At 31.7% G+C, this 57,671-nt stretch carries 49 protein-coding genes (1 of these 49 running past the window's edge); 28 read left to right on the plus strand and 21 right to left on the minus strand.

The window, feature by feature from the left end; all coding sequences use genetic code 11:
- Window positions 1-702: 702 nt before the first annotated feature.
- The gene (locus L3J35_05070) at window positions 703-2,109 is read left to right on the plus strand and encodes a putative DNA binding domain-containing protein (protein ID MCF6365555.1); all 1,407 of its coding nucleotides are present in this window, start codon (window positions 703-705) and stop codon (window positions 2,107-2,109) included.
- A gap of 411 nt (window positions 2,110-2,520) precedes the next feature.
- On the opposite strand, the gene L3J35_05075 is transcribed toward L3J35_05070, so the two are convergent.
- The 8 genes from L3J35_05075 to pta all read right to left on the minus strand — a co-directional run bounded on the left by L3J35_05075 (window position 2,521) and on the right by pta (window position 9,898).
- Window positions 2,521-3,237, minus strand: a complete 717-nt coding sequence (locus tag L3J35_05075) for a mechanosensitive ion channel family protein (GenBank protein ID MCF6365556.1) — start codon at window positions 3,235-3,237, stop codon at window positions 2,521-2,523.
- Between the two features lie 40 nt (window positions 3,238-3,277).
- Entirely contained in the window at window positions 3,278-4,030 is a 753-nt protein-coding gene (aroE, locus tag L3J35_05080; GenBank protein MCF6365557.1) for a shikimate dehydrogenase, read from the minus strand.
- A 2-nt stretch (window positions 4,031-4,032) separates the two neighbouring features.
- Window positions 4,033-4,959 carry a DUF368 domain-containing protein gene (locus tag L3J35_05085; protein MCF6365558.1) on the minus strand — a complete coding sequence of 309 codons (927 nt, stop codon included), beginning with the start codon at window positions 4,957-4,959 and terminating at the stop codon, window positions 4,033-4,035.
- Between the two features lie 115 nt (window positions 4,960-5,074).
- On the minus strand, window positions 5,075-5,824 hold the full coding sequence (truA, locus tag L3J35_05090; protein ID MCF6365559.1) for a tRNA pseudouridine(38-40) synthase TruA: 750 nt from the start codon (window positions 5,822-5,824) through the stop codon (window positions 5,075-5,077).
- 34 nt (window positions 5,825-5,858) lie between these two features.
- Window positions 5,859-6,623 carry a hypothetical protein gene (locus tag L3J35_05095; protein ID MCF6365560.1) on the minus strand — a complete coding sequence of 255 codons (765 nt, stop codon included), beginning with the start codon at window positions 6,621-6,623 and terminating at the stop codon, window positions 5,859-5,861.
- Window positions 6,624-6,671: 48 nt separating this feature from the next.
- Window positions 6,672-7,871: an acetate kinase gene (locus L3J35_05100; GenBank protein MCF6365561.1), complete on the minus strand. Its 1,200-nt coding sequence runs from the start codon at window positions 7,869-7,871 to the stop codon at window positions 6,672-6,674.
- A gap of 13 nt (window positions 7,872-7,884) precedes the next feature.
- Window positions 7,885-8,871, minus strand: a complete 987-nt coding sequence (locus L3J35_05105) for a 3-hydroxyacyl-CoA dehydrogenase NAD-binding domain-containing protein (protein ID MCF6365562.1) — start codon at window positions 8,869-8,871, stop codon at window positions 7,885-7,887.
- Between the two features lie 25 nt (window positions 8,872-8,896).
- Window positions 8,897-9,898 (minus strand): phosphate acetyltransferase, encoded by a 1,002-nt coding sequence (pta, locus tag L3J35_05110; protein MCF6365563.1) that lies wholly within the window; start codon window positions 9,896-9,898, stop codon window positions 8,897-8,899.
- Window positions 9,899-10,065: 167 nt separating this feature from the next.
- On the opposite strand from pta, the gene L3J35_05115 reads away from it, so the two are divergent.
- Complete coding sequence (locus tag L3J35_05115; GenBank protein ID MCF6365564.1) at window positions 10,066-10,515, plus strand: DUF4293 domain-containing protein; 450 nt, start codon at window positions 10,066-10,068, stop codon at window positions 10,513-10,515.
- 26 nt (window positions 10,516-10,541) lie between these two features.
- Here the strand turns inward: L3J35_05115 and L3J35_05120 are convergent, their stop codons facing one another.
- The 3 genes from L3J35_05120 to L3J35_05130 form a co-directional block, all read right to left on the minus strand.
- Complete coding sequence (locus tag L3J35_05120; protein ID MCF6365565.1) at window positions 10,542-11,405, minus strand: sigma-70 family RNA polymerase sigma factor; 864 nt, start codon at window positions 11,403-11,405, stop codon at window positions 10,542-10,544.
- A 262-nt stretch (window positions 11,406-11,667) separates the two neighbouring features.
- Window positions 11,668-12,480 (minus strand): ferredoxin--NADP reductase, encoded by an 813-nt coding sequence (locus L3J35_05125; protein MCF6365566.1) that lies wholly within the window; start codon window positions 12,478-12,480, stop codon window positions 11,668-11,670.
- A gap of 23 nt (window positions 12,481-12,503) precedes the next feature.
- Window positions 12,504-13,484 carry a dihydroorotate dehydrogenase-like protein gene (locus tag L3J35_05130; protein ID MCF6365567.1) on the minus strand — a complete coding sequence of 327 codons (981 nt, stop codon included), beginning with the start codon at window positions 13,482-13,484 and terminating at the stop codon, window positions 12,504-12,506.
- Window positions 13,485-13,874: 390 nt separating this feature from the next.
- Here L3J35_05130 and ccoS point away from each other — a divergent pair, with 390 nt between their 5' ends.
- From ccoS to L3J35_05175, 9 genes are all read left to right on the plus strand, one after another.
- Entirely contained in the window at window positions 13,875-14,063 is a 189-nt protein-coding gene (gene ccoS / locus L3J35_05135; protein MCF6365568.1) for a cbb3-type cytochrome oxidase assembly protein CcoS, read from the plus strand.
- Window positions 14,064-14,074: 11 nt separating this feature from the next.
- Complete coding sequence (gene ccoN / locus L3J35_05140; GenBank protein ID MCF6365569.1) at window positions 14,075-16,669, plus strand: cytochrome-c oxidase, cbb3-type subunit I; 2,595 nt, start codon at window positions 14,075-14,077, stop codon at window positions 16,667-16,669.
- Between the two features lie 4 nt (window positions 16,670-16,673).
- Window positions 16,674-16,883, plus strand: coding sequence for a hypothetical protein (locus tag L3J35_05145; GenBank protein MCF6365570.1), 210 nt, complete (start codon window positions 16,674-16,676; stop codon window positions 16,881-16,883).
- A gap of 15 nt (window positions 16,884-16,898) precedes the next feature.
- Window positions 16,899-17,519 (plus strand): c-type cytochrome, encoded by a 621-nt coding sequence (locus tag L3J35_05150; GenBank protein MCF6365571.1) that lies wholly within the window; start codon window positions 16,899-16,901, stop codon window positions 17,517-17,519.
- A 122-nt stretch (window positions 17,520-17,641) separates the two neighbouring features.
- Window positions 17,642-19,051, plus strand: a complete 1,410-nt coding sequence (gene ccoG / locus L3J35_05155; protein ID MCF6365572.1) for a cytochrome c oxidase accessory protein CcoG — start codon at window positions 17,642-17,644, stop codon at window positions 19,049-19,051.
- A 50-nt stretch (window positions 19,052-19,101) separates the two neighbouring features.
- Window positions 19,102-19,548: a FixH family protein gene (locus L3J35_05160; protein ID MCF6365573.1), complete on the plus strand. Its 447-nt coding sequence runs from the start codon at window positions 19,102-19,104 to the stop codon at window positions 19,546-19,548.
- The gene (locus tag L3J35_05165) at window positions 19,548-20,282 is read left to right on the plus strand and encodes a sulfite exporter TauE/SafE family protein (GenBank protein ID MCF6365574.1); all 735 of its coding nucleotides are present in this window, start codon (window positions 19,548-19,550) and stop codon (window positions 20,280-20,282) included. Before L3J35_05160 ends, L3J35_05165 begins: the two co-directional genes overlap by 1 nt.
- Window positions 20,283-20,363: 81 nt before the next feature.
- A complete protein-coding gene (locus tag L3J35_05170) occupies window positions 20,364-20,789 on the plus strand; it encodes a cytochrome c (protein ID MCF6365575.1) in 426 nt (141 codons plus the stop codon).
- Between the two features lie 72 nt (window positions 20,790-20,861).
- The gene (locus L3J35_05175; GenBank protein ID MCF6365576.1) at window positions 20,862-21,908 is read left to right on the plus strand and encodes a nucleoid-associated protein; all 1,047 of its coding nucleotides are present in this window, start codon (window positions 20,862-20,864) and stop codon (window positions 21,906-21,908) included.
- A gap of 15 nt (window positions 21,909-21,923) precedes the next feature.
- Here the strand turns inward: L3J35_05175 and ribH are convergent, their stop codons facing one another.
- The gene (ribH, locus tag L3J35_05180) at window positions 21,924-22,409 is read right to left on the minus strand and encodes a 6,7-dimethyl-8-ribityllumazine synthase (GenBank protein MCF6365577.1); all 486 of its coding nucleotides are present in this window, start codon (window positions 22,407-22,409) and stop codon (window positions 21,924-21,926) included.
- A 20-nt stretch (window positions 22,410-22,429) separates the two neighbouring features.
- Here ribH and L3J35_05185 point away from each other — a divergent pair, with 20 nt between their 5' ends.
- From L3J35_05185 to L3J35_05215, 7 genes are all read left to right on the plus strand, one after another.
- The gene (locus L3J35_05185; GenBank protein MCF6365578.1) at window positions 22,430-23,059 is read left to right on the plus strand and encodes a helix-turn-helix transcriptional regulator; all 630 of its coding nucleotides are present in this window, start codon (window positions 22,430-22,432) and stop codon (window positions 23,057-23,059) included.
- Between the two features lie 244 nt (window positions 23,060-23,303).
- Window positions 23,304-23,552: a PqqD family protein gene (locus tag L3J35_05190; protein ID MCF6365579.1), complete on the plus strand. Its 249-nt coding sequence runs from the start codon at window positions 23,304-23,306 to the stop codon at window positions 23,550-23,552.
- Entirely contained in the window at window positions 23,542-24,594 is a 1,053-nt protein-coding gene (locus L3J35_05195; GenBank protein ID MCF6365580.1) for an ATP-grasp domain-containing protein, read from the plus strand. The genes L3J35_05190 and L3J35_05195 overlap by 11 nt, the downstream gene beginning before the upstream one ends.
- 29 nt (window positions 24,595-24,623) lie before the next feature.
- The gene (locus tag L3J35_05200) at window positions 24,624-25,979 is read left to right on the plus strand and encodes a hypothetical protein (GenBank protein MCF6365581.1); all 1,356 of its coding nucleotides are present in this window, start codon (window positions 24,624-24,626) and stop codon (window positions 25,977-25,979) included.
- A 21-nt stretch (window positions 25,980-26,000) separates the two neighbouring features.
- On the plus strand, window positions 26,001-28,187 hold the full coding sequence (locus L3J35_05205; protein ID MCF6365582.1) for an urea transporter: 2,187 nt from the start codon (window positions 26,001-26,003) through the stop codon (window positions 28,185-28,187).
- Between the two features lie 2 nt (window positions 28,188-28,189).
- Entirely contained in the window at window positions 28,190-29,512 is a 1,323-nt protein-coding gene (locus tag L3J35_05210; GenBank protein MCF6365583.1) for a hypothetical protein, read from the plus strand.
- Window positions 29,513-29,531: 19 nt separating this feature from the next.
- Window positions 29,532-30,143, plus strand: coding sequence for a tetratricopeptide repeat protein (locus L3J35_05215; GenBank protein ID MCF6365584.1), 612 nt, complete (start codon window positions 29,532-29,534; stop codon window positions 30,141-30,143).
- Between the two features lie 47 nt (window positions 30,144-30,190).
- On the opposite strand, the gene L3J35_05220 is transcribed toward L3J35_05215, so the two are convergent.
- Window positions 30,191-30,877, minus strand: a complete 687-nt coding sequence (locus L3J35_05220; protein MCF6365585.1) for a tetratricopeptide repeat protein — start codon at window positions 30,875-30,877, stop codon at window positions 30,191-30,193.
- 149 nt (window positions 30,878-31,026) lie between these two features.
- On the opposite strand from L3J35_05220, the gene recF reads away from it, so the two are divergent.
- The 7 genes from recF (at window position 31,027) to L3J35_05255 (ending at window position 39,476) form a co-directional block, all read left to right on the plus strand.
- Window positions 31,027-32,136 (plus strand): DNA replication and repair protein RecF, encoded by a 1,110-nt coding sequence (gene recF, locus L3J35_05225; protein ID MCF6365586.1) that lies wholly within the window; start codon window positions 31,027-31,029, stop codon window positions 32,134-32,136.
- A 210-nt stretch (window positions 32,137-32,346) separates the two neighbouring features.
- Window positions 32,347-32,946 carry a hypothetical protein gene (locus L3J35_05230; protein ID MCF6365587.1) on the plus strand — a complete coding sequence of 200 codons (600 nt, stop codon included), beginning with the start codon at window positions 32,347-32,349 and terminating at the stop codon, window positions 32,944-32,946.
- Between the two features lie 9 nt (window positions 32,947-32,955).
- The gene (locus tag L3J35_05235; protein MCF6365588.1) at window positions 32,956-33,978 is read left to right on the plus strand and encodes a hypothetical protein; all 1,023 of its coding nucleotides are present in this window, start codon (window positions 32,956-32,958) and stop codon (window positions 33,976-33,978) included.
- Between the two features lie 121 nt (window positions 33,979-34,099).
- The gene (locus L3J35_05240; GenBank protein ID MCF6365589.1) at window positions 34,100-35,761 is read left to right on the plus strand and encodes a DNA polymerase III subunit gamma/tau; all 1,662 of its coding nucleotides are present in this window, start codon (window positions 34,100-34,102) and stop codon (window positions 35,759-35,761) included.
- 189 nt (window positions 35,762-35,950) lie between these two features.
- Entirely contained in the window at window positions 35,951-38,185 is a 2,235-nt protein-coding gene (locus L3J35_05245) for an NADP-dependent isocitrate dehydrogenase (GenBank protein ID MCF6365590.1), read from the plus strand.
- Window positions 38,186-38,197: 12 nt separating this feature from the next.
- Window positions 38,198-38,713, plus strand: coding sequence for a ferritin (locus L3J35_05250; GenBank protein ID MCF6365591.1), 516 nt, complete (start codon window positions 38,198-38,200; stop codon window positions 38,711-38,713).
- 364 nt (window positions 38,714-39,077) lie between these two features.
- Window positions 39,078-39,476, plus strand: coding sequence for a hypothetical protein (locus L3J35_05255; GenBank protein ID MCF6365592.1), 399 nt, complete (start codon window positions 39,078-39,080; stop codon window positions 39,474-39,476).
- A gap of 47 nt (window positions 39,477-39,523) precedes the next feature.
- On the opposite strand, the gene L3J35_05260 is transcribed toward L3J35_05255, so the two are convergent.
- A complete protein-coding gene (locus L3J35_05260) occupies window positions 39,524-43,762 on the minus strand; it encodes a C25 family cysteine peptidase (protein MCF6365593.1) in 4,239 nt (1,412 codons plus the stop codon).
- A 190-nt stretch (window positions 43,763-43,952) separates the two neighbouring features.
- On the opposite strand from L3J35_05260, the gene L3J35_05265 reads away from it, so the two are divergent.
- Entirely contained in the window at window positions 43,953-44,939 is a 987-nt protein-coding gene (locus L3J35_05265; GenBank protein MCF6365594.1) for an AAA family ATPase, read from the plus strand.
- A gap of 90 nt (window positions 44,940-45,029) precedes the next feature.
- Here the strand turns inward: L3J35_05265 and L3J35_05270 are convergent, their stop codons facing one another.
- The 4 genes from L3J35_05270 to L3J35_05285 form a co-directional block, all read right to left on the minus strand.
- The gene (locus tag L3J35_05270) at window positions 45,030-45,428 is read right to left on the minus strand and encodes a YqaE/Pmp3 family membrane protein (GenBank protein ID MCF6365595.1); all 399 of its coding nucleotides are present in this window, start codon (window positions 45,426-45,428) and stop codon (window positions 45,030-45,032) included.
- 102 nt (window positions 45,429-45,530) lie between these two features.
- Window positions 45,531-47,060 (minus strand): glutamine-hydrolyzing GMP synthase, encoded by a 1,530-nt coding sequence (gene guaA, locus L3J35_05275; protein MCF6365596.1) that lies wholly within the window; start codon window positions 47,058-47,060, stop codon window positions 45,531-45,533.
- Window positions 47,061-47,098: 38 nt separating this feature from the next.
- A complete protein-coding gene (locus L3J35_05280) occupies window positions 47,099-48,127 on the minus strand; it encodes a hypothetical protein (GenBank protein ID MCF6365597.1) in 1,029 nt (342 codons plus the stop codon).
- A gap of 37 nt (window positions 48,128-48,164) precedes the next feature.
- Window positions 48,165-48,449, minus strand: coding sequence for a hypothetical protein (locus L3J35_05285; protein ID MCF6365598.1), 285 nt, complete (start codon window positions 48,447-48,449; stop codon window positions 48,165-48,167).
- A gap of 43 nt (window positions 48,450-48,492) precedes the next feature.
- Between L3J35_05285 and L3J35_05290 the strand changes: the two genes are divergently transcribed.
- Complete coding sequence (locus L3J35_05290) at window positions 48,493-53,163, plus strand: hypothetical protein (protein ID MCF6365599.1); 4,671 nt, start codon at window positions 48,493-48,495, stop codon at window positions 53,161-53,163.
- On the opposite strand, the gene L3J35_05295 is transcribed toward L3J35_05290, so the two are convergent.
- Both L3J35_05295 and L3J35_05300 read right to left on the minus strand, forming a co-directional pair.
- The gene (locus L3J35_05295) at window positions 53,160-54,107 is read right to left on the minus strand and encodes a TIGR01212 family radical SAM protein (protein MCF6365600.1); all 948 of its coding nucleotides are present in this window, start codon (window positions 54,105-54,107) and stop codon (window positions 53,160-53,162) included. The two genes, L3J35_05290 and L3J35_05295, sit on opposite strands and share 4 nt — an antisense overlap.
- 53 nt (window positions 54,108-54,160) lie before the next feature.
- Window positions 54,161-55,708, minus strand: a complete 1,548-nt coding sequence (locus tag L3J35_05300) for a DUF5106 domain-containing protein (protein ID MCF6365601.1) — start codon at window positions 55,706-55,708, stop codon at window positions 54,161-54,163.
- Window positions 55,709-55,866: 158 nt separating this feature from the next.
- Here L3J35_05300 and trkA point away from each other — a divergent pair, with 158 nt between their 5' ends.
- Window positions 55,867-57,204, plus strand: coding sequence for a Trk system potassium transporter TrkA (gene trkA, locus L3J35_05305; GenBank protein MCF6365602.1), 1,338 nt, complete (start codon window positions 55,867-55,869; stop codon window positions 57,202-57,204).
- On the opposite strand, the gene L3J35_05310 is transcribed toward trkA, so the two are convergent.
- Window positions 57,201-57,671: the final stretch of a pyridoxal-phosphate dependent enzyme gene (locus L3J35_05310; GenBank protein ID MCF6365603.1), read on the minus strand. The gene runs 849 nt beyond the window's last position; 471 of the gene's 1,320 nt are visible here — the last part of the coding sequence; the start codon falls outside the window, past its right edge — the gene reads right to left on this strand; its stop codon occupies window positions 57,201-57,203. The two genes, trkA and L3J35_05310, sit on opposite strands and share 4 nt — an antisense overlap.

Consider the following 57,671-nt stretch of genomic DNA (forward strand, 5'->3'; position numbering starts at 1 on the left):
AAATGGGCATTTTCAAATTTAACTTCATTAAACAGAATGCACCTTATGAATTATATAAATATTTATAAATTTTTGGAAAATCCTGAAAAATCCTGGCAAGAATTGAATGAAAGACAAAAAAACAAGTGTAAAAACTCACTTTTCCCGACATAAGGGGGTTATTTTTAAAAATAAAAAAACTATATTTGATTTTCAGACACTTAAATTAACTTTTTATTTAAATCTGATTTTTATCGGACAACAATGATTAAATAAATAAAATATTAGTTTAGCAATTTGCCCAACTTAACACAAGGCTCCTGCCTCGTATATAATATCGACACACTTATTTTATATTTATACTGTGATATACTGTATATTTGTAAGTTCTTAAAAAAAATCAAATAGCAAATCCATAACAAGCTGTTGCATAAATTTCTGGCTTATAAAACTCAATTTGCCAGACGGTGTCTGGCAAATTTCATAATACTATTAATCAAAGAATTACAATTCGTCCGTCACTAACGGACCAAATTCACATTTTATATAACTGGTTATTTTTTGTCATAATTATTTCCTTTTTATGTGATAATATCTGGTAAAATCTACATAAAAGCTGTTTGTTATAATAAAGTCATACCTTATAAATAAATTTGTTTTATTATCCGGTTTAAAATAAATCACAGATAATTATTAATTTTACGGCAAAATCAAATTACTACAATGCACAAAAAAATAATACAATCCGGAGAAGGCATAAAAACAGAATTTAAAGAAGCAAAGGATAAATTACCAAAATCTTTGTTTGAAACCGTATGTGCATTTTTAAATACCGAGGGCGGTAAAATATTTCTTGGTGTAAATGATAACGGAAAAATAACCGGTATTGATGAGAATTTCAAAACCAAACTAAAAACAGATATTGCAAACATGTCTAACAACCGGCAAAAGTTAGAACCTGTTTTCATGCTCTATACAAATGAAATTGAAATTGAAGGAAAAACTGTTCTTGTAATTGATGTTCCTGAAAGTTCACAAGTTCACAAAACATCCGGTGAAATATATGCAAGAAATGAAGACGGTGATTATAAAATTTCACAACCGGAAAAAATTGCAGCTATTGTAAATCGTAAGTTAAGCTATTATACAGAGCAAAGAGTTTATCCACAAATTACATCGGATGATTTAAAGCCTGAATTATTTGAACGTACAAAACGACTAATTGCAATTAATTATCCGGAACATCCTTGGTTAGAACTTTCATTTGAAACTTTTTTACAACGTGCAGGTTTCAAAAGAAAAACAGATAACGGAACAGAAGCCTATACGCTTGCAGCAGTTCTGATGTTCGGTACAGATATAGCCATTCAAACAGTAGCTCCGGCATATAAAATTGATGCAATGGTCAGAAAGTTCAATTTAGACCGTTACGATGACCGGTTAACAATCCGCACAAACCTTATTGATGCCTATGATTTACTTATGGATTTCATGGCAAAACACTTAAATGAACCGTTCTATTTGGAGGGAACAACACGAATAAGTTTAAGAGATGCAATTTTCAGAGAATTAGTTTCCAACATAATTGCTCACAGAGAATATCTTGACGGTCGTCCGGCTACAATTGTAATTTATAAAGACAAAGTTATTTTCTCAAATCCGAATATCACAAGAAATAAGGGAATAATAGACCCAAAAGAATTTACACCCTTTTCAAAGAACCCGACCATCAGCAAGCTGATGCTTCAAATGGGACGAGTTGAAGAAGTCGGTTCCGGTATGCGAAATGTCTTTAAATATTTGCCTCACTATTCTAAATCCGGCAAAGCCGAATTTAGAGAAGATGATATTTTTACGACAACTATTTTAATATCCGAACCAGAAGGGTTGGGTGATAGGTTGGGTGATAGGTTGGGTGATAGGTTGGGTGATAGGTTGGGTGATACTCAAATAAAAATATTAGAGGAAATAAATAAAGATAATCAAATCTCTATTCCGGGTTTGAGTAAAAAAATCGGGGTTAGTACTACAACCATTGAAAAACACCTCTCAAAACTAAAAGAAATGAAAATAATTTCGAGAGAAGGTTCAGCAGTTTCAGGGCATTGGGAGATATTGGTTGATTTATAAAAAGGCATTTATTTGCTTTTGTTCTGTGATACATTTGTGATACAAAAATATTTAAAAATTAGCGTTAACTCTAATATAGTCAGCTTAGTATGCTTTGTGGAGTATGGTCTTGTATCGCCCACAAAAAAGGCAGTCAATTTTGGCTGTCTTTTTTATTTATAACTATTCCTGTTTCTTATACCTTGTTTTTCTGGGTCAAGCAAAATATACGTAGAGTAAGCTTTTTAGGCATAAATTTTAGACAATCTAATATAAGAAAAAAGGCATTCTTTTTATTTTATATACTTCTGACATATTTTGTTTGCTCTTTTATTGATAAATGCTATTGCATTTAAGTTGTTTATTAGCAAAGCAGCGAAGACACTACTCTGAACTGCTTTGTTTTTATTGTTTTACTACGCTGAACCGGTTTCAACCCTCAATTTTTTCCTTAATAAACTTCTCAATTTTAAAATACATATCTTTATTATTTGCAAAAATCGTTATTTCTAACAAATAAGTATTATTTGTTTCAGAAACAGGTTTAATTTCAGGAGTTTGCTTTATTGATACCCAAGGTAATAAAATAATTGTTTGCTCAATTGACTTTATAAGTTCATCAAGTTTCTTTTTTTTGGAAGTTGTAATTTCAAACGAGTGAGCCGATATTGAACGGGAACGTTTTTCTTTTACTAAACTTTTGTTAAGTATTTCTGAATAAGGAATTTTTGCAATGCTTTTATTTTGAAGTTCCAACTCTAATGTTCTGTAATTAAATTTTGATATTATACCGGAAAAATTCGAAGTTGTTATAAAATCTCCCGTTGAAATTGAAGAATCACTTTTCAAAATTATACCTGCAACAAAATCGCTTAAAAAAATTCTTACGGATAATATTGAAATAACCAACATTATTACAAATAAAGCAATTGCAAAATATTGATTATAAATTAAAAATTCTCGAAATACCCAAACGGAAAAGATAATCCAGACAATAAACTCAAGTACGGGTAAGTTTCTTTTAATAAAAGTTGCATTTTTTTTATTTTTTATGAGTATCGGATTCAAAAAAAACAATACTCTGAAGAATGCAAATAAAAGAAATGCAAAAAAAAGGAATTTATAGATTATAAGACTCGAAAATGTCATTCCCTTATTTTTTAATTAGTTTCAAAAATAACATAAAATATCAGGAATTAAAAATTTCCCATGCTTTTTCAGCTTGATATTTAAGCATTTCGTAACCGTTAACAATTGTTGCTCCCTTTTTTTCTCCTTCTTTTAAAAATAGTGTTTTCGTAGGATTATAAATTAAGTCAAACAGGAGATGTTTGTTTGTAATAAATTGATACGGGATATCAGGTTTTTTATTAATATCGGGGAATAGCCCCAAAGGAGTTGCATTAACAATAAGTAAGTTATTTTTTACAACTTCCGAATTCAATTCAGAATAGAGCAGGGTTTTATTATTCTTTTTGTTATTTTTAGATGTTACAAATTTAAAATTAATCTTTAATATTTCCAGAGCAGATGCAACAGCTTTTGCTGCACCTCCCGTTCCGAGTATTAAAGCATTGTTTACATCTTCGGGAATATGTTCTTTTAAAGAGGTCATAAATCCGAATACATCAGTATTATAGCCTATTAATTTTTGCTTACTGTTTTTATTGATTATTTTAATTACATTAACAGCCCCTATTTTACGAGCTGTTTCATCAAGTTCGTCTAAATACGGTATTATTTGTTCTTTATACGGCGAAGTAACATTAATACCTGCAATACCGTTAACTGTTTTCAATATATCGGAAAATAATTTAACGGATAAAATAGGTAAGTTTAAATAACTTACGTCTTTTATATTCTCATCTTTAAACTTATTGGTAAAATACGTTTTAGAAAAAGAATGAGTTAAAGGATATCCTATTAAACCGTAAACTTTCATAATTAAGATTCTTTTTTTGCTGCTATTCGTTCAACAATCCACAATGATAAAATGCCCGTTAAGAAAAATGCAACTGCCAATAAAACTTCTGCACTTAATGTTTCAGGAATAAAACGCTGATATCCGCTTATTATTTTTTCACCTTCTTTATTTAAAACATCAAAACCGTTTGCATCAATTAAGTATTCTTGATTTTTCCAAGGCCAAAGAATAATTAATGAACCGAAAATAAAACCGGTTAATGATGCAATTGTTTGGTTTTTAAACTTCTTATAAACCCATGACAAAATATTTGAAAAAGCAGGCAGTCCAATCACAACGCCAATTACAACAGGCAATAGCACATTAAAATCCAGCACGTTAACCGAACGCAAAATCAAAGTATAATTTCCCATTAATATAAGAACAAACGAGCCTGACAGCCCCGGAAGAATCATGCTGATAATTGCAATTACACCGCAAATTATTAAAAACCAAAATGAATCGTTTTCTGTTGCCGGGTTTAAAAATGAAATCCAAACTGCGATAAGCGTTCCTACGATGAATGACAAAATTACAGGCAGAGAATAGTTTTCAACAGTTCTTCCTACAAAATAAACAGATGCGAAAATTAAACCGAAAAAATATGCCCAAACATATACTTGGTAATTATCAAAAAGAAATTCAAGTAATCTTGCTAAAGTTAAAATACTGACAGCAACCCCTAAAAATATGAAAATAAGAAATTTTAAGTCAGTATGTTTTGCAAAATCTTTAAATTTAAGTTTGTATAAAAGTTTAAGAGCTTTTATGTTAAACGATTTCAGAGCATCAATTAAACGTTCAAAAATTCCGGTAATTAATGCTATTGTACCGCCCGAAACACCGGGAATAACATTTGCCGCACCTATTCCGAAACCTTTTACAAACCATGATATTATTTCTTTCATCTGTTTCTTTCTGAGTTATAAAGCATACAAAATTATAAAAATATATTTAATCAAGTTGTAATATGCTATTATTTGCTTTTAACAGCTGCAGGGCTTTGTAAGCCCTGAAAAGATTCTATTCCGACAGGATTTCGTCAGGATATCTAATTTCTGTTAAAAATAAACCGTGAGCAGGAACTGAAACTCCTGCATTTGACCTGTTTTTACTTTCTATAACTTTTCTGAAATCATTTAAATTTATTTTTCCTTTTCCTATTTCCAGCAATGTACCGGTTATTGCTCTTACCATATTTCGCAAGAATCTGTCGGCTTCAATCGTAAAAATCATCTGCTCACCTCTTTGCTTCCAATTTGCTTTAATTATTTTGCAAATATTTGTTTTTGTATCTGTATGTAATTTGCTGAAACTTGTAAAATCCTCATATTCAAACAAAAGCATTGCTGCTTTATTCATTTTTTCAAAATTAAGACGGGAATTTATATAATATGATACATCTTTAAGAAACGGATTTTTGGTTTTATGAATTCTGTATTCATAAGTTCTTGATATTGCCGAAAACCTGCTGTGAACATCATCTTTTACTTTATAAATATCATAAATTGCAATATCTTGATTCAGGAAACTGTTTGCTTTATAAAGTAATTTCGGAATATCGGGAATTTGTTCATTTACATCGATGTGAGCAATGTAATTAATTGCATGAACACCTGTATCTGTTCTTCCTGCACCTGTTATTTTAATATTTGAATTAAGCAAAAGTGAAAAAACTTTTTCAAGTTCTTCCTGTACAGTTATTGCATTAGGTTGAAATTGCCAACCGTGATAATTTGTTCCTTTGTATGAAAGTTCAATGAAATATCTCACTGTTCAGTTAAAAGTGTAAAGGTCAAAATAAAAATTACCAACCTGTTCTTAATAAATTTCTTGCTCCTTTAATTCCGCATTTTTGATAATAATTATAAGCATTTGCAGCTCTGGTTCTTATTTGTTCATCAGTTTCGTTAAGTACCCATCCGTCTAATGCCCATTCTAAAGTATATGCTTCGGCTGACATTAATCCTGTTGACCAAATTAAGGGATTTGCTCCTGCATCTTCAATATACGGTTCAAAATAATCTTTACTGTAACAGCCGATTATAATAACATCTCTTATTTTGTCGCCTTTTTTCTTTAAATTCGGGTTAATTTGCACATCCATTAATCCGTTATGCCCCACATAGGCACATAAACCAGAAGCTCCTCCGAAGTTGTATGTAATTGAATCAATTTTTACGCTTGTTTGAAAATAACCTGACGAAGCATATAAAAAATCCAAAACTGTTTGTTTTATTTCTGCTCCGTCATAAGCATCGGCAAGAAGATAAGTATTTGTTCTTACATGCTTAAATACAACACGTTCCAAAATTTTCTCTTTCGGGTTTTTAATTGTTTTAATCAGTTTCCAATCTTTGCTTTTTACGTTGAAGTAATTTTTAACGCCGTAACCCGCTCCCCAATATAAGTTATGATAAGGATCTTGTCCGTTGCCTATTCTTACAGGAACAGGAACAATTCCTTGGTTTTCATTATCGCATAAGGCAACAAAAACATGAATTGTTTTTATCTCTTGTGAAAAAACAGATTTTAAGAAAAATATGAATATTAAAACAAGTCTTATTTTCATTATTGTATTTCATCTTATTATTAAAATATCTGCCGACATTACAACAGATTAGTAAGACTTAACAATCTCATAAGTATCTTCAGCAATTACAAGTTCCTCATCGGTAGGTATAATGAGAATTTTTGCTTTTGAAGTATCTTTTGAAATAATTGTTTCTTGACCTCTTATGTTATTCTTTTCAATATCTAAATCTAAACCTAAGAAATCCAGCCCCTTACAAATGTCAGCTCGAATATTTATTGCATTCTCCCCTATTCCGCCGGTAAATATCAGAGCATCAACACCTCCCATTGCAGCAACATAGGAACCTATATATTTTTTTACTCTGTAAGCATACATTTCTAATCCCAGTTTTGCTCTTTCGTTCCCTTCTTCGGCTTTCTCTTCTATTTCTCTCATATCGGAAGAAACACCTGTTACACCTAACATTCCGCTGAATTTGTTTATTAAAACCGCAGATGTTTCTAAACCGATTTCTTCCTTTCGCATAATATATGTGAAAGCTCCTATATCTAAATCGCCGGAACGAGTTCCCATAATTAATCCTTCTACGGGAGTAAATCCCATTGATGTATCTGCAGACTTACCGTTTTTAATTGCGGCAACAGAAGCACCGTTACCCAAATGACACGAAATTATTCTTTTATCTTTCGATTTATAACCCAATATTTCACATACTCTGCCGTAAACATATCTGTGGCTTGTTCCGTGAAAACCGTATCGACGAATTTTGTATTTTTTATAGAGAGCGTACGGAATTCCGTACATATATACTTCGGGTTTCATAGATTGGTGAAATGCAGTATCGAAAACAGCAACTTGCGGAACATCAGGTAATAATGCTTGAAGTGCATATATTCCTTTTAAATTAGCAGGGTTATGCAAAGGGGCTAATTCAACATTTTTTTCAAGAACTTCAATAACTTCTTTACTGATAAAAACGCTTCCGCTGAAGTCTTCTCCTCCGTGCACAACTCGGTGTCCAATTGCTTCAATTTCGTTCAAATCTTTAAGTGCTCCGTGTTTTTCGCTGCTTAAAATTCCTAAAATATATTCAACTCCTATTTTGTGGTCTAAGACATCTCCCGTAAACTTAACCTCTTCTCCATCAGGCTTTTCTAACAACAAAAAAGAACCTTTCATTCCTACTTTTTCAACTGTTCCTTTTGACAATACGGTTTTACCGGACATTTTAAATAATTCAAATTTTATTGATGAGCTTCCGCAATTTAAAACTAATACTTTCATTTTATTTCATTATTTAAAATATATTCGAACAATTAACTTCTTTATATTGGTCTTTTAATTTATACCCTAATTCGTCATATTTATAGAAACCTTCGCAAGTCTTTCTTCCATAGCGTTTTGCTCTTACAAGTTTTTTAATAATCGGGGACGGTTTATATTTTCTGTCACCAAATTCGTTATACAAATTATCCATCCACCTTACAACTCTTTCCAAGCCTATTTTATCAGCCATTTCAAACGGGCCGAGTGACATTCCGAGACCTTTTTTCATTACGAAGTCAATGTCTTCTTTTGAGCCGACTCCTTCCATTAACAAATCACACGCTTCCGCAATAATGCTTACTCCTAACCTTACGCTGATTAAACCGGGAGATTCTTCAACATGCACCGGAGTTTTATTTATAAGTTTTGCAAATTTCTGAATATTAATACTTACTTCTTCAGAGGAATAAAGCCCCATAACTACTTCAACTATTTGAGCATCAGGAGATGTTGTTGAGAAATGAAGACTTACACAGCGGTCTTTATATTTTAGTTCTGATGCTAATTCCGTAATTACGGAAGATGTTGAATTTGTTGCAATAATAGTATTTCTCTCAACATGCTCTTCAATTTGCTTAAATATTGCTTGCCTTATATCTTTACTGAATTCCCGGGTTTTGGAAAGAATTGATTCTATAACGATATCACAGCCTTTCAGGTCTTTATAATCTAATGAACCTTTAATTCGAGATAAAATCAGTTTTTCATCATTCTTGGTTAAGCCCCAATGATTAATTTTTTCATCCAACCGTTCTTGCATTTCACTAAATGCCTCATCAATTAGTTCTTGCGTTAACTCAAGAAATACAACTTCTATTCCTCTGCTTGCAATCATCAGTGTTATACTTTGACCGGTTGACCCGCATCCTACAATTCCTACTTTTGAGAATTTCATTCGAGGAGTTGTACTTTCGCTTAAACGGTATTGTTCTATTGATTCTGTTAATATTTCAGACATAATTAATCTGTTTTAATAGTTAGTTTTATTTATCTGCTGCCTGATTAGATGTTATTGCAATAAGATTAACAATATCACTGACTGAACAACCTCTTGATAAATCGTTAATAGGTGCAGCCATTCCTTGCAAAATAGGTCCTATTGCTTCTGCTCCGGCTAATCTTTGCACTAATTTATAAGATATATTTCCTGATTGAAGGTCAGGAAATACAAGAACATTTGCTTTTCCTGCAATTTTACTGTTCGGTGCTTTTTTCTTTCCTATTGCTTCAACAATTGCGGCATCTGCTTGCATTTCTCCGTCAATTTGCATATCGGGAGCCATTTTTTTTGCAATTTCGGTTGCTTGAATAACTTTATCGACTAATTCATGTTTTGCACTTCCTTTTGTAGAGAAGCTGAGCATTGCAATTTTGGGTTCTATACCTGCAATTGCTCGGGCGGTTTTACCGGTAGAAACTGCAATTTGTGCAAGTTCTTCAGCTGTCGGATCAGGATGAACGGCACAATCAGCAAACAGCATTAAACCGTCATTCCCGAACTGTTTATCATCAACAAACATTAAAAAAGTTCCGGAAACGACACTTATACCGGGTGCTGTTTTCACAAATTGGAATGCAGGTCTTAATACATTTCCTGTTGCATTTGCCGCTCCTGCAACTTCACCGTCTGCATCTCCTGCTTTTATCATTAAAACTGCTAAATATAAAGGGTTCTTAAGAAGTTCTAATGCATCTTCTTTGGTAAGTCCTTTGTGTTTTCTTAATTCGACCATTAAATCTGCATATTCATTAATTTTTGAGTATGTATCATAATCAACAATTTGAATATTGCTTACATTTTTCAATCCGAATTCTTCTGCATCTTTAAGAATTTTATTTTTATTTCCTATTAAAATAACTTCTGCTAAGTTTTCTTTAAATGCAATGTCGGCAGCCTTTAATGTTCTTTCGTCAAAACTTTCGGGTAATACTATTCTTTTATTAAGTTTTTTTGCTTTTTGCTTTATTTCATTTATTAAATCCATATCGTATTTTTTTACAAAATTAAGTATTATTATGATTTAAACTTATTAATTTATAATGAATATTGTCATTTAATGATATGTTTGACAACAATTACGCTTACAATATTTTTAAATAAAATAAGTATGAAGTTAATGTTTTTTTCTAATTTTGCAGAAAATATAATACTATGATTCAAAGAATTCAAACTTTATGGTTTTTATTTGCTGTTGCAACTGCCGTATTAATGTTCTTTTTTCCTGTAATTGAATTATCGACTGACAGCAGCATTCGTATTTATCAATATGATTCAATAAGTATTGCGGGTTTTGATAATATTATTCAAAGCGGGTATATTGTTGCCGGATTAACCGGAGTTATTGCTTTTTTGAGTTTTTTCGGTATTTTTCTGTATAAAAACAGAAATTTACAAATGAGAATATGCACATTTATAAGTTTATTGGTTCTTTTTCTTGTTGCTTTAATTTCTTATTTTTCATTAACAAAAGGCGGAAACACGATTGCAACAATCGGATTATCGGCAATTTTACCGATAATAATTTTCATTTTTATATTAATGGCAAGAAGAGGAATTCGCAGAGATGAGTTGTTGGTTAAAGCAGCTGACAGGTTAAGATAAAAAACCGAAGTTAAAACTTCTGCTTTCTATCCTAAAAATGTTTTTAAATGTTTGCTTCTTGAGGTTTTTCTTAATTTTCTTAAAGCTCTTTCTTTAAGTTGCCTTACACGTTCTCTAGTTAATCCTAATTTCTCGCCTATTTCTCTTAATGACAGTTCTTCGTCATTAACACCGAAAAAATGTTTAATAATGATTGCTTCTCTTTCCGGTAATGTCGATAAGGCTCTGTCAATTTCTTTAAGCAACGACTCTCTCAGAAGCCTGTTATCTGAAGGGTCAATTCCTTCGTTTTCCATAATATCAACTAAGCTGTTGCTGTCGGAATCTGTTGTTAACGGAGCATCCATTGACATATGTTTTCCCGCAGCTTTCATTATTTGAGAAATCTTTTTTTGGCTGATTTCTAATTCTTCTGATATTTCTCTTGCGGTCGGTTCTCGATGAAATTCTTGTTGAAACTTCGCAAAATAGCGATAAATTTTATTTACTGCTCCTACTTGATTTAGGGGTAATCTTACAATTCGTGATTGCTCGGCTAAAGCTTGTAGAATAGATTGTCGAATCCACCAAACTGCATAAGAAATAAATTTAAAACCTCTTGTTTCATCAAATTTCTTTGCTGCTTTCATCAATCCTAAATTTCCTTCATTAATTAAATCCGGCAAACTTAATCCTTGATGTTGATATTGTTTTGCAACAGATACAACAAACCTCAAATTAGCTTCTGTTAACTTCTCCAATGCTTCTTGGTCTCCTCTTCTTATTCTTTGGGCAAGTTCAACTTCTTCCTCTACCGAAATTAAATTGACTTTGCCTATATCTTGAAGATATTTATCTAATGATTCACTCTCTCTGTTCGTTATTGATTTTGTAATTTTTAATTGCCTCATATATTTTCTTTCAATTTTATTCTTTATCCTTTAAATATACGAATTTTTATTATAAATGTTGCAAAACGTTATAGTAATTATCAATTCATTCATTTTTTTAAATACGACTGTTTTACTGTTTACAATTAGAAGATGTACACAAAATAACCACTATCTATCATACTATTAGATAATTACGCACAGGTATATTTAAATTAAATCATTTTTAATTACAAAAAAAACCGAGTAAAAAACTCGGTATTTTTTATTTCATTTTCTAAATTTACCCCCAACTCTCAATATGAATTTCCCCGGGGGATTTTCTTTTATGTTCTTTAAAACCGTCAGCTTCCAGATGCTTAAACATACTTTCTACCATTTTAGGATTTCCGCATAAGAAAATATGAGTATTCTCGGGTAAAGGCTTCTCCCCGAAAGCTTTTTCTATAACACCGTCAGCCCACATATCTTGAACAAATCTGGTATCTCCTCTCCACGGTGCAACTTCATTTTCAGCATCAATAATTGTAGGAATATATTTAAATCTGTCAGATAAACTCTCTAACAACATCAGTTCTGAGCTGTAACCTAAGTCCCAAGAATTTGCGGCACCATGAATAACCGCAATTTTACGTTTATTATTACTCATTATATTTGAACGCAGCATGCTTATATAAGGTGCGACTCCGGTTCCGGTTGCAACTAAAACAATATTGTTATCTTCAGGGACTTGCTCTAATGTGAACATACCGACCATTCTTTGTCCGAGTTCAATACTGTCACCTACTTTTAAGTTAAAAAGACGCGGTGTTAAAGCCCCTGAGCGCACTAAGGATATATAAAACTCGATAAATTCCTTCGATTTTGAGGAGGAAGCAATCGAATAAACTCTTTTAATCATTTTTCCTTCTTCATACTCTTCGTAATCAGGAGTTGCTTCCGCTACTCTCTCTGCAGAAGCCGGTAATGATAAAGCTACAAATTGTCCTGAAATAAAATCGGGCAGTTCCCAACCTACAGGTGAAATTCTAAAAATTTTCATTGAAGGTGAAACTTGAACTATCTGAGATACTATTGCATTAAATTTATTTTCCATTTCTTTATGTTTTAATAATTTAATTAAGATATTCCTCCGAAATATTTCATAAACTGAACTCGTTCAAAGGCTCTGTTATACTTATTTTTATGAAAACTCAATTTCCCTTTCATATCTTCTACAGAAGAAAAGTTATGCTTGGAAGCAATACTTTCAAATTCGGATAATATTGTTTTTATATATTCGGGACCGTGCTTATAAATTGCAGAAACAATTTGTACTGCAGAAGCACCTGCTAATATTTGTTTTGCCATACTGCTTCCGTCATGTATCCCGGTTGTTGCTGCCATATCTGCATCAATTTTTCCGGATAACAATGCAATCCATCTTAACGGTAAAGTATATTCATCAGGTGTGCTGAAAACATTTGAAGATGATATCTCTAATGAATCTATATCAATATCAGGATTATAAAAACGATTAAATAAAGTAATTCCTTTAATACTCCTTAATGTGCTAAGATTATATATAAGTTTAGCTAATCCGGCAGAATAGTAACTCATTTTTAAAGATACCGGAATTGAAATAACACTACTTATTTTCTCCGTAATCTTATAATAAATATCTTCACTGTCACAACCGTCAGCAAACGGGTCAGAAGGCAATAACGCAATATTTAATTCCAGTGCACTTGCTCCGGCATTTTCAATATCTTCGGCAAATTTAATCCACTCTGAATCCGTAACGCAATTAATACTTGCTATAACAGGAATATCAACAGCTTTTCCGGCATCCTCAATTAACTTTAAATATTCAGTAATTGTTTTATCTTTTGTATATTCTTTAATATATTCATAAGCCTCGGGATAATCATTATTACCGGAATCTGTAACATTAAATACTTCCGCATTAATCTGTTCTTCAAACAATGACTTTAAAACAACTGCACCTGCATTATTGTCTTCAAGTTTTTTAATTTTATCAACTTTATCAGTCAACCCTGAGCTTCCGACTATTAAGGGATTCTTCAAATTTAACCCCATATATCTTGTGGACAAATCCATATAACTATTTTTTAAATGTTGTACAAAATTAATCTTTTATTTTTTGTTGACCTAATATTAAAGAGCATATTTTTTCATAATAATCCTATTTAATATGATACTAAAAGCTGAAATATAAACTCATACATTAGAATTTACAATTTAATACCATATTTATTTAAATTTAAACGTCTTTCCTGTAAAACATCAACTTTTCATGCCACATTCGCAAAATAGAATGATTATAAATTACAAAATCTTATCAAAAACTAAAAATATAAAAATCACTTTTAAAATCAATAAAAATGAACACCTGCAAATACATTTATGTTGCATCAACAATTAAGAGATAAAAATATATTTTAATACCATTATTTATTTTTATAATTTCGTGAAATAAATAGAAAATGTATGGCAGTAATATTTATTCTTATAGGTCTTAGTCTTATTGTTGCATTAATATTTTTATTTTTATATATTTGGTCGGTTAAAGACGGACAATATGAGGATGACCAAACTCCTGCCATAAGAATTTTATTTGATGATGAAGAACTTAATGAACAAAAAAAGATAAATAAAAGTAAATTCAAGAACAAATAAATTAAATTAGTATGACTCAAGAAAAATTCTACTATGACAATAAGATTGTTAAGCTTTTTGCTTATGCAACGCTTTTTTGGGGAGTTGTAGGTATGTTGGTCGGTTTATTAGCCGCTGCTCAAATTGCATTTCCGTCTTTAAATTTCGGTTTGTCCTTTACAACATTCGGAAGAATAAGACCGGTACATACAAATGCAATTATTTTTGCATTTACAGGTAACGCAATATTTACGGGAGCATATTATTCAATGCAACGCCTTTTAAAAACAAGAATGTTCAGCGACTTTTTAAGTAAATTAAACTTCTGGGGTTGGCAAACAATTATTTTGCTTGCTGCAATAACTCTTCTTTCAGGTTTTACAACAAGTAAAGAATATGCTGAATTAGAATGGCCTATTGATATTTTAATAGCAATTGTCTGGGTAGCTTTCGGCTGGAATATTATAGGAACAATGATAAAAAGACGTGTTCAGCACATTTACGTTGCTGTTTGGTTTTTCTTGGCCAGCTTTGTTGCTGTTGCAGTATTACACATCGGAAACTCTATTGAAATTCCGGTAAGTATGTTCAAAAGCTATACTGTATATGCAGGAGTTCAAGATGCAGTAGTACAATGGTGGTACGGTCACAATGCAGTCGCATTTTTTCTTACAACTCCTTTCTTGGGAATAATGTATTATTTCTTACCAAAAGCAGCTAATCGTCCTGTCTATTCATACAGGTTATCAATTGTACATTTTTGGTCTTTGATTTTTATTTATATGTGGGCAGGTCCTCATCATTTATTGTATCAAGCATTACCCGATTGGGCACAAACTCTCGGCGTTGTTTTCTCAATTATGCTCCTTGCTCCTTCGTGGGGAGGTATGATAAACGGTTTATTAACTTTAAGAGGAGCATGGGACAAAGTCAGAGACAGTGCAATTCTTAAGTTTTTTGTTGTTGGTGTAACTGCATACGGAATGTCAACTTTTGAAGGTCCTATGTTATCTTTAAAAACAGTTAATGCTTTAAGTCATTTTACTGATTGGACAATTGCACATGTACACATAGGCGGTATGGGTTGGAACGGATTTATGACATTCGGAATGCTGTATTGGTTAATACCTAAACTTTTTAATACAAAATTACACTCAGAAAAAGGTGCAAATCGTCATTTTTGGATTGCAACACTCGGAATGCTGTTATATTCAATACCTCTATATTGGGCTGCATTTACACAAACCCTTATGTGGAAAGAATTTACTGATTCAGGATTCTTAGCATACCCTGATTTCTTAGATACTGTTACGCAAATTATGCCGATGTATATTACTCGTACTTTAGGCGGTTTATTATACTTTGCAGGAATAATTATGATGATTCCTAATATTGTAAAAACAATAAAATCCGGTCATATTGTTAATAACGAAGAAGCACATGCTGCTCCGAGAGAAAAAATTGCAAAGAAAAGGCTTGCAGGAGAAACTCCTCACAGATGGATTGAAAGAAAAGCTGTTCATTTTACGGTTTGGGTGCTTATAGCCATTATAATAGGAGGTCTTGTAGAAATTATTCCTATACTGACCATAAAATCTAATATTCCTACAATTGAAAGCGTCAAACCTTATACTCCACTTGAGCTGGAAGGAAGAGATATATATGTCAGAGAAGGTTGTTATACTTGCCACTCTCAAATGGTAAGACCTTTCCGTTCTGAAACTGAACGTTACGGAGAATACTCCAAGCAAGGAGAATTTGTTTATGATTATCCGTTTCAATGGGGATCAAAAAGAACAGGCCCTGACTTGGCACGTTCAGGCTACCGAGGAGGGTTGATGTTCAGACCGGCAATATGGCATTATGAACATTTCTTAAATCCGCAAGAGATTTTCGAAAAGTCAATTATGCCTGCTTATCCCTGGTTCTTTGAAAACACGCTGGATATCAGCAGCCTGAAAAGAAAAATTGAAGTAATGCAAATATTAGGAGTTCCGTATCCGGAAGGCTATGCAGAACAAGCCGAAAGAGACTATGAGGATCAAGCAAAAGAAATTGAATCTGAATTATTACCGACTTTAATTTCTAATCTAAAGTTGAAAGAGAATAACATTAAAAAAGAAATTGAAGCTGCAGATGCAAATAAAAAGAAAAAATTGAAAGAAAAGCTGGAAGAAACTATTTCGGAAAGAGAATCTCTTGAGAAAAACGGAATTTGGAATAAAGAAATAATAGCAATGATTGCATACTTGCATAAACTCGGGAAAGATATATCTCTTGCAAAAGAGGATAATTCTGAGGGTGTTTCTGTTACAAGTTTTGAAGTCTCGGAAAATCCGGAAGATTTAAGTTCCGGCAAAAAGTTATTCAAAGCTAATTGTGCATCATGCCACGGTCAAAACGGTGAAGGTATAATCGGTCCTAATTTAGGAGATAATTATACTGTTCACGGAGAATTACCGGCTGATATTTACAATGTTATTTCTAACGGAGCAGGAATAATGACCGGATACAAATCTAACTTTGATGAAGTCCAAATGAAAAACATTGTCAGTTACGTGCACTTATTAATCGGAACAAATCCTGAAAACGGAAAAGATGCAGAAGGTAACGAAATAAAAAAATAATGTTATGCTGGGAGAAAAACTAAAATATCTGAACGAACATGATTGGATAACAATTTGGCCGACGATATCCGTTATACTTTTTACAATTATTTTTTTATATATAGTTTATACAGCTATTAAATTTAAAAAGAAAGATGTTGCAAAATGGGAATCAATGCCTTTAGATGAAAACCAAGATACTCAAGACAATTTAATTAACAAAACTTCATTTTAACTTAAAAAAAATAAAATGGAAAATAAAAATACAGACACTCAAAAAGTTAAAAACGAAAACAACGAAATATCTGATAAAGAATTAATGATAGACCATGACTACGACGGCATTAAAGAACTTGACAATCCGCCGCCGCCGTGGTTAATGTGGCTTTTCTACATTACGGTTATATGGGGAGTAGGATATGTTGCATATTTTCATTGGTTTTCAGTAGGCGATTTACAAGAAGCCGAATATGAAAGAATAATGAGCGAAGCTGCCGATAAATATAAAGATGTTGCAACGGATACGGAAACCATAAATATATTAACAACAGAAGCCGATTTAACAAAAGGAGCTGAAATTTACACAAAATCTTGTTCAGCATGTCACGGTGCAGAAGGAAAAGGAGGAATCGGCCCTGACTTTACTGACAATAAATGGATATACGGAAATAATATAAAAGATGTTTTCGGAGTAATTAAAAACGGAACAGATAAAGGTATGCCTCCGTTTAAAAGCCTTGAAGATGACGGGATTCTGCAAGTTGCAAGTTATGTTCTTACAAAATTCGGAACAGTTTCTTTAAACGAAGAAGTTAATAGTGAAATTGATTCAACAGAAATAACAGAAGAAAAAACTACTGATGAGAGTTAATAAAATATACAAAAGCTTAAGAAACTACAACTTTAAAAGGTTGTGGTTTTTTTAATAAACAACAAAAGCAATTGATATTTATCAAACTATTGATTGACCAAAATTACCTTTCGTAAAATGCCATGAAACTTGACAGTAAGCATGAAATAACATACAGAGATTCAATATCAACTGTTGATGAAGCAGGTAAAAGAATATGGGTACACGCAAAAAAGCCCAAAGGAAAGTTGTATAATTACAGGCAATTTTTCGGTTACTTTCTTGTAGCATTTCTTTTTGTAGTTCCGCTTATTAAAGTAAACAAAGCCCCTCTTATGCTGTTCAATGTTATTGAGCGAAAATTTATAATATTCGGTATTATCTTCTGGCCGCAAGATTCATTCTTATTTTACTTAATGATGCTGTCTTTTATTCTGTTTATTATTTTGTTTACGGTAGTTTACGGCAGGCTTTGGTGCGGTTGGGCATGTCCTCAAACAATATTTTTAGAACTAATTTTCAGAAAAATTGAATGGTTAATTGACGGCAATCCTTCAAAGCAACGAAAATTAAAAGCCCAAAAGTTAAATTTCAGAAAATTTATAAAACGATTTACTAAACATTTGCTGTTTTGGTTAATTTCATTTTTTATAGTTACCGCATTACTTTCTTTTATCTTAAGTGTTAATACGGTTACAGAATTTTTGAAACACCCCTTTCCCGAACATACTTCCGGCTTTATCGCATTAATTATTTTTACCTCTGCTTTTTATTTTATTTACTCGTGGTTCAGAGAGCAGGTATGTACAATTATGTGTCCCTACGGAAGGTTGCAGGGAGTATTATTAGATTCAAACTCAATAATAGTTTCTTACGATTATTTAAGAGGCGAACCCCGAGGAATCGTAAAAAAAGGAAATGACGAAGCTACGGCAAAATCAGGAGATTGTATTGATTGCAAACAATGTGTACAGGTATGCCCTACAAATATAGATATACGAAACGGCACTCAATTAGAATGTGTAAATTGCACAGCTTGTATAGATGCTTGTAATTCTACAATGAAAAAAATCGAAAAACCTAAAGGCTTAATAAGATTTGCTTCCGAAAACGGTATTAAAACAGGACAAAAATTTAAAATGACTCCTAGAAATATCGGGTATTCAATCGTTCTTTCCGGTATTCTTATCTTTTTCTTTACTTTGCTGTTAACAAGATCCGATATTGAAACTAATATTCTCAGAGACAGAAACTTTATGTACCAAGAACAAGAAACAGGTGTTCTAAGCAATATTTATAATATAAGAATTTTAAACAAAACACATAAAACAATGAATTTAACAATAAAGTTAAGTTCAAATGAAGGAGAAATTAAACTGTTCGGAGATGATTTACATATAGAAAGTGGTGAAAAAGCAGAACCAAAAATGATTGTTTATATCTCAAAAAATAAGTTGAAACGCAAAAACACAAAACTTAAATTTCAAATTTATTCAGGAAATAAACTATTAGACGAAGTTGAAACAAATTTTGTGGGACCGGATATTTATTAACTGTAAAATGCCGTAATTAAGAAACTGAATCTTTTAACTAATACATAATCATGAAAATAAAGATTAATTGGGGAACCGGAATATTTATTACAATATTTATTTTTGTAAGTTTTTTTATAAGTTTTATCTTTTTCAGCCTTACACAAAATGTAAACCTTGTAACTGATGACTATTTTCCTGACGAAATAGCCTATGAAAGTAAGTTAGATAAAATCAGAAACACAAATATTTTAACCGAAAAAATAACATTAAAAAAAGAAAACAATAAATTAATAATTCTTTTTCCGGAAATAATCAATAACAAAAAAATATCGGGTAAAATTCTGCTTTATTACATTACCGATAATAATTATGATATAGAATTAAACATTGAACCCGACAAAACAAGAAAGCAAATTATATATACTAAAAAAATTAAAAAAGGAAGATATTATATTAAAATAGATTGGAATCTTTCAGGAAAAAAATATTTTCAAGAATTTAAAATTACAATTTAATGGACTTTCAAATTATCGGGTCTGCATTTTTCTTTGGTTTAGTTACCGGAATTCATTGCATGGGTATGTGCGGGCCTATTGCAATTTCATTACCTCTTAAAGAAACAAGTAACTTTTCAAGAATTTCAAGTTCTGTATTATACAACACAGGACGTTCCGTAACATACGCCGTTATGGGAATGATTTTCGGTTTTCTCGGTCAAAGCTTTGTAATGGCAGGTTTTCAAAAATGGGTAAGTATTGTTATGGGAACAATAATGATTTTATATGTCATTTTTCCTCTCTTTTTTAAAACCAAATTATCCGTTGAAAATTTCGAATATCAATATACGGGAGCACTAAGAAATAAACTGTCAAAACTGTTAGGCAAACGTTCATACTCAAGCCTTTTTATTATAGGCATATTGAACGGGTTATTACCTTGCGGGCCTGTTTATGCCGCACTTGCCGGAGCTATTGCAACAGGAAGCGTAATTTACGGAACAGTTTTCATGTTTCTTTTTGGGCTGGGAACAATACCTGTTATGTTAACTCTTTCGTTAATCGGAAATAAAATCAGCAATAAATTAAGGACAAAACTTGCAAAACTAATTCCTGCTACAATTATTATCCTCGGCATATTGTTTATTTTAAGAGGATTAGGATTAGGAATAATGTTTGTAAGCCCTCCGGATAAAAAACTGAAAGTTCCTGTCGAACAAAAATCAGAAGGAAATCATTCTCATTGTATGTAAAAAAATTATTAATTATAAAATATTTAAAATATATTTGTATCCTTAAATTTTCTAAACAATTTAATTAAAAATATAATGAAAATGAAAAAATTAACATTATCAACCTTAGCAGTATTATTTATATTCAGCCTTTCAAGTGTATTACTTTCATGCGGGGATGATGAAGAAAAAACAACAGATGAAACAACAACAGAAGTCACTGAAGTAACTACAGAAGAAATTACTGAAGTAAAGTCTGATTACTCGGCAGGCGAAAAAATATACACAACAACTTGTCAAGCATGTCATCAAGCAAACGGAGAAGGTGTAGAAGGTTCATTCCCGGGTTTAAAAGGTAAAGCTGTTGATTTAAGTGCAATAACTAACGGCAGAGAAGGAACCGCTATGATTGCCTATAAAAATCAATTATCAGACCAAGAAATAGCAGATGTTGCAAATTTCGTAAATCATTCATTTGGGAATAATTTTGATGAAGTAACAGTCGAAGATATTGCTGCTGTTAAGTAACATTTTAAACCGAAACAAATTAAGTTTATAAGCTGTCTGTATTGGCAGCTTTTTTTTTACTAAACAAATATAATGGCTGAATTTAATTTTAATGATACCGAGTTAATGAAACTTATAACTCATAAAACACGAGACAAGCATCTCGAAAATTTTTTTTGGTTAGCTGACAGAGAAACAAGTTTTAATCCTGAAACCGCAGAATATATAATGCAATATTTTCTGCAAAGTTTTAAACTACCTGAATTCTACAGTTTCGCATATTCTACTGAGCCTGAAACGAATAAAGCATATACATTCGTAAAACAAATATTTGAAGATGAAGGAAGTTTCATTGCTGCATCTAAAAATATTGCTAAATTATTGTATGAATCTTCCGAGCATCCTAAAATTAAAGACGGCGAATTGAATATTGCATATTTTAATTCGGTACAGATTGGTGATGAAATGACTGACGGAATAGGTATTTTTAAATCAGAAAACACATCTCCTTTTTTAAAAATGACACAAGAAAAAGAAAACTATAAAATTATTCATGATTACGGTCTTGAAATAAGAAAAATTGATAAAGCCTGCATTATTTTTAATACAAATAAAGAAAACGGGTACGTTGTATTAATTATTGACAACTTAAATCGCTCAAACGATGCTCAATATTGGAAAAATGATTTTCTGAACTTAACACCTTTAAATGACAGCTATTATAATACTAAAGAATTTTTATCAATTACAAAAGACTTTGTAAGCAAAAAACTACCCGAAGAATTTGAAATTGATAACACCGATAAGATTCAACTTCTTAACCGATCAATAGACTACTTCAAGAACAATGAAAGCTTTGACAAAGCAGAATTTGAAGAAAAAGTATTTCAAAATGAAGAATTAATCAGTTCATTCCGAAATTACGATGAAAACTTCCGAACAGAAAACAATATTGAAATAAAAGATAATTTTGATATTTCAAACCAAGCAGTAAAAAAACAATCTCGTATTTTTAAAAGTGTATTAAAATTAGATAAGAACTTTCATGTTTATATTCACGGCGATAAAAACTTAATTGAAAAAGGAGTAGATAATAACGGCAGAAAGTATTACAAAATTTATTATGAAAATGAAACATAATTTTTAAAACTGATATTACATTTGCCTTCTCCTGTAAGCAACCATCTTAATTGCAGTTACGGCTGCTTCGTCTCCTTTATTGCCGTGCTTACCTCCGGCTCTGTCAAGTGCCTGTTGTTGATTATCGGTAGTTAACACACCAAAAATAATCGGGGTTTTCCCTTCTCTGTTAATTTCAGTAATACCGTAAGCAACACCCTGACAAATAAAATCAAAATGACGAGTTTCTCCTTGAATCACACAACCTAATACAATTATAGCATCAAAATTCTTATAATCTGCCGTCAATTTAGCACCGTAGGTTAATTCAAATGTTCCCGGCACATATTCTTTAATAATATCATCCGGCTTTGCCCCGTGTTTTATTAAAGTTTTATACGCTCCGTCAAATAATGCTTCAGTAATTTCGTTATTCCATTCAGAAACTATAATTCCGAACTTCATACCATTTGCATTCGGAACAGAACTTATATTATAATCAGACAGGTTTACTGTTGCCATTTTATTATTTTATTAAATCTTTGACAAAAAAACAAAATTTATTATTTAAACCGCAAATGTATAATAAAAATAATACAGTAACTAAAAAGATTAACATCAAAAATATGTTGAGCATTTGTTGTGTCAGAATGTTAAGGCATGATTTTGAAAATCATAATATTACAGTCAACAATATTGGGGTAGGTTTTGCCGAAATATCATATAACCCTGAAAAAATCAGCAATAAAGAAATTAACCGAATACTTGCTGTGTCCGGCTTAAGCATTATTTCAAATCGAGAAGAAAAGGTTGTAGAGGAAATAAAATTAGCCGTAACAGAATTAGTTCATTATATGAATAATGCAGATTCAATAGCAAAAAAATCAGAATATATTGTAGGAAAATTAGGCTTAAACTACCGTTATTTATCAAGATTATTCTCTAAATATGAAAATATTACTTTAGAAAAATATATTATACTCAATAAAATTGAACGTATTAAAAACTTAATTGACGAAGACGAATACACATTAAGCGAAATTGCATATATGATGGACTACAGCAGTGTTCAATATTTATCTGCACAATTCAAAAAAGAAACAGGATATTCCGTTTCTGATTATAAATTACTTGAATACAAAGAGAAAAAATCAATAAACGAACTCTTTTAATTCAAATTTTATACATATTCCGTAAAATTTTGTAACATGTTTTTTAAACTTTAGATATACTTTTGTGTCGTAGATTTAATTAATACCATAAGTTATTTTTAATGATGAATACAATAATATTATCAAATAACCTTTTTAATTCAATTTTAAAGAAATCAACCTAATAACCTTAAAGATGTTAAGCACTTTGATGTTTCGGAATTTCATCATTTGTGCCGAACACCTTTTTTTAATATAAACAAATATGAAAATAAGAAATAACATTGCCGTAAGCGAATCCGGCTTTCTATTCGACTCTAATACAGGCGATTCCTATTCTTTAAACGAAACAGGAAAACAAATTGTAAAGATGTTAAATGAAAATAAATCGGAAGAAGAAATACGAAAATACTTCCTTGAAAATTACGATATTGAAGAAGGAACCTTTGAAAATAATTTTTATGACTTCATAAATATGTTAAGCAAACTTAACTTACTTGAAAATGAGCAATAAAAAGAAGAAATATACAATTGCTGTTACGGGGCTTAATAATACTGACAATCCGGGTCCGGGAGTTCCTGTTATAAGAGCATTGAGAGAAGCAAAAGATTTTGAGGTTCGTATTATCGGTTTAGTATATGAAAATTTAGAACCCGGAATTTACATGCAAAATATTGCCGACAAAATATACCAAATCCCCTACCCCTCAACAGGCTCAGACAGCCTTCTTGACAGAATAAAATACATACATTCAAAAGAAAATTTACAAGTTCTTATACCTAATTTCGATGCCGAACTTTTTACATTTATGAAGTCAGAAGAAAAATTAAAATCAATGGGAATAGCAACCTTTTTGCCTACTATTGAACAATTTGAAGAACGGCATAAATCAGAACTTCCCGAGTTCGGAAAAAAATACGACTTAGATATTCCGGAAAGCAAAGCAATTACAAGTTTAGCCGAAGTAAATAATTTACATCTCGAATTTGATTATCCGCTTCTTGTTAAAGGAAAGTTCTATGACGCTTATCTTGCATATAATGCATCACAAGTTATTGAACATTTCAATAAAATTTCATCGAAATGGGGACTTCCGATAATAATTCAGCAATTTATAAGAGGAACAGAAGTTAATGTTGTTGCTCTCGGCGACGGAAAAGGAAATACAATAGGTGCAGTGCCGATGCGTAAGCAATATATTACCGACAAAGGAAAAGCTTGGGGCGGAATTACGCTTACAGATAAAAATCTGTTAGATATCACACACGATTTAATCAAAAAAACAAAATGGAGAGGCGGAATGGAGTTGGAAATAATAAAAACCAACGACAATAAATATTATATAATTGAAATTAATCCCAGAATTCCGGCTTGGGTTTATCTTGCAGTCGGTGCCGGCCAAAATTTACCTGAGGCTTTAGTAAAATTAGCTCTCGGAGAAAATGTTATACCTTTTAAAAATTATGAAGCAGGTAAAATGTTTATTCGATATTCCTACGACATAATCGGAGATATATCACAATTTGAAAAACTTTCAATAACCGGAGAACTTTAAACCTCTAAACTTTTTAATAAAACAAAAAAATGACTACAAACGAAAAACTAAAATACGAAAGACCGGTAATAAATAAAATAAATGCCGGAGTAACAGATAAATTCGGAATGACATCTAAAATACCTGTCATTAGCGATATTGACAATGTAAAAGTTACAGACTTATTAAAAAACTACGGGTCGCCGGTTTTTGCCGTTTCCGAAAAAACAATCAGAGAAACATATAACGAAGTTAAACAGGCATTTACAACAAGATACCCGAAAGTTCAATTTGCTTGGTCATACAAAACGAATTATTTAAATGCAATATGTCAAATATATCACAGCGAAGGCTCTTGGGCAGAAGTTGTTTCAGGTTTTGAATATGATAAAGCAATTGCAAACGGTGTTTCGCCAAAAAAAATAATCTTTAACGGACCCGATAAAAGTAAACTTGATTTAGAAAAAGCAATAAGCAACGGTTCATACATTCATATTGACCATTTTGATGAATTATATGATATTATTTCAATTTCAAAAACATCGAAAGAAAGACCGAAAGTTGCAATCAGGGTAAATATGGATACCGGAATTTATCCTCAATGGGATCGTTTCGGGTTTAACTATGAAAACGGAGAAGCCTGGAATGCACTTAACAGAATAATGCTTGCCAAAACTCTTGATTTAGTAGGTTTGCATACTCATATCGGAACATATATTATAACTCCGAATGCTTATGCTGTTGCTGCTTCAAAATTATCCGGTTTAGCTGTAAGATTAGACAAAAAGTTTAATCATAACATAAAATATATTGATATGGGAGGCGGTTTTGCATCTAAAAACACTTTAAAAGGTGCATACCTGCCCGGAAAAGATACTTGCCCTACTTTTGACCAATATGCCGAAGCAATTACAAATGCAATTATAAATTCGGAAATTGACCCGAAGAAAATGCCCACATTATTTTTAGAAACCGGAAGAGCATTAATTGACGATGCAGGCTACATTGCAGGCACAGTTCTGGCAAATAAACGCCTTGCAGACGGAAGACGTTCAATGATTATAGATACCGGAGTAAATATGCTTTTTACATCTTTTTGGTATGAACATGAAATATATCCGGCACAAGAAGTCGGCACACATACCGAAGACACTACTATTTACGGTCCTTTATGTATGAATATTGACATCATAAGAAGTTCTGTAAACTTTCCTTTACTGAACAAAGGAGATAATTATGTTCTGAAACGTGTAGGAGCATACAATATGACACAATGGATGCAGTTTATAACATTAAGACCGAATATTGTTTTAATTGATACCGAAGGAAAAACCCACGTAATTCGCAAAAGTGAAACAAACGAAACAATAACATCTTTAGAAAAAGTTCCCGAACATTTGAAATAAATATTTCATTTAAAACACTTAATGAACCATACTTTTAACATAAAAGATTTTACGCATACAATTTTAAACAGTTATTCTCAGATTTTTTTTTCTGAGAATAAACTTTTTGCAGCTTTATTGATACCTGTAAGTTTTTTAGATATTTGGGCAGGAGCATCCGGTTTGCTTGCAGTTCTTACAGCCAACATCACGGCTTATATCATGGGCTACAATAAGTTATCAATAAAAAAAGGCGTATATGGTTTTAATGCTTTACTTGTCGGTTTAGGAGCAGGTTTAAGTTTTTCTCCCGGAATTGAACTTTTTATTGTTGTATTTTTTGCATCAATCTTAACACTTTTCATTACTTTGGCTCTGCAAGGAATTCTGGCAAAATATACATTGCCCTTTCTGAGCATCCCTTTTTTACTCGGTATTTGGGCAGTAATTTTATCAACCAAAGATTTTTCGGCTCTCGGACTAAGCGAAAGAGGAATATACACTTATAATGAATTATACTCAATAGGCGGTAAAAATTTTACCGATTTTTATGATTGGTTTTCAAGTTTAAACCTGCCTGAAAGTTTAAGAATATATTTCCTTTCGTTAGGAGCAATATTTTTTCAAAATAATATTCTTGCCGGAATTTTAATTTCTCTCGGGCTTTTGTATTATTCCAGAATTGTATTTTCACTTTCTTTAATCGGTTTCTTTGCAGCATTTTTATTTTACAAGTTCATAGGTGCCGATTTCTCGGAATTAGGATATACATTTATCGGTTTTAATTATATACTTACATCAATTGCAATCGGAAGTTATTTTGTATTAGCATCTTGGAGGTCTTATTTATGGACAGTCTTACTATTGCCCGTAACAGTAATAATTACTGCCGGTTTAGCAAAAGTTTTTGCTGTTTGGACACTGTCTATTTATTCTTTGCCTTTTAATATTATCGTAATAATGTTTATTTATGTTCTGAAATTAAGAACCGGAAAAAGGCAATATCTTACCGATAATTTTATAAAACAATCTAATCCCGAAAAAACAATATATCTGAATAGAACTGCAATTGAAGAAAACAAAAGCAAACTTTTTTATCCCGTAAATCTGCCGTTTTGGGGAGAATGGTCTGTAATGCAAGCACATAACGGCGAATATACCCATAAAGACGAGTGGCAACATGCCTGGGATTTTGTTATTATTGATAAAAACGGAAAACAATTTAAAAATAACGGCAATAATGTAGAAGATTATCTTTGTTACGGCAAATCTGTTTTAGCTCCTGCCGACGGAATAATATCCGATATTTTTGACGGAATAGAAGACAATAAGATAGGAGAAATAAATACCGTTAAAAACTGGGGAAACTCAATTGTAATAAAACATACAGAATTACTTTATACACAAATAAGCCATATTAAAAAAGGTTCTTTCAAGATACAAAAAGGAGATTTTGTAAAAAAAGGAGATGTGCTGGCAGTTGTCGGAAATTCGGGGCATTCACCCTATCCTCACTTACATTTTCAAATACAGGCAACTCCTTATGTCGGCTCTGAAACTTTAGATTATCCGCTTCATAACTATATTACAGAAAAAGAAGAAAAACAAGAACTAATTACTTTCGGAAAACCGAAATTGAATCAAAAAATATCAACTGCCGAACAAAATGAAATAATATTTAATTCATTAAATTTTAAACCCGGGCAAAAAGTTAAAGCCGAAATTGAAATTAATAACAATAAAAAAGAGTTTATATGGGAAATTCATAAAACATCTTATAATGAAACTTACTTTTATTGTAAAGAAACAAAGTCAACGGCATTTTATTTTTCTGATGACACAGGCTTTTATTTTAAAAACTTTTACGGTAAAAAGAACTCGGCATTATTTACATTCTTTAAATCTGTGTATTCGGTAAAAAAAACATTTTACAAAAACATTAAACATACATCATGTATCAGAGCAGATTTATTTTTCAAAAAACATACATTGTTTGTTCAAGATTTCATTGCTCCGTTTTATCTATATTTAAAAACAAGATTTGAACTGAAATATATTGAAAAAGATGATGATTTATCTCCTGAATTTGTAAAATTGCAGTCAACTGTTGAAAAATCTCTATTCGGAAAAATAAATAAAACTGTTCAATCCGATATTTTAATTAAAGATACAGGAGAAATAATCATTAACATAAAAGAAAAATCGACAAAACTAACTGTTAAACCTTAAAAATGAAACTGAATAACTTTTATATAATTCTTTTATTAATCTTCTTTTCTTCCTACGGAACAGCACAGGAAATTATAAATTATCCTGAAACTGATAAAAAAACCTATAACCAATATCTGAATAAAGATTGGGCAGGATTAATTAAAACCGGTAAAAAATCATTAAAATATGATATTGATTTTTACTATTTACAAGTAAGAATGGGAATTGCATATTATGAACTTAAAAAATACCCGAAAGCTGTTAAATATTTTGAAAATGCCTATAAGCAAAACAAAACAGATGAATTAATACAAGAATACCTATACTTTTCATACATCTTTACCGGAAGATATGAAGATGCTCGAGTTCTGGGAGGAACATTTAAAAGAGAACTGAAGAAAAAACTGAGCATTTCGGCAGAACATCCGTTTATAAGTGCATTATATCTTGACACAAAGCATGATATAAACGAAGATTATAAGTATATTCCTGATTTAACGGAAAGTTTGAGTCAAAAAGTAATAACTGATCAATCTTACTACAATGTAAGTTTAGAACACCTTATAGGAGATAAAATTACAGTTTTTCACGGCTACAGCAATATCGGAATTACAAATATTATTTATGATAATAACATTAGTCTTCCTCCTGTGTATGAAGAAAAGATTCGTCAAAATGAATATTATGTTTCAATAAAAGCTCAAATAGCAAAAGGGCTGAATTTAAGCGGAGGTTTGCATTATCTGAATACAAATTATTTTGCTCCGAACCCTCTTTCTAGCGGAAGAATGAGAGGTTATTTACCGCTTTATAATTATTCTGGGAATTCTTTTGCAGCTGCAATAAATATATCTAAACACTTTTCTTTATTAAGAATTGCAGCAGGAACTTCATTTGCGAATATGAACAATAAAATTCAAATACAACCCGAATTATCAATTAAAGTATATCCGTTTGGAAATTCAAAAATATATACCGAAAGTAAAGTTATACATTTAATTGAAAATGATTGGTTAACTATAACTCACAACCCAGTATATAAACAAAGTTTAGGAATTAATTTCTTAAAATATTCTTGGTTTATTCCTTCGTTTACATACGGAAATATGAAAAACTTTACCGAATATAATGCTTTTATTGCAAATAATGATGTTGATTTAACAAAACAAAAATATGAGGCTTTATTAAACATCGGTTTTAAGAAAGGTACATTCAATATTTTATTTAAATATCAATATAATATAAAAGAAAATGAATTTGAAGTTAATAATACAGAACAATTTAAAGAATATGTAAATCAATCAATTACCGTAGGAATTAAATGGTATTTTAAAAAATATTAACCTAATATAAATTAAAAAAATGAAGAAACTAATCATTGTCACAAGTCTAATTTTCAGTTTTACAATCGCTGTTGCACAAAATTCAACAGAAGTAATAAATGCTTTTAAAAACAGTTATTCTCTTGAAAAAAATGGAGAATATAAAAAAGCAGTAAATGAATTAAAAAAAGTATATTCAAATGATTCTTACGAGATTAATTTAAGAATCGGTTGGTTATCATATAATGCCGGTTTATTTGATGAATCAGCGGCACATTATCAAAAAGCTGTTAACCTTAAACCATATTCCGAAGAAGCAAAATTCGGATTAATTTACCCGAAAGCTGCACAAGGAAAATGGAGTGAAGTTATTAATTTATATAATAAAATTCTTGAAATAAACCCTAAAAACACAATTGCAAATTACAGATTGGGACTTATTTATTTCGGAAGCAAAAGTTACTCAAAATCAGCAAAATATTTTGAAAATGTTCTTAATCTTTACCCGTTTGATTACGATGCATTAATAATGCTTGCATGGACTGATTATTATCTCGGAAAAACCAAAGAAGCAAAAATTTTATTTACAAAAGTATTAATGAACACACCCGATGATAAATCAGCAAAAGAAGGTTTAAAATTGATTGAATAAAAAAGACCGAGTAAAATTCTCGATCTCAGAATATTTTAATGTGTTTTTTACAAATGCATTTTTGCTCTCGTAATAAACTTATCAATACTTCTGCCTTCTTCTGTATCAGCATAATCTTTTTTAACTTTTTCATAAGCAGCTAATGCTTCTTTCCAGTTTTGAATTTCTTCATTAACTCTGCCGTATTTTAAAAGAAATATCGGTGCCGATAATTTGTTATCACTTTCATCTGCTGCTTTTTTATAAAATTTTGCAGCATCTTCAAATTCTCCCAATTCTGTATAAGAATCTCCTATTGCTCCAAATGAAATTGCAGACAATACTTCATCACTTGTTGAAAAATCCGATAAATAATCTATTGCATTTTCATATTCGCCAAGTTTAAAATAAGAAATTCCTGCATAATAATAACACAATTCTGCAACATTTGTGGCACCGTAATCATCTATAATACCTAAAAAGCCCGGAAAATCACCGTCACCGTTTAATGCCAAATCAAATGAATCTCTTTCAAAATATTGCTGAGCAACAAAAACTTGTTCTTGTGCTTCTCCGCTTTGAGGTTCTACAATAAACTTCTTATAAGCAAAGATACCGCTTACAACAGCAAGAATAAAAATTGCCGCTATTGTCAGTTGTCTTTGATTCTTTTCAAGAAACTGCTCCGTTTTTGATATTGAACCCTCTAATGTTTCAAAACGACTGTCTAATTTTTGTTGTTTTTTCTTTGCCATGATTTATTTCTGTTAAAAAATCGAACCGCAAAAGTATCAAAAAATACTTATTAACTAAAAAAAATAAGACAAAAATAAATATTTTGATAATTCATCTTATTATTTGTTTTGAATTGCTAATTTCGTTATTCATTTACATCTAAAAAATTGTGCATTTAAAGAACTTAAACATACTGAATTTTAAAAACTTAGAAGAAGTTAATATCAATCTGTCAAAAAAATTGAACTGCTTCACGGGAAAAAATGGTGCCGGGAAAACAAATTTACTGGATGCAATCTATTATCTTTCATTTACAAAAAGTTATTTTAACACATCAGATTCAATGAATTTGAATATAAACAGCAACTTTTTTGTTATTCGGGGAAAATACAAAAGAAAAGACAAAAAAGAAGATATTTATTGCGGTTACACAAAAGAAAAAAAGAAAACTTTTAAACGTAATGATAAAGCTTATAAAAAATTTTCGGAACATATCGGTTTAATTCCCATTGTCATGGTTTCGCCTGATGATATTATATTAATTTCGGGCTCAAGTGAGGAAAGAAGAAAATATATTGATTCGGTAATTTCGCAATACGACAAAGAATATCTGCACGTTTTAATTAAATACAATAAAGTTATTCAACAAAGAAACAGGCTGTTAAAAAATTATTCTCAATCGGGCTATTTTGACAAAGATACAATCAGCATATATAACTCACAACTAACAGAATACGGAACACTAATTTATAATAAAAGACATCATTTTATTTTAGAATTACAAACAGTTTTTACAAAGTATTACGAAATCATTTCTAAAAATAATGAAACTGTTGAATTAAATTATCAATCTCATTTAAATAATTCAGAATTACTTGAACTGTTAGAAGCTTCAATTGAAAAAGACAAAATTTTAGGTTATACTACAAAAGGAATTCACAGAGATGATTTAAATTTCGGAATTAACAGCTTTTCGTTAAGAAAAGCAGGTTCACAAGGGCAACAAAAAACATTTCTTATTTCATTAAAATTTGCTCAATATGAGTTCATTAAAGAAATAAGTAAAATAAGCCCTTTGCTGTTGCTCGATGACGTTTTTGATAAATTTGATGCCGAGCGTGTTGAAGAAATCATAAAACTTACAAGTAATAATAATTTCGGACAAATATTTATAAGCGACACAAACCCCGAACGTGTAAAAAAAGTAATTGATAAAGAAAAAGGAAATTACAAGTTATTTAGTGTTGAAAAAGGAAAAATAACAGATATTACAGATTAGCTTTAAGCCGGATTATTCATGAAAATTTAGACGGAAAAATCAGAAAACAAAAAAATAAATCATAAAAAACCTACTTTACATACTCATTATTAGCATAATGCAAAAAAAAACTTAATTTTTGTAGTTTCTCGTTCAAAAATCCAAAAAAAAGTATTAACTTTAAGAATCGAAAAATTGTAACTTAATTATTTAATCTAAAACATGAAAATCATGCGTGTTACTATATTTTTTTGTTCCGTATTGTTGATATTGACAGGAGGGTGTGCTTCATTCACTTCTTTTCAAACAGCAGATGTAATTCCCGAAGGAAAAACAGATATTACGATAAGCGGCAGTTTATTATATTCTCTACCGGAAACAGTTGGCGTATATGAGGAAGGCAACCAGTTTGTAACTCAATTAATGTTGCGAAAAGGCATTTCCGAAAATAATGAATTTCAAGCAGCAATATCTCCTAACTCAATTAATGTAAACTACAAACACCTTTTCTATAAAGATAAAAAGTTTACTTCATCTTATACAACCGGATTAGCCTATTCTTTTCTGGCTTCAAGTTTTGATGACCAAATACATATTGCCGATGTACCAATATCAATATACTGCACATATATGCCGAAACCGAATTTTGGTTTCACATTAAACCCTAAGGTTATGTATAGATTTATTGGTGACGAATCAACAGTAATTTTCGGCAGTAGTTTTAGTTTAGTTATAGGAGATAAAATAAAGTTTTATCCCGAAGGAATAATATTTTACGATGCCATAATCGGCAATTTATTTACGGGTGGCGGATTTGGCTTTTCATTTTAATTTCAAATTATGTGCAGTTATAAAAATGATACAATAAAGATTTTATTCAAGATGTTTATCTTGCTTGTCTTATCTATATCTGTCAGTTGCAGAAAAAATACAATTTCTGAAACAACACCCGACAGTTATCCGGAAATAACTTTATTCTCTCCCGAATCACCCCTTAATACTCCTATTCCTCCAAATCCTGAAGTTGACTCTAATTCAGACAAAATGCTTGAAAGTTTGATAAAAGATTATGAAGGCAAAGGCTTTTTTATTGCCCTTAAATCATTTTCCGAAACAGTATATTTCACAGGTCCTTCCACACCCCGTTATGATGTTGTATTAACAGCATCATGGGCTCCTAAACGCAAACTTCTAAACGTTCCTATACCTGATTATGCCGTTGTAGATCCGTCTGTTGATGCCGAAATGGTAATAATTGATACTGTCAACGGCTGCGAATATGACTTTTGGCAAATCAGAAAAATTCACGGAAGATGGTATGCATCATGGGGAAACTCATTGCCGATTGACGGAACGGGCATTTTTGAAAAAGGAATGTCTGCCCGAGGTTCTGGCTTTGCCCTGACAGCAGGAATTATGTGGCCTCATGAATTCAAAAACAAATCAATTAATCATGCTCTGATATTTACATTTGATTATACTAAAAGCGGCGGACCTGTTTTTCCTGCAACTGAAAGTGACGGCACATCCGGTTCAGAAACGGCAATACCCGAAGGAGCTTTGATTCAATTAAATCCAGACTTGGATTTAAGCACGTTGGGACTTACCGATTATGAATACACAATTGCTGTTGCACTACAAAAATACGGTATGTATTTAGGAGATGACGGAGGCGGTTTAGAACTTGAGGCTGTAAATCCTCTTTCTTTTTCAAAGAATCTATACAAAGGATTCTTGCCCGATGTAGAATATGTTCCCCTCTCAAATATTCCTGTTAACGAATTCAGAATATTGAAACTTCCGCCTCAGGACTCAATATCCGAACCGCAAATTACAGAAAACAGTTGTGCTAAATTTCAGTAATTAAGGTATTATAACCGCCCCAAATAACCGACCTAAAAAATAAATTTGTACTACAACATAAAAGGTTGTTAATAACTCAAATTGCAAATTGCAGTTTTCTTTTATATTTTTGTTGCAGATTATGGAAAATTATATTGTATCAGCCAGAAAATACAGACCTATTGATTTTAAATCCGTCGTAGGACAAAAATCTGTTACCGTTACTCTGAAAAACTCAATTAAGAACAGTCAACTTGCTCATGCATATTTGTTCTCAGGTCCGAGGGGTGTGGGAAAAACATCTTGTGCCAGAATTTTTGCAAAAACAATAAATTGCGAAAACAGAAAAGATGATTTCGAAGCCTGTAACGAATGTGAATCATGTATTTCTTTCAATGAAGGCAGATCGTATAATATTCATGAACTTGATGCTGCTTCAAACAATTCGGTTGAAGACATAAGAAACCTTATTGAACAAGTAAGAATTCCGCCGCAAATAGGAACACACAGCGTCTATATAATTGATGAGGTACACATGTTATCATCTCAAGCATTTAATGCATTCCTGAAAACACTGGAAGAACCGCCTTCTTATGCAATTTTTGTTTTGGCAACAACCGAAAAGCACAAAATAATACCCACTATCCTGTCAAGGTGCCAAATATTTGATTTTAACAGAATTAAAGTTGAAGATGCAGTAAACTATTTATCATATATTGCAACACAAGAAAAAATTGAAGCAGAAGAAGAAGCATTAAATATTATTGCTCAAAAAGCAGACGGTGCAATGAGAGATGCCTTATCTTTCTTTGACCAAATTGTAAGCTTCTCGGGTAAAAAAATTACTTACCAAGCAACTATAGATAATTTAAATGTTCTTGATTACGATTACTATTTCAAATTAACCGATTTTATATACGAAAATAATCTATCGGAATCTTTATTAATTTTTAATGAAATTCTTAACAACGGCTTCGACGGTCATCATTTCATAACAGGCTTAAGCTCTCATTTCAGAGATTTAATGGTTTGCAAAGATGCAAGCACAGTTCAACTGTTGGAAGTAGGTTCATCAATAAAAGACAAATATTTATCGCAAGCACAAAAAATAAATCTTAATTTTCTGCTTAAAGCTTTGGAAATAAGCAATAAAACAGATCTTTCATACAGAGGCAGCAGAAATAAAAGATTACAAATTGAACTTGCATTAATGCAAATGTGCACAATAACAAACCAAGCTGTTGAGAAAAAAAAAACTGAACCCGCACAAGAAAAAACACCAATAGTTTCAGAAAAAAAAGAAGTATATCAAAAAGAAAATAAAACTGCCCCTAAACAGAATACGATAATTAAAAAATCAGGTATTTCTTTAAATTCCGAAATAAAAAAAGAAACCGAAGAAACAACTGAAAATTCTGAAATTAATAATAGTATAGGAACTTCCGAAATTAATGAAGATTTACTTAATAAAGCCTGGGCTAAGTTCGCTGAAAAATTAAAATCTAAAATCAGACTCTATAATGCTTTAAAGGATAAAAAATTGACTGTTATAAATAAAAATACGGCAGAATTAACAGTAACAAATAACAACTTAGAGCAAACATTAAACAAAATAAAGTCAAGAATGCTTGACGTGATGCGAAAAGAATTAAATAACAAATTCTTTGAATTACAAATTAAAGTACAAGAATTTGAAGAAAACAACTCAGAACACCTATATACCGACAGAGATAAATACAAATATTTAGTAAATAAAAATCCGAACTTAGACAAACTAAAGAATAAATTCGATTTAGATTTTTAAATTAATCCGAATTTAGTTTTGCATAAACAGAATCAAATAAACTTTTAAAGTCCTCTTATTTTATATACATTTGCAGAAATTTCTTGCTCGGAGTATTTGCCATATATGGCTCATTTACAGAATATTAACAGAGAAGTGCAGTTCTCCCGAGATAAGTAAGATTAGTATAAAAAAGTAAAATATTATAAGATGACAAAACAAAACTCAAAAATTATTTGGACAAAAATTGACGAAGCTCCCGCTTTAGCAACATATTCATTGTTGCCAATAGTTAATGCTTTTACAAAAGCCGCAGGTGTTGTTGTTGAAACAAAAGATATTTCGCTTGCCGGCAGAATTATTGCAAATTTTCCCGATGATTTAACCGAAGAGCAAAAAATTCCTGATTATTTGGCTGAACTCGGAAAATTAACACAATTCCCGGAAACAAACATTATTAAACTGCCGAATATCAGTGCTTCAATTCCGCAACTGCAAGAAGCAATAAAAGAATTACAAAAAAAAGGATATGATTTGCCCGATTATCCCGAGAACCCGAAAACAGATGCAGAAAAAGAGTTGGTAAAAAGATTTGCAGTTGTCTTAGGAAGTGCCGTAAACCCGGTATTAAGAGAAGGAAATGCCGACAGACGCTCAGCAGTTTCAGTAAAAAAACATGCACAAAAAAATCCGCATAAAATGATGAAAGATTGGAATAAGAATTCCAAAACACATGTTTCTTATATGTCGGAAGGTGACTTTTACGGAAATGAAAAATCCGTTATTACTGAAAAAGCAACAAATTTTAAGATAATTTTAGAGGATAAAAACGGGAACACAACAATTCTTGCAGATAATTTAAAATCTCTCGACGGCGAAATACTTGATACTACTTTTATGAGTGCTGCAAAATTAAGAGCATTTTTTAAAGAGCAAATCAAAGATGCAAAAAATAAAGATGTATTATTTTCATTGCACCTTAAAGCAACAATGATGAAAGTTTCCGACCCTAAAATGTTCGGGCATGCTGTTGCAGTTTTCTATGAAACTGTTCTTGAAAAACATTCAGAAACTATTAAAAAACTCGGCGTAAATTTAAATAACGGTATTGCCGATTTATATTCAAGAATTCAAAACCTACCCGAAAGCAAAAGAACGGAAATTGAGAATGACATTACAGAACTCTATAAAGTTATGCCCGATATTGCAATGGTTGATTCCGACAAAGGTATAACAAATTTACATGTTCCTAATAACATTATAATTGATGCTTCTATGCCTGTTATCATTCGCGACGGCGGACAAATGTGGAATGCACAAGGCAAACTTCAAGACACAAAAGCAATCATACCTGACAGAAGCTATGCTACATTATATCAGGTAGTTATTGAAGATTGCCAAACAAACGGACAATTTAATCCCGCAACAATGGGAAGTGTGGCAAATGTCGGCTTAATGGCTCAAAAAGCAGAGGAATACGGTTCACATCCTACAACATTTGAAATTCCGAAAGCAGGAACAGTAAAAGTTATTGATTCAGTCGGAAATACTTTAACAGAGCACGAAGTTGAAAAAGGTGATATTTGGAGAATGTCGAGAGCAAAAGACATTCCTGTTCAAGACTGGGTAAAACTTGCTGTTACAAGAGCAAAAGCAACAGGTTCTCCTGCAATTTTTTGGTTAGATAAAAACAGAGCACATGATGCAAATATAATTTCAAAAGTTGAAACGTATTTAAAAAACTATGATGTTTCCGGTCTGAATATCAGAATTATGAAACCTGATGATGCTATGAAATTCACTTTAGAAAGAACCAGAAAAGGAGAAAACACAATATCGGTAACCGGAAATGTTCTCAGAGATTATCTAACAGATTTATTTCCTATTCTTGAACTCGGAACAAGTGCAAAAATGCTTTCGATAGTTCCTTTATTAAAAGGCGGAGGTTTATTTGAAACAGGAGCCGGAGGTTCAGCACCGAAACATGTTCAACAATTCTTAAAAGAAGGGCATTTACGTTGGAATTCCTTAGGAGAATTTTTAGCATTAACAGTTTCATTAGAACATCTTGCAAATACTTTTAACAACAAAAGAGCACAAGTTCTTGCAGATACACTTGATGCAGCAGTAAGCGATTATCTTGAAAACAATAAAGCACCCTCGCGAAAAGCCGGAGAATTAGATAACAGAGGAACACATTATTTTCTTGCACAATATTGGGCAAAAGCTCTTGCAAATCAAAATGAAGATACAGATTTAAAAGAAAACTTTATAAATATATATGAAAAATTAAAGAATAACGAAGAGAAAATATTACATGAAATTGCAAACGCAGAAGGAAAACCTACCGATATCGGCGGCTATTATTATCCTGATACTGAAAAAGCAGGGGAAGCAATGCGACCTTCAGAAACATTCAATAAAATAATTGACAATATAAACTAAAAGTTATTAATCATGAACAGTAAAAAAGTAGAACAAGCATTAAATAAACAAATTGAGTTAGAGCATTTTTCTTCTCAATTATATTTGGCAATGGCATCTTGGACAGAAAAAAACGGATACAACGGCTCGGCAAATTTCTTATATGCTCATTCCGATGAAGAAAGAGAACACATGCTAAAACTGTTTCATTATGTTAACGACAGAGGCGGACATGCAATTGTTCCTAAAGTTGAGCAACCTGAACTGGAATATAAATCAATTCAAGACATCTACAAACAAATATTTGAACATGAAAAAATGATTTCAAATGAAATTAATGAGCTTGTAGGGCTTTGCTACGATGAAAGGGATTTTACGACACAAAGTTTCTTGCAATGGTATGTTGAAGAACAAATTGAAGAAGAAACCCTTTTCGGCAATATCTTGGACAAATTAAATTTGTTGGGAGGCGACAAAGCAGAAATGTATATGTTTGATAATGAAATGGAAAAATTAACCAACTCACAAGCACAAGAAACCGGAAAGTAAAAACAAATACCGAATAGAAAGGCTCTTACTTTAATTAGTGAGGGCTTTTTGTTTTTAACAATTTGCTTTTATGTTATATTTTTTGTAAATTTAACTAGGGTTTGCTGAAAAGCTCACAGGTGCATTAGATTTCAAGTTTCTCGTTTGAAGTCGTATATAAATACTGCGAAATAAGAGAAATTTGAAAGATAGTGTGCCTGTGGGCAGCTAAAATATTTTACACAAGTGCAGGGAAATAGGGCGAAATGAATTAAAAACCTTGCACTTGTATATGTAAATAATTTTATAAATGACTGAAAAATAAATATATTAGCGTTTTTCAGCAAGCCCTAACTAAACTGTTATCTAACCAAAATATAATACCATGAAATACGAATACTTCTGTCCCACCTGCTCATCATCTTTAACCGTAAAAAACAATATTGTTCTTACAATTCAAAAGAACAACGGAATATCCGGAATAATATTCCTCGACACAAAATTAGGAGACTATTCAACAGTAAAGCATTCATCTTTAAAAGTTTCCGAAGGCGAAATTGTTAAAACTTTCTGTCCTGTTTGCCATAAAGATTTACTTTGTTTGCCGGATAAAAATCTTGCAGGCTTAACAATGAAAGATAGTGACGGTGAAAACCTTACAGTTCTTTTTTCAGTAAAATACGGCGAGGAATCAACCTATGTTGTAAAAAATAAAAAAGTTAAAGAAACTTTTGGGAAGCATGCAAAGAATATGGACTTTGAATCTTTATCTTTGTGTAAGTAAATAAGAAAAAGTCTCCTGAAGATTTTCAGAGACTTTTTCTGTATTTTTTATTTAATCATCACTTTCGTATTATAAATAATTTCTCCTGAGTTTATTCTGATAAAATAAATCCCTTTTGATTGATTACTCAAATCTATTTGATGAACATTTGAAGTACTGCCGGATTGATAAATAACTTTTCCGCTTACCGTTCGAACCTCAACTGTTATTTCGGAAGTATTTAATTCTCCGAAATCAATTGCAAACATTCCGTTATTAGGATTCGGAATAATTGAAATATTATTTTCTAATGTTTCAACTGCATTTGATGCCATTATAACATTAATTGTTTTATCAGCATCTGTATCAACTGCTCCTGTTGCATTATTATAACCGTTTTTAGTAACCGTATAAGCAACACCGGTTCCTTCTGCACAATTATTAAATACAGCTATTCCGGATGCATCAGTATTAATTGTTTGGCTGTCAAAGTTAACAGCTGCTCCTTCAATTGCATTAGTTCCGTCATTTACATCAAATGTAATAGTATAGGTTGCTACCCCGTCAACACAAGTAATATTAGTAACCCAGCCGTCTCTTGTTACTGAACCGTCACTTGTAAATACAAATGTTAATGCACCGTCTGCATTTGTAGCCGTAATATTTGTCGGAGGCATATTATCCTCATCATATTGTCCTATTAAGTTAGTTGCATCCGTTGCATCATAAACATACAAATAATCATAACCGCCTTCTGTTGCAAATGATACAAATTCAACATTAATCATTTTTCCTGCTGTTCCGGGTAAAAATGTCATTGTAATATTTTCATCGCTTTGATAAGCTCCGTTTGCCCCGCCGGTATCATAAAACGCAGCATTACAAATTGTAACTGTTCCGCTTGTCATAGGATATTGTTCGCCGCCTGTATTAAAAGACCACACATCGCAACCTGTTGCCGTACCGATACTATTTGTCGGCAATACAGCCCAATAATAAGTAGTTTCAGGATTAACCGTAATTGCAAACTCAGTTGAAGTAACTGTTACGGGAGTATTCGTATAAGGGTCAGGGTCTGTCCCGAAATAAACATCATAAGAAGTTGCTCCCATAGCAGAACTCCACGAAATATTTAATGGGAAAACATTGGTTGCTCCGTTTGAGGGAACAGGATTTATTGAACAAGCAGGAGGTGTTGTTGCAGAAAAGCAATAAACATCAGCTGCCCAACCCGAACGTGTTACAGATGCATCGCTTGTAAAATGAAATGTTAAACCGTTAGCTCCCATAAATGGTCCTGTCGGAGGTGCATCCTCATCAAAAGGACTTCCTGCTACTTGCGGGTAACTTGTATCCGGTCCGTCATGAATATACAAATAGTCATATCCGCCTTCTGTTGCAAACTCCGTAAATTCAACAACTACAAAATCTTCTCCTCCGCCGGGTAAGAAAGTTAATGTTTCGTTCTCGCTTGAAGCATACTCTCCTGTTTCACCGCCGGAATCATAAAATGTTCCGGTACAAACAGTATAAGGACCTGCATCGCTGATTAAATAAACAGGTATTATCCCTATAATAATATTTTGATTATCAACACCCGTATATTGATTTGATGCACCTGCTGCGATATCAATTTGCACCTCAACCGGGCTGCCGAGAGGTGTTGCAACGTCAGCTGTTGCTCCGGTAAAAACAAAATCTTGTGAAGCTCCTGCCGCTAAGCTAACACCGGAAACAAAAGTTCCGCCGAGAGTCAAATAGTTATTAGGATCATTGCTTTCAGATAACGTTCCGTTGAAAACTGCTGTTGCATGTCCTGAATTTGTTATCGTAAAATTAATATCTGCTGTTTCAGCAGGGTCTAAAATGCCGTCTGCATTATCATCATTTGTAATAAATACACTTCCGATTGAAATTGCAGGAGCATTAACGGTTACATTTTTGGTATAATCCCAAGTATCTGTTCCGTCTGTTATTGAAATATCGACAGCAACCATATATTGATCTGGTAAATTGTCGGCAACAGTTAAGGTAAATACACCTGAACTTGGTGCAGTAACAGTACCGACAGTAACATCACCATATACAAAAGTAGGGTTGGCAATACTTGCATTTACATCAGAAGTTGAAACAGTAGCAGAAACTCCTGTTGCAGGATCAGCTCCTACATTCTCTAAAGCTATATCTAAATTAATCGTTTGCCCGTAATCAACAACATTATTATAAGTATTTACAATCATATAAGGTCCGGATAGTGCAGCTGCCGGAACAGTTGTCATATAAGGAATATACTGAGGTTTTGTAACCACTATATCAACATCTCCGCCGGAAGTTACGGGAATAATAGGGACATCAACAGTTCCTGTTGCATCAACTAATGCAGCACCGTGAAGAATACCGTCTTTTGAAATTGCAACATAAGAACCCGGCTCTGCATCAACCGTATAAGTTGACATACCGATAGGTAATATTGCCATGTGGCTTACTGTATTTGTTGAACCTTGCGTATAAAAAGGAACTAAAGAAGGGTCTCCCAAACAATTATATGCCTCCCAATAATATAAAGGATTTGAATGTTGAGGATAGCCTGCAACATCAACTTCCGTTACAGCTAAATTTCCGAGAAAAACGGTTGCATCAACTGTTACATAGTCACTTACAAACATTCCGTCATATACTCCGTAAGTTGTTTCTCCAAAAGTAGGTACATACCCGCCATTGTCACCTTGAATGGGAAAAGCACCGACTGCCCAATAAAAATCTTCAAACCAATAGGATGATGGTGATGAACCGATATAGGCAACTGCTCCTTTATTTTCTGCTCTTATCCATGCTTCGCCTATACATTCTAAATAACCGAAATCTGCCGATAAACAACAGTTTCCTACAGCAAGAGGATATTTGTTTGTATTTGTCATTGAATTTATATCAGAAATTGATAAACCAGGGTCAGCCCATACAGTTTCTGCACAATGTGCAGTATAATTTATGAATGAAACCGAAATTCTTGCATTATCATAGCATCCGGTATAAGATGATAAATAGTCATTAACATTTGTGAAACCGTGAGATGCATTAAAATAATTTTGTGTTCCGTATTGAATTGTAGGTTGACCGACATTCGGATTCCAGGTAGCATCAGCACCTGCAATTAAAGTTACATCATCTAAATATGTAGGATCGGCAAATTCATATCGTTCATGATATAATGTTTTGTCTATAATTGGCTGTAACTCTGTTAAGTTATTTGCAGAAAAACGCCCGTAATACATTTCAGGAAAATAATCTCCGTCTTGGCTGAAATAATAAAGGTCTGTTTGTTTGCCTGAATTTACACCTACTTGCGAGGAAGGAATTTGAGCAACATCACCTACAAATAAACAGAAACTCGGAGCAGGATCTGTTGGTGTTCCTGCATCGTAATGAGATTGCACCCATGCTTTAATTGAAGCAACATCACTATACCCTTCGTCAGTATAATTTACAATAACATTAAAACCTTTTTTAGTTTTCCATAAAATATAGGGAGCTAATGCCGTTTCAAACATTCTGTCGGCAAGAATCAACATTTTAACAGGATATTTTGTTAAATCAGGATGATCATCTATTACTGTTTTAGTATTCAGTAATTTACTGTAAACACTTTCGAAAAAAGGTGAATATGTAGCTTGTTTAATGTATTCGGTTTTACTTACATTACTATTTGTAAAGATTACTTCAACTTCTATGTTGTTATAAACTTTTACTGTTCCGTCAGTCGGGTTATAATTTACGGGAGATACAGAAAGTTTAGCTATTCTGACACCACGCATGGTTCCTTGAATTTCAACATCTGCCATATTAAAAGCAGAATATGTTTTTGAAGCATAAGCTGCTTTATTATATCTGAACTTTACTTTTGTGGGGTCTTCACTTTTATTAACATCCGGTTGTGCAGGAATAATAAGGTTATTAATTCCGAAATCAGATAATTTATATTCTTGAACAGTATAGTTTTTAACTTTTACATTAACTTCGGCTCCGAAAGGAACTTCTATTAATTTACTGTATGCAGGAAGTTTTGGGTCTCCTATATTACCGGTAAACCTTGCACCGGGAATTGAGATTTCATCAAATGTTCCTTCTGAAGTTTTAACCGTGAAACTTCTGATTTGAGAATGATTAAAAGTAAGATTTAACTTTTCGTAAGAATTTTCACTCATTTCAACTGCATTCTTCTCTGAACTTAATGGAATTACACCTTGTTGGGCAAACCCGGCAAACAGAAACAATACCATTGTCAGTAATGTAAGTAATATTTTTTTCATAATGTTAAATATTTTTTAATTTATACTTAGATAAGTGCAACTTAACTGATGATAAACAACAAGAAAGGTTGCATCAAAATTTCTGCAATATAGTAGAAAAAATAAAAATAACAATGGTTTTTTATCACATTTTTTTCTAAAAAAACAAAGCTTTAATTAAATTTGCAAATACAAAAAAAGATTAATAATTATGATTGATATAAAAGAACTGAATGAAAAGATTAAAAACGAAAGTGTTTTCGCAGATACAATTCGTAATGAAATGAACCGTGTAATTGTCGGGCAGAAACACATGATTGACAGTTTACTGACAGGTTTACTCACAGGCGGTCATATACTTTTAGAAGGTGTACCCGGGCTTGCAAAAACATTGGCAATAACATCGTTAGCAAAAATTATTAATGCCAAATTCAGCAGAATTCAGTTTACACCTGACTTGCTGCCTGCTGATTTATTGGGAACTATGATTTACAGCCATAAAACAGAAGAATTTATTACCAAAAAAGGACCTATTTTTGCAAATTTTATTCTCGCCGATGAAATTAACAGATCCCCGGCAAAAGTACAAAGTGCTTTACTTGAAGCAATGCAGGAAAAACAAGTTACAATCGGACAAAATACATTCAAATTAGAAGAACCTTTTATGGTTTTGGCAACTCAAAACCCTATTGAACAAGAAGGAACATACCCTTTACCGGAAGCACAAGTTGACAGATTTATGCTTAAAGTTATTATTGATTACCCGAAAAAAGACGAAGAGCAACTAATTATACGACAGAATATTGCTAAAACATACCCGGAAATTAATACATTGTTAAGTACAGATACTATTTTAAGAGCAAGAGAGATTGTAAAAGAAATATATTTAGACGAAAAAATAGAACGGTACATAATTGATATTGTATTTGCATCTCGAAATCCGAAAGACTACGGTTTAAACGAATACGAAAATTTAATTTCATTCGGTGCATCACCGAGAGCAGGAATAAATTTAGCATTAGCTGCAAAAGCTTATGCCTTTATTCAAGGCAGAGGGGCTGTATTCCCGGAAGATGTAAGAGCTGTTTGTAAAGATGTAATGCGTCACAGAATTGGTTTGACTTATGAAGCAGAAGCTGAAAATATAACATCCGAAGATATTATAACGGGAATATTGAATGTTGTTGAAGTTCCGTAGAAAATAAATAACCTGAGACTCAAAACATTTCAAAAAAGGCAGAAAACTTATTTATTTTCTGCCCTTTTTAAATTATTGTACTTCTAATATTTATTTCAGAATTAAATATAAAGCAAAAATTAGTCCCGGAAGATAAAATAGTAGCGTTAAGAGTAAATCAAGCCAGAAATTTGTTGTAAGACCGTTTTCTAACAGAAGAACAGCAAGAGGGGGAATTAAAATTGCAACAATTACAAGCAAAATAGTATCATATTTTGAATTTTCATTGTTTTTTATCCTTTTTGCTATTTTTGTAAGTCTTTTAGTAATAAGTCTCTGTTTAAATTTATTATTTTTTGTTACTTGTTTATCCTGTACAATTTTGTTATTGTCAGAGGTTAAAAAAGATGATTCTTTTTTATTAGCGGAATTACTTTCTGCTGCAAAAACTAAGTTTGAGCTAATACCGAAAAAAAATAAAACGATTAATAGATACTTAACTGATTTCATGTGTATAAATTTTTATGATTAAATTAATTATTTTGCTGTTCTTAAATTTATCAACGTAAGTACAAAAATAAAAAAAATTAAATAATTGAAAAATAATTTCCATTATTCCCATTCAATAGTTGCAGGAGGTTTTGAACTTATATCGTAAACAACTCTGTTAATTCCCCTCACACGATTTATTATTTTATTAGAAACTTTTGCAAGAAATTCATGCGGAAGATGTGACCAATCCGCTGTCATTCCGTCTGTTGAACCGACAGCTCTTAAAACAATTGTGCTTTCATAGGTTCGTTCATCGCCCATAACTCCTACCGATTTTACCGGCAATAATATTGTTGCTGCTTGCCAAACTTCATTATACAAATCTGCATCTTTCAATTCTCTTATAAAAATATCATCAGCATCCTGTAAAATACAAACTTTTTCAGGGGTAATATCTCCGAGAATTCGAATTCCCAACCCCGGTCCCGGGAAAGGATGCCTTCCTAAAAGTTCTTTTTTAATGCCGAGATTTTTTCCTATTCTTCTGACTTCATCTTTAAACAATAAACGTAAAGGTTCTACAATTTTTAATTTCATGTAATCGGGCAATCCTCCTACATTATGATGAGATTTTATTGTAGCTGACGGGCCTTTAACCGAAACAGACTCAATAACGTCAGGATAAATAGTGCCTTGTGCAAGCCACTTAATATCAGCAAGTTTCGATGACTCTATATCGAAAACATCTATAAATTTACTGCCTATTGCTTTCCGTTTTTTTTCGGGTTCTGTTATTCCTTTTAACACTTTATAAAAATCTTCTTTTGCATCAACGCCCATCACATTTAAACCCATACCTTTGTATGAATTTAATACATCTTCGAACTCATTTTTTCTGAGAAGTCCGTTATCTACAAAGATACAAGTTAAGTTTTTCCCTATTGCTTTATCCAGTAAAACTCCGGCAACTGTTGAATCAACGCCGCCCGATAAACCGAGAATTACTTTATCATCCCCGATAATTTCTCGTAGTTCTTTAATTGAACTTTCAATAAAGGATTCCGGAGTCCAGTCTTGCTCAATTTTGCAAATATCAACAATAAAATTTTTAAGAATCTGCTTTCCTTCTGATGTATGATACACCTCCGGATGAAATTGCAAACCGAATGTTTGTTCATCTTTAATTTGAAAAGCTCCGACTTCAACATCTTCTGTTCCGGCAGTTATTTCAAAGTTTTCGGGTATTTTCACTATAGTATCTGCATGCGACATCCAAACTTGTGTATCCGCGGTAACATTTTGGAACAACGGATTTTTGTTGTTTACAAACTTCAAATTTGCCCTGCCGTATTCTCTGTGTTTTGAAGGAACAACTTTTCCGCCGAAAGAATGAGCTAAATGCTGTGCACCGTAACACACCCCGAGCAACGGCTTCAATCCTTTTATTTTTCTAATATCAGGAACAGGGGCATTTTTGTCTCTCACAGAAAACGGACTTCCCGATAAAATTACACCTTTTACGGAAGTATCAATTTCAGGAAAATTATTAAACGGCCATACTTCACAATAAACATTTAATTCTCTTATTTTCCTTGCTATCAAACGAGTATATTGAGAGCCGAAATCTAATATAATAATCTTATTTTGCATCAGTTTGGAAAGATTGAAACTTTTTAATTATTTAAGAATTACTTTTTTATATAAAGATCTAAATAAATAGGTAAATGGTCACTGAATCCGTCATGAAATTTAAAGCCTATATAAGTTCTGAACGGTTTTACTCCGATATATTGTTCATCCGGTTCTAAAAGAAACGGTGCTTCAAAAACATGAGCATCATCAACTGTCATATTTATTTTGTTATCTTTGTTTAATAACGAACCGGAAACGATTATTTGATCTAATACTCCCCATTCTCCCTGATATTTATGAGTTCCTTTTCCTTTTTCTTCCTGAAGGTAATATGCTAAATTGTATAATGCCTCGTCATTAATTAAATCATACTTATTTTTTGCTTTTAATGCATCTGTAACACTATGGTTATCAGGATAATCATTCAAATCACCCATAATAATAATATTCGGATTTATATCTGTCGAAAAAAGAGAATCAACCTTTCTTCGTAAAACTGTTGCTGCATAAACTCGCTTTCTGTCAGTTTCTAATTGTCCGCCCCATCTTGAAGGCCAATGGTTTATAAAAATATGCAAAGTATCATTGTTAGTGTTATACCCTTTAACATATAGGATATCTCTTGTGGGTTTATTCACATCAAAAGGAAAAGTAACTCGAACAGCTTCATAATCAATCGGCGTAAATTTATCTTTTCGGTATAACAAACCTACATCAATACCTCTTCTGTCAGGAGATTCTTTATGAATAATTCTGTACGGAAACTTTTTTAATGCTGTTTGTTTTATTATTCCTTCCAGAACAAACCTGTTTTCAATTTCGCACAAACCTACTATTTCAGGAAGTTCCCATTGACCTATTGCCGTAATAACTTTTGAAACATTATTTATTTTTTTATAATACCTTCCTATACTCCAATGCCTTACACCTTCGGGAGTAAAAGCTTCATCAATTTTTAAAGTATCATCATAAATATCAAATAAGTTTTCGGTATTATAAAACATTATCCTCATATCGCCTCTCGGAAACTCATAATCATTTAATGATTGTGCATTAATACCTGCTGAAAAAACAATTAACAGCATGAATAAATATATTTGTCTGTAATTTAACATCATATCTTTATTTGATAAATATTCTTTTAATATAGTGTATTAATACTGCAATTATTATCCAAGAAATATTTACAAGCATAAATACAGTAAAAAATTTAAAAATTGCGGTTGAAGTATTAAAAATTGAATCAATACTTTTTTTGAATTTATATGTTTCAGTTTCAAAGTTTAAGGAAAAATGTGTAATTATTGCCATTACAGCATAAGTTATTAATGCGATTAAAAAAATAGAAAGTAGTGTTTTTAATACTGCCGGCATCTTATTTTCTTTATTTTTATTATCTTTACTCATTCGTTGCAAATTTAATATAAGATTTTAATAAAAATTATTAAATATGAATAAAATAATCCTTTTTATTTTTCTGTTTGCTATAGTTTCAACCAACAGTAATACCGGTTATTCACAAGTAAATCGAAAATTCACTGCCGACAGCTTAATTTCGGAGTTAAGGTCTTATTACACGCTGCAAGAAGTTGGTACTGAAACCAATAATGCAACTTCTGAAAAAGATTCGGTTATTTCAATACTTGAGAATAATTGGAACTCCTCAATCAGTTCCGAAGAAAAAAATTCAATAATTAAAATCACAAATTATCAAATATCCAGGAGGTTCAACAAAAACACAACTATTTGGGATTTTTTCAGAACTGTTACCTATTTAAAACAAAACAATCAAACAAACTTCACTCCGTGGTTAAGTATGCTTGAATATATGTCAGGTTCTTCATTATTTACATCTGAAAAAGTAAAAAACTTTATTACAAACACCTATCTGTTATCTCACCAAAATTATCTTTCAAAAACATCTTCCGTAAGATGGAAAATAAAAGATAATACAAATTATAAATTCGAATTTGATGAAAAAAATAAAACATTCAATATTTCGGTCCCTACAACTCAGTTAGAGGCATACAGTATTGATAATGATACAATAAGGATATTCAATACTAAAGGTAACTATAATATGCTTGAATCAAAGTGGACGGGAAAATACGGAAAAATTACTTGGGAAAAATATGACATTCCTTCTTCAACGATGAATGTTAAATTAAAAAACTACAAAATTAACATGAAAAAAACGGAATTTACTGCTGATTCCGTAACATACACAAATAAAAATATTTTAAAAAATGAGATATTAGGTAAAGTAAAGCATATTGTATCTTTAAGAGCATATAAAGACGGCTTATTTCCGCAATTCAGATCATACAGAAACGATTATAAAATAAAAAGCAAGCAAGAAAATATAGTATTTACAAGCGGTATTGAAATGCGAGGAAAAACATTAAGATATGTCGGAACAGATGCAGTTCCTGCAATTGCCGAATATATAAAAGCCGGTAATAAGTATCTGAAATGCCGATCCGAAAGTTTCTCATCCTTAGAAAAATATTTAAAATCAAACCAAGCTTACATAACATTGTATATTGCTGATAATGATTCGATAACACACCCAAATGTTTCCTTAACTGTTAAAGAAGATGAATTTTCGTTCATAAGAAATCATGACGGTACAGGAAAAAGACCGTTTTATAATTCATATCAAAAAACATATATTACAGTTGACAATATTGTTTGGAATATGAAGGATTCTTTAATTCGTTTTTATTCAAGACTCGGAAATGACGGACAATTTAAATCTTTTGATTATTTTACAAAAGCAGATTTTACTAAACACAGAATGTATGAAACAACAAATCCGCTATTTGACATAAAAAAATATACAAGAAAATTAGGTTCCCGAGAGTTTTTTGCACAAGATTATGCAGCTTTTATTCGCAAACCTCAAACAGCAACAATACACAGGCTAATGGGGCTTTGGTATGAAGGGTTTATTGATTACAACCCTAAAACAAAATATGTAATTGTAAGACAAAAACTGTACGATTACATTAAATACTTCTTTGAAAAAAAGGATTATGATGTCATAAATATAACTGCCAAAGGAAAAACAAGAAAAGGAGAAACCGAGTTGTTTCCTCTCACAAATGCAGTTTATGATATTAAAACAAACCAAATGGCATTATTCGGAGTTGAGCAAGTAATTTTGAATGAACGAAAAAAAGTAGGATTAATACCGCACAGGCAAATGTTGATACTGGGATATAACAGAAATTTAATATTCTCGGGAAGGCTTCGTGTAGGTCTTGCAGATTTTTACGGAAACGGCTTTTCATTTAATTATAAGAACTATGACATAAGTTTTACCGAAATCGACTCCCTTATATACAGAGTTTGGGATGAGGAATTAACAGAAAACGGAAAAAAGATGAAAGCTAAATTCTTGAATTCAACTATTGAAAACGTATCAGGAAAAATAAGGATTGATGTAAGCTCAAATAAATCCGGAGCAAAAAAGATAGAACAATTTCCTAAATTTATTTGCTCAGATACATCTTATGTATATTACGACAAAAGAAACAAACAAGGAAATGTCTATAGCAGAGATAAATTTTATTTCAAAAACTTCCCTTTTACTCACGACAGCTTACTTTATTTAACAAAAGATAACTTAACAATACCCGGAAGATTAATTGCAGGGGGCATATTACCGAATTTTGAAGATACTCTTTCAGTTCAGAAAGATTATTCTTTAGGTTTTATTCATCAAACTCCTGACGGCGGATTTCCGCTGTTCAGCGGCAAAGGAACATTATCATCATTAAACAACGAAATGAACAGCTACATCAAGCTAAGTAACAGCGGATTAGAGGCGAACGGAGTTGCAAAGTGGAACAATACTACAATTGCAACAAAAGACTTTACACTCTATCCCGATTCTCTTACAACATTGGCTGATGAAATTGAAATAAGTGAATTTGTGAATCAAGAAACTTATGCCGAATTTCCTGTTGTAAAAGGAAAGTTAGTTCAAACAACTTGGGATGCACTCAGCGATGTAGTAAGATATAAAACCACCGGAATTGCAGCAGAAATGTATGATGAAAAAGTTAAGTTCTCAGGTTCTTTTGAATACAGACCAAAAGAATTAACCGGAAGCGGAAGAGCAAAAGTTGATGAAGGAACTATTTATGCAGAAGATTTTACATTTAATAAAAAATCATTCCTCTCTGATAAAGCTGATGTTATTATAAAAGAGGATAATTCCGAAGAAAAAGATGTAATAATTAAAAATATGAAATCTTTTGTTGATATTAATTCAGGAAAAGCTGTTTTTCAAGAAAGAGAAGATGAAGAATCGTATGTTAATTTCGTAAATGATGAATATATGAGCTATCCGAATCATTTGGTTTGGCATACCGGAAAAGGGAAAATTAATATGAACTATAATATGAATAAGTTTACAAATCCCCTGTTCTCAAAAGAAGAAATTCTGCTTGACAGTGCATATTTAATTGATTATTGCAGATTTGATAAGGCTTTATTTTCAAGTACATACGGAGATTTAAAATTTATTTCTACAAATATTAATCAAGATTCTTTAATGTTTTTCGGAAGCAGAGCAAATTATTATACCGGCAACAAAAAAATAATTACAAAAGACGTTCAAAAAATTATTGTTGCAGATATAGTAGTAACACCAAGCAGCAATGTAGTAATTGATGAAAACGGTGAAATGGAAAAGCTGTTAAAAACTACGGTAAAAGCAAGAGGCGTTCATAATATTTCGGAAGTTGACATTAAAATAAACAGCAGTAAGAAATATGTTGCGTCATCAGGTATTTATCAATACGAAGACATGAATAGAAAATTACAAAATATTAATTTCGATAATATAACCTATGATGTTAAAAAAGAAGCATCTGTTGCTCACGGTTTTATAGAGCAATATGAAAAATTTACGTTAAACCCTTGGTTTGATTACTACGGAGATGTTTATTTTAATGCATCAAAAGACCGTTTAAATTTTGAAGGTTTTGCAAAACTAATACATACCTGCCCTTCCGTGCCGCAATGGTTTTATTTTAAATCAGAAATTAACCCTGACAGTATTTATTTACCTCTTGAACCTCGTTTACACTCTGACATTGCATCTAACAAAGCAAGAGTTTATGCCGATGTTATGTCTTCAAAGGATTCAATACACACTTTCCCGGTATTTTTGTCAGCCGACCCGTACGGAAATTCAGAGTCTATATTATCTCTGAGAGACAGTTCTTTCTACGTAGCTTATAATCAGAATGAAAACATGTATCAAATAACAACTTTGAATAAATTTAACGACAGAACATTACCCGACAAATATTTAGATTTAAAAAGAAGTACATGTATTGTACACGGTGACGGCGACATAATACTTTCAAAATCAATCAAAATAAATGATTTCGGAAGTGTAGGCGAGCTCAGATTTGACACAAATGCCGATGAAGTTACTATGGGAACTCTCACATATATGGATTTCTTCTTCTCTAAAAAAGCATTAGATATTTTAACTGAAAAACTTAAATTAAATATTAGTTTATCAGCAGTTCAAGTTCAAAACAATACTTATAAAAAAACAATGAGCCAATTATTAGGTGTTGAAGAAACAGAAAAGATGCTCTCGGAAATGTCAATAAACGACGGAAAGCCAAAGAAATTCCCCGATAAACTTAAAAAAACAATTGTTTTTACAAATCTCGCTTTTAAATGGGATGCCGAATCAAAATCATTTAAATCAATAGGAAAAATAGGCATTTCAAATATAGGAAACCAAATGATTAATAAATATGTAAATGGTTATATTCAAATAAGAAAAAGAAGAACCGGCGATAAAATATTTATTTATCTTGAAACATCTGAAAAAGAATGGTTTTTCTTCACATTCTCAGGAGGAATAATGCGAACACTATCTTCTGTTAGTGAATACAACCAAACTATTGCAGATTTGAAAACAAAATATAAAAAACAAAAAACCGAAAAAGGCATTTTTAATTATATGCTCACGAATACAGAAACAAAAAATCTTTTTATTTATGCGTTTACGGGTGTTCACCCTGCAATTGATGATTTTGAGGATGAAGGAGAAAATAACAATGATGAAAATAACGAAGACAATTATTAATACAACTTACCTTGCCGAGTATTTTGTTTTATAAATTGTTTTTTAATTTTTTCAACTATTTCAAAATTTTTAAGACCTCCCCATTTCGGAGCAATCAATAAATCTGCCGGAGATTCACTAATAAATCTTTCAATAATAATCTCCGGTTTTAATCTTTCGGCAAATTGCACAACAAAATCAATATATTCTTCAGCTGAAAACAAATTAAACATTTCAGGAGTTTCCTTAAATTGCTTTGCCATTTTTGTGCCTTTTATTATTTGAAGTTGGTGTAATTTTAAAGTTTCAAAAGGCAAGTTTGATATTATTTTTGCATGAGATAAGTTTTCTTCTCTGCTGTCGCCCGGCAAACCGAGAACATAATGAACTCCTACATGCAAACCTCGTTTTTCAGACAATTCTAATGCAGAAACAGCCTGTGCAAAAGTATGTCCTCTGTTAATCTTCTTCAAAGTTTCTTCATTGCATGTTTCAATTCCGAATTCAAGAATAATATAATACGTTTCTGCAAGTTTTTGTAAATAATCTAAAATTTCTTCATTAACACAATCGGGTCTTGTAGCAACGACTAAGCCTGTAACTCCTTCAACTTTTAAGGCTTCGGCATAATAATTTTTTAAGGTTTGCAAATCAGCATAAGTATTTGAATATGCCTGAAAATAAGCAAGGTACTTTTGCGTTTTATATTTTTCTGCAAAAAAAGCAATACCTTCTTTTAATTGTTGCGAAATTGTTTTTTTCGGACTGCAATAAAAAGGGTTAAACGTATTATTGTTACAATAAGTGCAACCTCCCCTGCCCTTGCTTCCGTCTCTGTTCGGGCATGTAAAACCGGCATCAACTGCAATTTTTTGAATTCTGGTGTCAAATTTTTTCTTAAAATATGATGAAAAGTCGTTATATGGATTATTATTTCCCCAACTGTATGTTTTCTCTTTCTTCAAATTAGGAATAATAAATATAAAGCCGGCTTTATTGTTTAAAAAATTAAGTTAATTTATTTTTTAGTTTCACTTTCAATAATATCAAAAGCTTGTTCGTAGCCTATTTTTTTTGCTATAATTTTTTTATCTTTATCTAATAAATAAAGAACCGGAGAAGATGTTATATCATAATTTTTTCTGAAAGAGTCAAAAGGATTCCAGGCATTTACCCAATCATTCAAATTATGTTTTTTAATGAACTCTAACCAATCTTTAATATCTTTTGTATGCTTTTTCCAGTCGGTTAAATCCTTTTGCATATACATTGCAATAACCTTAACATTTTTTTCTTTCATTCCTTTTTCAATATACATTTCATGAAACTTTGGGGTTTCTTCTCGGCAATGGCTACAGCTCGGTGTCCAAAACCAAATAATTGTATATTCTGCCGTAACATCTTTCAAAGCATAGGTTTCCTCAAACTTAGTCAAATAATCTTGCAATAACCCAACTTTTAAATTATACTTTATTATGCTGTCGGCTTCTGATTTTTCAATTTGCAAACCTTTGCTTTTATAATTTTCTTCTTCGTCCAATAAAGCATTAATTTTTAAAGTGTCAAAAGGAGCTAAGTTATAATTAATATTATATGCCTGATTTCCGATTAAACATTTCTTTTTATTTGCAATTTTATTTTTTAAATCGCTTATAAATTTAGTATCACTCCATTCAGCTTCTTTTATGTAGTATTTTTCTGCAATATGAACATAAACGTTTTCTGCGGTCATAACTTGGCTCGAAGCATATTTATTAAACAAATAAACCATCATAAATCTAAACAGTTCTTTGTTGGTTTTTGATTTTTCTATTAATATATCAACTTCGGGAATAAGAGTATCCGGATGTTGCATTAAAACTTTATCAATATATGTTTCAATTGTACTTTCATAAATTGGTGTACGCAATAAACCGGGGTCGGAAACATCAAAATTATCAAAATAGTGATGCCTGAACCAAAAATATTGTTCTTTTTTATCTGTTATGGTTTTGGGAACTTCAGGGCGACGTGTTGCAATTAAAAATTTAATAAAAAACAAACCGGAGTTTTCCGAAACAACTTTATTATGGTATTTATTCATATCTTCTCTTATTTGTTTCATCTGCCCGTCAATTTCTTTTACTTTATTTTTATCTGCTTTAAATTCTTCACGTTTTTTCATTAAATCTTCTTGCTCTTTACTTGCTTTACGCATATGTTTTTGGTAGTCCATAAAGATAAGGTTTTCCTCTGATTTCTTGAAACTTACTGTTTCTAAAAAGTTAGTTGTATCTGCAATAATTATAAAATCTTGGTCTTTATCTAATATAAAATCAAATTTGTTTTTATTAGGTAAAAATAAAAAGTACATTCCGGTCGGGTATGCTTCTTTTCCTTTAAACACACCAATTCCTTTTGTGTTTAATGTTATTGTATCATCCGGGATAAGTTGCTCATTAAAATAATGACCGATAATCACATCTTGTTTTTTTAAATTCAGGATATTTACTTCAATATTATGTCCTTGCGAAAAACTAAAAAAAGAACCCGTAGCATAAATTAATGTCAATATTATTTTTTTCATCTTATTATTCATATTTAGATTTTTCAATTAAACGTCGTAAAATTAAAAATAATATAGTTTTCTTTAAGAAAACATAATTAATATTTGATACATTATTATAATTTTGTCGGTTCAAAGACTTAAAAACTCACATATTAGTTGCACAAAAAATCTTTTTTATGAAAGTAATCATAGCAGGTGCAGGAGAAGCAGGAACACATTTAGCAAGTCTATTATATAAAGCAAAAAAAGACATTGTTATTCTGGATACGGATAATGAGCGTCTTGAATACCTTGATTCTCATTACGATTTCTTAACACAAAAAGGCTCTGCAACCTCAATAAATGATTTAAAAAAAGCCGGAATTCCTGATGCAGATTTATATATTGCCTTAACTCAAGCAGAAGAAACAAATATTACATCATGTATTTTAGCAAAAAAGTTAGGAGCAAAAAAAGTAATTGCCCGTGTTGATAATATTGAATATTTGGAAGGTGAAAATGAGGAATTTTTTAAAGAGTTAGGAATTGACTCATTAATTTATCCCGAAATTTTAGCAAGTAAAGAAATCCTTAATTTGCTGAACAGTACCGGAGCAAATAAAACCTTCTCATTTGCAAAAGGGAAACTGCAACTTTTTGTTATTACAATTAAAAAAGATGCTCCCATTATATACAAAACCCTTCAAGAAGTTACAAAAGAAGCCGGTGATTTAAATTTCAGAGCCGTTGCAATAACCCGAAAAGATAAAACTATAATACCGAAAGGGTTTAATGCTTTTCATGAAGGCGATAAGTTTTATGTAATTTGCAAAGAAGAAGGAATTGAAAAACTAATGAAGTTGTCGGGCAAAAAGCATTTTAAAGTCGAAAATGTTATGATTATGGGCGGAAGCAGAATCGGCATTAAAACAGCTTTACAATGTGAAAAAAAATGCCACGTTAAACTTTTAGAAAGAAACAGAGAAAAGTGTGAAAAATTAAGTGAAAAGTTAGAAAATACATTAGTTATTCACAGCGACGGAAGAGATACAGAGCTTTTAAAAGAAGAAGGAATATCAGGCACAGATGTTTTTATTGCGGTTACCGGAGATTCCGAAACGAATATTTTAGCTTGTTTGCATGCAAAAAAACTAGGAGTAACAAAAACAATTGCCGAAATTGAAAATATGGACTATCTGCAACTTGCAGAGCAAATGGGCATCGAAAGCGTTATAAATAAAAAAACTATTGCAGCAGGTCATATATATTCTCATATTATGTCTGAGCAGGTTTCTTCCGTTCGATGTTTACTCGGCAGCGATGCTGAAATTTTAGAGTTTACAGTTCCTGACAATGCAAAAATTACAAAAAAGAAATTAAAAGATACAAAATTTCCTAAAAAAGCAATTATAGGAGGTGTAATAAGAGAGGAGGAAGTGTTTATTGCAACAGGTTCAACTCAGATATTACCGGACGATAAGGTTGTTTTATTTGCATTACCGGAAGCTATTGATAAAGTCAGTAAGTTCTTCTAATACGTCTCAAAGGGTTCCCAAACTTGCTTTTTATAATCATCTCTATTGAAACGTTTTGCATCATCAGAAGTTTTAATATTTTCAGTTGTGTATGAAACTTCTTTTAAGAAATCTGTTGCACGATTTGCACTTTCACCCATGTTTATAAAAACTGATTCTCCGTCTTTTATTAATCCACGTTTTAAAGCTTCAAAAAAACCTAAAACGCCGGCTGCTGATGCAGGTCCTATTTTTATAACGCGCTCAAAACCGACTAAACGAGCTAAAGGCACAGCTAATTCTTCATTAACGGGAAAAATTTCTCCTCCGCTTTTCTTAACCAAAGGTCCCATTAAGGGATACATACCGGGGTTACCGGTTGCAATGGTAGGAATTAATGTTTTAGGATTTTCATAAACAGGATAATCTTTTTCCCAACCTTCAGGATATTTTTTTTCTTTTGCGTCTTTCCAAGCAGCAGCCATCGG

It is taken from the genome of Bacteroidales bacterium (assembly GCA_021648725.1).
Classification (GTDB): Bacteria; Bacteroidota; Bacteroidia; order Bacteroidales; family JAADGE01; genus JAADGE01.

Excerpts from the sequence above, each read along its gene's own strand:
- L3J35_05240 (MCF6365589.1), top strand. The coding sequence starts at position 34,100 with ATGGAAAATTATATTGTATCAGCCAGAAAATACAGACCTATTGATTTT.
- L3J35_05095 (MCF6365560.1), bottom strand. The coding sequence starts at position 6,623 with ATGAAAATAAGACTTGTTTTAATATTCATATTTTTCTTAAAATCTGTT.
- L3J35_05215 (MCF6365584.1), top strand. The coding sequence starts at position 29,532 with ATGAAGAAACTAATCATTGTCACAAGTCTAATTTTCAGTTTTACAATC.
- L3J35_05195 (MCF6365580.1), top strand. The coding sequence starts at position 23,542 with ATGAGCAATAAAAAGAAGAAATATACAATTGCTGTTACGGGGCTTAAT.
- L3J35_05165 (MCF6365574.1), top strand. The coding sequence starts at position 19,548 with ATGGACTTTCAAATTATCGGGTCTGCATTTTTCTTTGGTTTAGTTACC.
- L3J35_05075 (MCF6365556.1), bottom strand. The coding sequence starts at position 3,237 with ATGACATTTTCGAGTCTTATAATCTATAAATTCCTTTTTTTTGCATTT.
- L3J35_05210 (MCF6365583.1), top strand. The coding sequence starts at position 28,190 with ATGAAACTGAATAACTTTTATATAATTCTTTTATTAATCTTCTTTTCT.
- ccoN (MCF6365569.1), top strand. The coding sequence starts at position 14,075 with ATGACTCAAGAAAAATTCTACTATGACAATAAGATTGTTAAGCTTTTT.
- L3J35_05150 (MCF6365571.1), top strand. The coding sequence starts at position 16,899 with ATGGAAAATAAAAATACAGACACTCAAAAAGTTAAAAACGAAAACAAC.
- ribH (MCF6365577.1), bottom strand. The coding sequence starts at position 22,409 with ATGGCAACAGTAAACCTGTCTGATTATAATATAAGTTCTGTTCCGAAT.
- L3J35_05130 (MCF6365567.1), bottom strand. The coding sequence starts at position 13,484 with ATGGATTTGTCCACAAGATATATGGGGTTAAATTTGAAGAATCCCTTA.
- L3J35_05125 (MCF6365566.1), bottom strand. The coding sequence starts at position 12,480 with ATGGAAAATAAATTTAATGCAATAGTATCTCAGATAGTTCAAGTTTCA.
- L3J35_05290 (MCF6365599.1), top strand. The coding sequence starts at position 48,493 with ATGAATAAAATAATCCTTTTTATTTTTCTGTTTGCTATAGTTTCAACC.
- L3J35_05235 (MCF6365588.1), top strand. The coding sequence starts at position 32,956 with ATGTGCAGTTATAAAAATGATACAATAAAGATTTTATTCAAGATGTTT.
- L3J35_05230 (MCF6365587.1), top strand. The coding sequence starts at position 32,347 with ATGCGTGTTACTATATTTTTTTGTTCCGTATTGTTGATATTGACAGGA.
- L3J35_05280 (MCF6365597.1), bottom strand. The coding sequence starts at position 48,127 with ATGCTGTTAATTGTTTTTTCAGCAGGTATTAATGCACAATCATTAAAT.
- L3J35_05115 (MCF6365564.1), top strand. The coding sequence starts at position 10,066 with ATGATTCAAAGAATTCAAACTTTATGGTTTTTATTTGCTGTTGCAACT.
- L3J35_05255 (MCF6365592.1), top strand. The coding sequence starts at position 39,078 with ATGAAATACGAATACTTCTGTCCCACCTGCTCATCATCTTTAACCGTA.
- L3J35_05260 (MCF6365593.1), bottom strand. The coding sequence starts at position 43,762 with ATGAAAAAAATATTACTTACATTACTGACAATGGTATTGTTTCTGTTT.
- L3J35_05245 (MCF6365590.1), top strand. The coding sequence starts at position 35,951 with ATGACAAAACAAAACTCAAAAATTATTTGGACAAAAATTGACGAAGCT.
- aroE (MCF6365557.1), bottom strand. The coding sequence starts at position 4,030 with ATGAAAGTTTACGGTTTAATAGGATATCCTTTAACTCATTCTTTTTCT.
- L3J35_05175 (MCF6365576.1), top strand. The coding sequence starts at position 20,862 with ATGGCTGAATTTAATTTTAATGATACCGAGTTAATGAAACTTATAACT.
- pta (MCF6365563.1), bottom strand. The coding sequence starts at position 9,898 with ATGGATTTAATAAATGAAATAAAGCAAAAAGCAAAAAAACTTAATAAA.
- L3J35_05145 (MCF6365570.1), top strand. The coding sequence starts at position 16,674 with ATGCTGGGAGAAAAACTAAAATATCTGAACGAACATGATTGGATAACA.
- guaA (MCF6365596.1), bottom strand. The coding sequence starts at position 47,060 with ATGCAAAATAAGATTATTATATTAGATTTCGGCTCTCAATATACTCGT.
- L3J35_05285 (MCF6365598.1), bottom strand. The coding sequence starts at position 48,449 with ATGAGTAAAGATAATAAAAATAAAGAAAATAAGATGCCGGCAGTATTA.
- trkA (MCF6365602.1), top strand. The coding sequence starts at position 55,867 with ATGAAAGTAATCATAGCAGGTGCAGGAGAAGCAGGAACACATTTAGCA.
- ccoS (MCF6365568.1), top strand. The coding sequence starts at position 13,875 with ATGGCAGTAATATTTATTCTTATAGGTCTTAGTCTTATTGTTGCATTA.
- L3J35_05160 (MCF6365573.1), top strand. The coding sequence starts at position 19,102 with ATGAAAATAAAGATTAATTGGGGAACCGGAATATTTATTACAATATTT.
- L3J35_05100 (MCF6365561.1), bottom strand. The coding sequence starts at position 7,871 with ATGAAAGTATTAGTTTTAAATTGCGGAAGCTCATCAATAAAATTTGAA.
- L3J35_05070 (MCF6365555.1), top strand. The coding sequence starts at position 703 with ATGCACAAAAAAATAATACAATCCGGAGAAGGCATAAAAACAGAATTT.
- L3J35_05105 (MCF6365562.1), bottom strand. The coding sequence starts at position 8,871 with ATGTCTGAAATATTAACAGAATCAATAGAACAATACCGTTTAAGCGAA.
- L3J35_05190 (MCF6365579.1), top strand. The coding sequence starts at position 23,304 with ATGAAAATAAGAAATAACATTGCCGTAAGCGAATCCGGCTTTCTATTC.
- ccoG (MCF6365572.1), top strand. The coding sequence starts at position 17,642 with ATGAAACTTGACAGTAAGCATGAAATAACATACAGAGATTCAATATCA.
- L3J35_05200 (MCF6365581.1), top strand. The coding sequence starts at position 24,624 with ATGACTACAAACGAAAAACTAAAATACGAAAGACCGGTAATAAATAAA.
- L3J35_05265 (MCF6365594.1), top strand. The coding sequence starts at position 43,953 with ATGATTGATATAAAAGAACTGAATGAAAAGATTAAAAACGAAAGTGTT.
- L3J35_05270 (MCF6365595.1), bottom strand. The coding sequence starts at position 45,428 with ATGAAATCAGTTAAGTATCTATTAATCGTTTTATTTTTTTTCGGTATT.
- L3J35_05300 (MCF6365601.1), bottom strand. The coding sequence starts at position 55,708 with ATGAAAAAAATAATATTGACATTAATTTATGCTACGGGTTCTTTTTTT.
- L3J35_05120 (MCF6365565.1), bottom strand. The coding sequence starts at position 11,405 with ATGAGGCAATTAAAAATTACAAAATCAATAACGAACAGAGAGAGTGAA.
- L3J35_05205 (MCF6365582.1), top strand. The coding sequence starts at position 26,001 with ATGAACCATACTTTTAACATAAAAGATTTTACGCATACAATTTTAAAC.
- L3J35_05250 (MCF6365591.1), top strand. The coding sequence starts at position 38,198 with ATGAACAGTAAAAAAGTAGAACAAGCATTAAATAAACAAATTGAGTTA.
- L3J35_05170 (MCF6365575.1), top strand. The coding sequence starts at position 20,364 with ATGAAAAAATTAACATTATCAACCTTAGCAGTATTATTTATATTCAGC.
- L3J35_05085 (MCF6365558.1), bottom strand. The coding sequence starts at position 4,959 with ATGAAAGAAATAATATCATGGTTTGTAAAAGGTTTCGGAATAGGTGCG.
- L3J35_05220 (MCF6365585.1), bottom strand. The coding sequence starts at position 30,877 with ATGGCAAAGAAAAAACAACAAAAATTAGACAGTCGTTTTGAAACATTA.